Below are 57,671 nucleotides of genomic sequence, written 5' to 3'. Positions count from 1 at the left end.
GTGACTACGGCGATATCAACTTTCTTTCCGCCAAGGTTAAAGCCATAGGCAATATCCACATTGTTTGGACGATCTAATGGCACGACCTTATTGATGATCTTTCCATCCATGTCATAGGCGTAGAGACCACCTGTTTTTTCATGCTTATCTGTCCCGATAACGATGACCTGTGAACTATCCTGAGGGTTTACCCAGATAGCAGGATCATCCGTATCATTTGGTACGACTTCGGTGATCACGATTGGATTTAGTGCATTTTCGGCTACAGGGGCTAATTTATCTCCACAAGAGGCTAGCACTAGTGCCGCAAAACTAAGTATTGTAAGTTGCTTCTTCATTTGTTGATTTTTTATAAGTCATATTTTAGACCAAGGGTATAGCGCGGTTTGTAATATTCCAATTGGCGCAAGCGTTGTACTTCTCCTTGGTAATAACGCAATGGTTGGTTAGTTAGGTTATTAGCTTCGGCGAAAATGCGAAGTGATTTTGTGATTTTATATGCAGCATTGGCATCTAAGAAAAACTGCTTGTCGTAATAGGCATCTGTAAAGGCATCATTTCCGATTTCATCCAAATAAGCAGCGGTATAATTTGCAGACACACGTGCAGAGAATTTATTGTTCTCCCAAGACAAGGATCCGTTCAACATGTGCGGTGCCGTTCTAGGAAGACCTAAGCCTTCGCGAAGTACTCCACCCTCACCAGAGATACCTTTGGCTTTTGATTTCGTGAAGGTGTAGTTCGCATAAACAGCCATTCCTTGAAGGAATTTTCCAGGAAGGAAATCCAACTGTCTTTGGAAAGCTACTTCAAACCCATAAACATCAACCTTATCACCATTTCTAAATTGAGAGAAACTCCAATCATCGGTTCCTACAATAGGGTTTTTCAGATTAGGGAATAACTCTGTAAAGCGATTGGCCGTAAATCTCCTATCGTTATACATGTAGATAAAGTTCTTTAGGTTTTTATAGAATACACCTCCTGAGATAATACCTACGTTCTGGAAATATCGCTCCAACATCACATCATAGTTTGTCGAATATGTTGCCTTTAAATTTGGATTACCTGCAAAAAGCTCTCTGTCATCAACTTTTGAATTCACATAAGGTGCTAATGCATAGTAATTTGGTCTTGCCAAACTGGTAGTTACCGCAGCACGTAGGATAAAGTTGTTCGTGAAATTATGCTTTAAGGTAATACTTGGAAGGATTTGGGTGTAATTGTTTTTATTTTGGATCTGCCCCTCTAATTCCTTTTCGTCGAATACGTTATTTCCTGTATAATCGATCCTAGTATGTTCCAAACGGGCACCTAAGATCAAGGCAGTTTGCTCGGTGATATTTTGATCCCAACGAACATAACCAGCAAAGATTTGCTCTTTGGCTTTATAATTTTGAGAAAGGAATTCAGTTGGATCAGTTTCCTCTTTAAATTTTGACTTGTCGGTTAGGGTCAGTCCGCCCAGATAGTTCTTATCCACGAATGTACCCGGTGCATATTTCTCGCCTTGGTCCCAACCTTTAGCATCCCATGCAACCAATGGCATTCCAGAAGTTAAGGTTTCAAAACCTGAAGTCGGGCTGTATTCAAAGAAGTTATTGTCTCTTTCTTTGGTTTTCAACCTAACACGTCCACCGAAACGGATTCTACCCTTTTGATCTTCAATAATTGATAGTGGAATACGGAAGTTTAGTTTAGCGCCAAACTCATCTTCATGGGTATTATTTTCGTTTTCAGTGATTTTATCCAATTTAAATGCAGAAAGATCATTAGTTGGATTGGTAACCAAAGGCAAGTAAGAATCGTTTACATCTACATTAAGTGGGATTTTTTTAACTTCATAGTTAATATAACGCTCGTTAGGACGCCATTCAGAAGCTCTGGAGTAAGATGCTGACCAATCCATATCCAAGATAGGTGACAGAACATGCTCACCTTGCAAAGAGAAGTTCAATACGGATTGACGCTCTAAACGACGGGATTTATTGCGGTTATTGTCAATACCACCTTTAGTCTCGCGTTCAATATTACCTGTGTAAGTTTTAGTAGCGGCATCATATGCTAATTTGGAATACTTGGTTGCAAAACGATTCTCGCGGTCATCACGCCAGTTGTACATGGCATTAAAAGCGATTCTGTTCCTTGAGTTGAAATCATAATCCCAAGCTGCGGATACACTTCTACGAACACGTGTAACGTCATACTTACGGATCTGCATTTCTTTCAACAACACGTCACCTTTTTCTTCAACCCATTCTGCCTCGATGTTATTAGAACCGAAATCATTGGTCTGCATCGTTCCACTCAACACCAAGCCCATCTTGTTGTCCATAAAACGGTTACCATAAATTAATGCTCCATTATAGATCGCTTTTTCGCGAACTGGAGAATAACCACCACTCAGGGTAGCAGAAATACGTTGCTTATTTGGCACCGCACGAGTGATCAAGTTCACACTACCACCGATCGCATCTGCATCCATATCAGGGGTCAAGGTTTTATTGACCTCGATAGATGAAATCATGTCCGAAGGAATTAAATCCATCTGAACATTACGGTTATCACCTTCTGCCGATGGAATACGGTCACCATTCAAGGTAACGGAGTTTAATTCTGGGGAGAGACCACGCACGATAATATTTCTTGCCTCGCCTTGGTCATTTTGCATCGTAATACCGGGAACCCTTTTCAAGGCATCTCCGATATTCTGATCCGGGAAACGACCCACTTGGTCAGAAGAAATAATATTAGTGATGTTGCTGTTGTTCTTTTGCTGGTTCAGGGCCTTTGCCTGACCCCTTGCAATATCTCCAATGACTTGAACTTCATCGATAGATTTGCTAGCAGGTTCCAAGAAAATTTCAATTGATTCATCAGAAGTTTGGATTTTTTGCTCAAAATGTTGATATCCCAAATAGTCAACTGATACAGTATATGTTCCAGCAGGGAGGTTTAGGAATTCAAAATTTCCGTTTGCATCAGAAACGGTGAACTTATTGCCTTCTGCGATCCTCAGGGTTGCACCTGGCAAAGAAAAATGGTCATTGTTGTCCATCACCTTACCTTTTAAGATGGTGGTCTGGGCAAAAGAAATACAACAAATGAAATTGAATAAAATGAATAGGGATAATCTCATAAAGTTAATAATTTAATGGACCAAAAATATTTATAGGGATTAACTAGATTATTAACCGAATGTTATTAATTTGTTAACATACAGGATTATACACTTTCCTATTATGAGTAATTATTTCTTTTTATTGCGAAAATAGCCTTGTAGAATGATAGGTAACAAACATTTTGTTAACACTGAATTCTCATTAGATTGTTAAGCTTCGGAAATCATTGAAAGCTGATTGTTTATTTTTCATATTTTTAGGGAAACACTAAAAGGTTAAGTTCAATGGAAGAAAATATATTTTACGAAGGACAGGTTTTATGGTCACAGATTGATGCAAATGTACATTTACGCCATTCGGCTTATGCGGATTTTTGTGCACAGGCAAGAAGCAATATGTTGAACAAGATGGGATTATCCCTTGAGGAATTCAACAAGAGAAAAATTGGACCTATCCTATTTCGTGAAGAGTTGAATTATTTGAGAGAAATTGGTTTGGATGAACGCGTGAAAGTGAGCGTGGTCATCACCAAGTTTAACACGGTAAACTCCAGGTTTTCCTTCCGACATGAGATCTTTAAGGAAAACGGCGTGAAAGCAGCCGTGGTGCTGGTCGATGGTGCCTGGATGAACATAAGAGAAAGAAAACTGACCAACATCCCGGAAGAATGGATGGAAATAATAGGTAAAATACCTAAGTCCGAAGATTATACTGAAATAGATTCTTAGTTAATCGCTATCTTTGGATTATGTTATACATCGTTCCCACACCAATAGGTAATTTGGAGGATATGACCTTTCGGGCAATCAACGTACTGAAACAGGTCGATATTATTTTAGCTGAGGATACAAGGACCAGTGCACCTTTGTTAAAACACTTTGGAATCGACAAAAAAGTCTTTGCCCATCATCAGCATAATGAACATAAAGCTGTCCAAGAGATTATCCGATTGCTCAAGGAAGGGAACCAGATTGCTTTGATCTCAGATGCAGGGACTCCTGCCATCTCTGACCCTGGTTTTTTATTGGTGAGAGAGACGATCAAAGAGGGTTTGGATGTGCAATGTTTACCGGGAGCAACGGCTTTTGTACCTGCTCTGGTCAATTCAGGACTACCTAACGACCGTTTTTGTTTCGAGGGATTCCTTCCTGTAAAAAAAGGCAGACAGACTCGCTTGAAATCCTTGGCAGAAGAAAAAAGAACGATGATCTTTTATGAATCTCCACATCGTATCCTGAAAACAATAGATGAATTCATCCAAGTATTTGGACCTGAACGACAGGCTTCGATATCTCGTGAAATCAGTAAAATGTATGAAGAGACCGTAAGGGGCACCTTGGAGGAGATCAAGCAACATTTTGAAACAAACCCAATCAAAGGAGAATTTGTTTGCTGTGTTGCTGGACATGAATAATTAAAAAGAATTTAAGACGTAAATATCAAATCAATGGAAAATTATCAAATCGACAAATTTGTTCAAGATGGACAGGATCCAAAAGTGGTAGAAAAAATCCATGGAAAGATTTTAGATATGTTGACCCCTGGGGAATCCATTAATTATATAGCCTTGCAAAAGAAACCGGCAGTGAACTTACTGCCTGACAGCATTACCCTTTCTAACAGGAGGATTTTTCTGTGTGAATTCACCAAATTGGGCCTTGCTACCAATTTTGAAATTTTCCCTTGGAAAGACATCAAGGACATCGCTTTTAAGGAAGAGATTTTTGGCTCCAAGGTTACTGTAATCCCATTTACGGGAGAGAACTTAACCATTGATTATATTCCTAAAATACAGGCTAGGAAATTGTATCAGTTGATCAAGGATGCTTTGGCGAATTTGCAGAACCAAAAAAATGAAGCAAAGGAAAATCCATCTGCTTTTACCAGCAAACCCGCTTACAGTAATCCTGTTGCAAGTCCGGAAGAAAAGGTTGAGCCTATAAAACCAGCTGAACCGGTAAAGCCTTTTGAAGCAGAAAAGCCGGTAGAACTTCCAAAATTTGAGGAAAGACCTAGTTTGAATTCTATGTTTGCCCAGCAAAACCAACAAGCGCAGGCTCCGAAAACAGAACCTCAAAATTACCATCAGCCTTCTTCATTTAACGCTCCTACCCCTCCTGATCCAGCAGCAAGTCCAGAGGTAAACAAGGTAGAAGAAGATGATGAGATCACTTTGAAATTAAAGAAATTAAAGAGCTTATATGACAAGCAGCTTATCACCCAAGCCGAATATGAAACGAAAAAGGCTGAAGTTTTAAGTCAATTATAATAGCATGAAAAACAATTACCTTTTAGCTGGTCTAAGTGCAGTATTGCTATGGCTGGCTTGGCCTCCTATACCATATTCTAGCTTTTTACTTTTTATTGCATTTGTTCCTTTATTGGTAGCTGTAGAAAACGTAATCCGTGGGGATTATAAAAAGAAAGGCCGCAAGATATTCGGATTAGCTTTCTTGACCGGTGTCATTTGGAACACGGCATCCATCTATTGGGTTTTTAACGCAATGAATGCTGTCTTGGATGTATTCCCTTCGCTAATGGTTTCCCTGATCCCATTTACATTAGCCCCTCTTTTGATGGGCTTGGCATTTCGCCTATATTATCAAATGCGTAAATGGAATAATATCTTCTTGAGCTTTATGGGGCTTGTTTCCTTTTGGATGGCTTATGAATACCTACACCAGACCTGGGAACTTGCATTCCCTTGGATGACCTTAGGAAATGGATTCGCTAACTTCCACCAGATAGTACAATGGTACAGCATTACTGGGGTTTATGGCGGTACTTTATGGATCTGGACAGCTAATATCCTAGTTTTCCTTTGGTATTGGCAAAGAAAGGAAAAGGTAGAGATCTACAGTCAGAAAATACTCTTAGGATCTCTTGCGGGATGGATTCTGATCCCTGCAATTGGCTCTTTGATTGTGTACAGCACTTACGAAGAACATATCAATCCTTCTGAAATCGTTACTGTTCAACCTAACATTGACCCTTACGGAAAGTTTGGTTCCATTACTCCGGAAGAACAATTAAAAACCCTTACTGATCTCTCTCAAAAAGTAGCAAAACTAAACACTGAATTCTTCATCTGGCCTGAAACTGCAATCTCAGGATCTAATGGGATAAACGAAGAAGAATTCCGGGAATATGACCAATACCATAAAATCCTCGAATTCTTGGAGCCATACCATAATGGAAATGTGCTTTCGGGAATTGAAAGTTACCAGATCTATGAAGACCAAAAGACTTTGACAGCAAGGCCTTATGGCAATGTTTTTTATGATAGCTTCAATGCAGCGGTTTTGGTAGATGGCTCGAGCAAGCTTCAATTTTACCATAAATCCAAATTGGTACCGGGAGCTGAAAAAACTCCGTTTGGAAAAAGCTTGGCTTTTATGACCCCGTTATTCAAACATTTCGGTGGCACTACAGGTGGATATGGTAGCCAAGAAGAGCCTTCTGTCTTTTACTCGGCTAGCGGAATCGGTGCAGCCCCTGTAATTTGCTATGAATCCATTTGGGGAAATTATGTGGCTGATTATATTAAAAAAGGCGCTCAATTTATTGCAGTCATCACCAATGATGGCTGGTGGGGAGACACCTCAGGCAAGGACCAACATTTGCAATACGCCAAGCTTAGGGCAATTGAAAACCGACGTTGGGTAGTTCGTTCTGCCAATACAGGGATATCAGGATTTATCAACCAACGTGGAGATATAGTCCAAAAGAGTTCTTGGTGGGTGCCCACTGCGCTATCTCAAGAAATCAATTTGAATGAAGACCTCACTTTCTATACAAAATATAGTGATTTAATAGTCTATTTATCATTCGTAACAGGCTTAATATCAATAGGCTTATTGATTGTCAGAAAAAAATAAATATACCAGAATTATCCTATTGAATAATTATATTTGCCGCCATGCAAGTTTATTTTGATAATGCCGCCACCACTGCCTTAGATAAAGAAGTTATTGAGGTAATGGTTCAGATGTTGAACGAGAATTTTGGAAATCCTTCGTCCATCCATGCACATGGCCGTGAAATGAAGACCATTGTTGAAAAAGCAAGAAGAACAGTCGCTAAATTATTGAATGCATCACCTTCAGAGATTTTCTTTACCTCCGGAGGAACTGAAGCAGACAACATGGCCATTGTTCGTGCTATTGAAGCTTATAATATTACCCATGCAATCAGTTCGCCGATTGAACACCATGCTGTTCTACATACCTTGGAAGAACTGGAAAAAGCAGGAAAAATCCATTTAGATCTTTTGCGCGTTGATGAAAAAGGAAATGTTGACTTGGGTCAACTGGAAGAGCTTTTGTCTAAAAATCCAAAAACTTTCGTTTCCTTGATGCATGCCAACAATGAGCTTGGTAACTTAACTGACATTAAAAAGGTGAGTGAGTTATGTGAGCAATTTGATGCGATCTTTCATTCAGACACTGTTCAAACGATGGGGCATTATGCACATGACTTGACCGATCTGAAAATTGATTTTATTACCGGAGCAGCCCACAAGTTCCACGGTCCTAAGGGAGTTGGATTCTTGTACATCAATGCACGTAATAAGATCAAACCTCTAATTTACGGAGGAGCTCAAGAAAGAAACATGCGCGGTGGTACTGAAAACGTATATGGTATCGTAGGATTGGCTAAGGCTTTAGAGATTGCTTATGCTGAAATGGAAGAACATCAAACCTATATCCAATCCCTTAAGGACTATATGAAAGCGGAATTGATCAAAGCTGTTCCAGAGGTAAGATTTAATGGCGAGGTGGATTCAGATAAATCTTTGTATACGGTATTGAACGTATCCTTACCTTGTACAAATATGGGCGACATGCTATTGTTCAACCTAGATATCAAAGGAGTTTCCGCATCAGGTGGAAGTGCATGTAGTTCAGGTTCCGAAATAGGCTCACACGTACTTCAAGGAATTGGAGCTGATGGCAGCAGACCTTCTGTTAGGTTCTCATTTAGTAAATACAATACAAAAGAAGAAATAGACTTTGTTGTTGGTGTCGTAAAAGAGATCTGCAATCATAAATAAGTCTCGTACAATACTATTAAAAAGGCTGTTGCAATGCAACAGCCTTTTTTTGTGACTAATTGTCTCGTCCTGAAATAGCGATACACAAAAAATCGTTATAAAAACAGATATTGTTGCGCAAAAACAATGGTTAATACGGAGTTAATTATCTACCAATATAACTACTTTAAAAACCAAGCAGAAAAAGCCACTGTACAAGCCGAACAAGAGCGAATAGAAAAAGATGTATTAATCAGAGATTTAACTTTAAAAGTCATACAAAGTTATTTAGAGACATTACTATCTCAATCTCTAGTTAATGAACAAGATTCGGCAATCAATTTTTCTACTCAATTATTAGATAAAACAGAAAAAAGCGTTAAAATAGGTGTTATAACCCCTTCTGTTGTATCGGAAGTGAGAACAAACTTAGCTCGAGAAAAACAACAATATCATAAAGACTTACTGTTGAAAAAAGCAACTCTGGCTCAGTACATGAATTATTCTGAGTATAACATTTTGAAATTATATGATCCGCTATTAGAATCAAACCTTCTCGAAAGTAAAAAAGAAGTATATAAGGAAAATTCTATTAATTATTGAAACACCTTAAATTATTTGTATCATGAAATTATACTTATATATAGACAGAATAAATCTTATAAATAAACTCATCAGTAAAGCAAAAACAGGAAGTCAAGAAGAATTTGCAAAACGCCTAAATATTTCTGTTTCTAGATTAGCTCGAATTATTGAGTATATGAAAGACCAGGGTGCCCCTATAAAATTCGATAGAATAGCAAATACATACTATTATGAGGATAAATATTCTATTAACATTCAAATTAAAATAGAGAAAATGAAGGAATTTGAACTAAAAAACACGAATGCAGGGTTAAATATTTTTTTTCAAAAATCACTTAAATGCTTTTTTTATACATTAAAGTAATATATTTTAGATACATTATTACAAATAATAATTGCAAACAATATGAATAATATGAATAAAGAACTAATTATAAAATATGCTTTTAAACTGTTTATAATAGGCATACTAATCGGAGCTTATGTTGCATTTAATCAAAAATCTTAATTTTTTTTTATAAAAAAAACAAAATTAAACGTACAAGAATTATCTCTTCAAGACCAACAAAATATTGAAGGTGAAATTATTCCTGCTGTAGTTGCTTATTGGTCAGGTGCTACCTTATTAACTAAAGTTGGAGTAATCGGCGGTGCAATTGCTGTCGTTGCTGGAGCTGCATATATTGGAAATAACAACGGATATGAATCAGTTAAAAATTAAAATTCAATCAATTTATCATGAAAAAATCTTCTTCGATGCTTGAAGTAGTTGTTTTTTTATTTATAGCAATATCTATTGCTGCCTTTGTAGTATATAAATTATCATATGCTATTGGTATATACGTGGCTAACCATTAAAAAAAACATGGTAAATTTCCATTAAAACGCACAAGAACTATCATTTGAATACCAACAAAATGAGGTGTTTTTTAATCACTGAAAATCTGTATCGCTTTTTCAGTACTAGTCAATCCTTATGTAATTTAACAAGGATATAGTCTTCATCCTGTTTCAAGGATAGATGCAGTTCATTATTACCAAAATATAGAACCTTAAAAATAGTTAGATGTCTCTTTGTTGAATCATTTAAGACTAGTGCTGCTTCAGTTTGGTCTATCCTCCAATTCACCTGCATCCTTTGGTTATAGGATTCATCGTAAACTGTATTTTGACAACTTGAGTCAAAGGAATTAGCCTTATAATATTGTTTTTCCAAGATTTCCGCTTTGCCGTTTGGTTTAAAATTGATCTTAAAGAATTCCATTTTCTGTTCCACCTTACTGATTTTATCAGGACATGGCGTTTCTTTCGATTGGAACTTTATGAGTTTAGCAATTTGGTTAATCTTGGAATAATCCTGTTCAGATGATTGTCCTTTGGGTTGGATGTTATTGTCATAGTATTCATAGGCTGTCCATTGCCCTACAATTTCCAATGGATTGATGCTGTTCGCCCAATCTTTTTCACCCACTCTCTCAGGCAAAAGACTACCAATGGACCCTATTAGTAATAGCAATACCGGCATCATCATAAAAGACAACTTGGTTTTCATCAATTAATAATTAGTGTTAACCAAAGATAACCAACCTCTTAAGCAGAAAAAATACCTAGCATTAGGTATTCCTTAAAAATAAACTAACAAATAAGGTAAATAAAAATACCTGCGAACGCAGGTATTTATTTTATTTTTTGAAGGACATATTTTTCGGCGAGATCGCCTTTTATTTCCTTACCAGAGAGATCTAATTGATTGAGTTGATCCTTTGATATCTTAAAGCTGTAATCCACATTCTCTAAGCTCAAGATATCTTTATCAACCTTCCATTTACCGGTACTTTCAAATATTTCGGCACTTTTGCCAACGTATTCATAGCGCATGGAATAATTTTTATTCTTATCCAAGCTGAGTACTGTTGCAATTGTAGTACAATCAGCACAAGGAAGTTTGCCTTCATAAGTACCAACGATGGCTAATCCTTTCACCGCATTATCTTCGGACGCAACAAGCTGATTGACGTTGGATTTGTTATTTATACAACTAAATCCAAAGACCAGCATGATTAATCCTATTAATGACAGTGTTAATACTCGCATAATTTTCTTCCTTGCCCTAAAAAAGACAAAAAAGATACCACAAATCTATTTTTTAGAAAATTTAACATTAATCGTCGTCATCCAGCAAACCATTAGCCATGAGCATGGCATTTTTCAGTTCATTTAAAGCATGAAAATTTCTTTTCTGTTGAGCCACCTGTATCCCTTTTTCATAGATTTCAATTGCAAAATCCTTCTCTCCCTCCCCTTCCAAAAATTTCCCAAAGTGGTAATAAGTCCCTACATAATCCGCATGATTATGGACGAGTTCTTCAAACCCTTCCCTTGCTTTTGGCTTATCACCCAGCTTGACAAACTCCATGGTTAGCGCATACTTCAAAAAAGGATCTTGCGGGCTTTCTTTTAAAAAATTCTGTAACTGTTCTAATCTACTTTCCATAAACAAAAGTAAACATAATTTAGAAATGGAAAACCTATATGCAACTCAATAGGAAATACTATGCTAGCATACAAAATGACAAATGCATGACTATTGTGTTTTTAATGCATTTATTTACATTTATTATATTATTTAAATCATTTAAGGGTAAACATTATCATTTTAATAAAATAATTAGATATTTTATAGTATTTAGGTAATTAACAATTAGCTAACAGTTCCTGAAAATCGAGGAAACACATCTTTGAAATGCTCCTTAATTAATGTAGGTTTGTGTAAAACGTTTGAATTATGAGAATATTAGTATGTATAAGTAATGTCCCTGACACCACTTCAAAAATAACATTCAGCAACGATAATACGGTTTTTAACAGCAATGGTATCCAGTATATCATTAATCCCTATGATGAGATTGCATTATCAAGAGCAGTTGAGTTGGCGGAAGGCGGCAAAGGTACCGTCACTGTGATCAATGTTGGTGATGCTAGCACAGAACCTACCATTAGAAAAGCATTGGCAATTGGTGCGGACGATGCCGTTCGCGTAAATTCTCAACCTAGAGATGCTTGGTTTGTAGCCAATCAGATTGCTAACTACGCAAAAGAACAAAACTTTGACTTGATCTTAACGGGTCGTGAGTCTATTGACTATAACGGTGCTCAAGTGGCAGCCCTATTAGGTGAACTATTAAACCTTCCTTCGGTTTCCATCGCTAAAAAACTGGAAATCCAAGACAACAATGCTACCATCGACCGCGAAATTGAAGGTGGTAAAGAAGTATTGACGGTTTCATTGCCTGTGGTTGTTGGGACAGCAGAAGGTGTTGCCGAGCCTAAGATCCCGAATATGCGTGGCATTATGGGTGCAAGAACAAAACCTCTTCAAGTTCTGGAGCCGATTGCAGTAAATGAATTGTCAAACATCTCCAAATACGAATCTCCTGCTCCAAGAGGCGCAGTGAAACTTGTAGAAGATGTGGATCAATTGGTTCAATTACTTCGTAGCGAGGCAAAAGTTATTTAATTCATTTACCCCCATTAAGAAATTATCATGGCAATTTTAGTATATATAGAAAATACAGAAGGTACATTAAAGAAGTCGGCATTTGAGGTCGCTTCCTATGCCAAAGCTATCGCTGACCAATTAGGTGATTCTGTGACTGCTCTTTCCATTGGAAATGTAGACAAAGCAGAATTAGAGAAATTGGGCAAATACGGTGTATCCAAAGTTTTGGATGCTAACCAAGACAAGTTGAAGAACTTTGTGAACAAAGCCTATGCATCCATTATTGCTTCGGCTGCTAAGCAGGAGAATGCAAAAGTTGTTGTCCTTTCCAACTCTTTCAGTGGAAAAGGTCTGGGACCAAGGGTTGCAGCTAAATTAGATGCAGGTTTTGCGGATGGTGCTATCGGTCTTCCTACATTCAATGGCGATCAGATGGAAGTAAAAAAGACTGCATTTTCCAATAAAGCATTTGCAACTGAAGTCATCAGTTCAGCGGTAAAAGTCATTGCAGTTAATCCAAACGCATTCGATGTCAAAGAAACTGCTGGTGCAGCAGAGGTGGTAGATTTCACACCAGAACTGCAAGACCAAGATTTCAATGTGATGGTCAAAGAGATTGTACGTGCAACGGATAAAATCTCCCTACCAGAAGCCGAAATCGTGGTATCAGCAGGTCGTGGGATGAAAGGACCAGAGAACTGGGGAATGATCGAGGAATTGGCAAATGTACTTGGTGCTGCAACAGCATGTTCAAAACCAGTTTCAGATGCCGGTTGGAGACCCCATTCTGAACACGTAGGACAAACAGGGATCGTAGTGAGCCCTAACCTATATATTGCAATCGGTATCTCGGGCGCAATCCAACATTTAGCAGGAGTAAGTTCCTCAAAAAACATTGTTGTGATCAACAAAGACCCAGAAGCACCGTTCTTTAAAGTAGCGGATTATGGAATCGTAGGAGATGCCTTCGAAATCGTTCCAAAGCTGACAGAAGCGATCAAAAACTTAAAAAACAACTAGGAATAACTAAACAATGAACGAGTGGCCTTGCCTAAAAAAACGCAGGGTCACTTTTTTTTTGCTGTTAATATTCCCATCTTTGTATTCACGTTAACGTGTTATCGATGAAGAAAATCAAGTTAGATATTGTGGGCTTATCATATAGCCAAACCCAGTCTGGCGCGTATGCCCTAGTTCTCGGAGAGGTAGGAGGTAACCGAAGACTACCTGTCATCATTGGAGGCTTTGAAGCGCAATCCATTGCCGTTGAAATCGAAAAAATGACTCCAAGCAGGCCGCTAACGCATGATTTATTCAAATCTTTCGCCGAAACCTTTAAGATAAAATTAGAAGAAGTCTTGATCTACAACCTGGTAGACGGGATATTCTTTGCCAAATTGATCTGTACAGATGGTGAACAGACTTCAGAAATCGACGCCCGTACATCGGATGCTGTTGCCCTTGCTGTTCGCTTCGAATGCCCGATCTACACCTATGATTTTATCATGAACACAGCCGGAATCGTGATCGAAGGAAATGACTTTGCTTTCCTTGAAAACATCGAAAACGTAGGAAACTACAAACAATCGGATACTCCAACCGAGGAAAAAGAAAAAGAACAAGAAAGCGTTGAAAAAGAACCAGCAAAAAACAAACCATCACCTTACGCTTCCTTAACGCTGGAACAACTTGAGAAGACCCTGGAAAAAGCCATCGAAAACGAACAGTATGAGACGGCTGCCAAAATCAGGGACGAAATCGAAAAACGAAAATCTTAATTTCTACCTACAATAACTAATAGCAAAATACGATGTCTATTAAACTGAGGTTAACGATCATGAACTTCCTACAATTCTTCGTCTGGGGAGCATGGTTGATTACTATTGCAAACTATTGGTTTGGGACTAAAAACTGGGGTGGTACCGAATTCGGCGCCATTTTTTCCACCATGGGTATTGCCTCTTTATTTATGCCCACCTTGATGGGTATCATTGCCGACCGTTGGGTCAATGCAGAAAAACTTTATGTAGCCCTTCACCTTCTTTACGCAGCCTGCCTGATCTATCTTGCACAGGTGCAAGACCCAGGATCGTTCTTTACGGTCATGCTGCTCAGTATGTGTTGTTACATGCCTACTTTAGCCCTTTCCAACTCCATTGCCTATACCGCCCTCAACCAAGGGAATTACGACCTGATCAAGGCCTTCCCTCCCATCCGTGTATGGGGAACAGTAGGTTTTATCGCGGCAATGTGGATGACTAACTTAAGCGGAAGTAAAGCAACCGAAGGCCAGTTCTATATTGCTGCCGGCGGTTCCATCTTATTGGGGCTCTATTCCCTGATCTATCTTCCAAAATGTCCTCCCCAGAGACATATCCAAGAGAACGCTAGCTTTTCCCAGATCATGGGACTCGAAGCTTTCAAGCTCTTTGGAAACTTTAAAATGGCGATGTTCTTTATCTTCTCCATGTTCCTTGGCGCAGCCTTACAATTGACCAATGCTTATGGAGATGTCTTCTTGGATGAATTCAAATTCTATCCAAAATATGTCGATTCCTTCGTGGTGAAGTATTCCACAATCATCATGTCCATATCACAGATCTCGGAAACCTTGTTCATCCTTGCGATTCCTTTTTTCTTGAAAAGGTTTGGTATCAAACAGGTCATGCTGATCGCCATGGTAGCCTGGGTGCTTCGATTCGGACTGTTCGCTTATGGAAACCCTTCCACTGGCCTATGGATGATTATTATGTCCTGCGTAGTCTATGGAATGGCCTTTGACTTTTTCAACATTTCAGGTTCCCTATTCGTGGAGACCAATACCAATAACAAGATCCGTTCATCAGCACAAGGATTGTTCATGATGATGACTAACGGATTTGGAGCCGTATTTGGCTCTTGGGTATCTGGATGGATCATTGATAGGTTCTACACCCTTTCGTTCAACGACAGCGCTTCTTTAGCCTCTTTCCTGGACACTACAGCCGACAATGGTTCCCTGCAAAAATTCATCAGCTCCAGAGGGGTGAATGTCAGCAATGGAATCTTCGATCAAGTCATACACTTAAAGGACTGGCACCATATCTGGATCGCCTTTGCCCTGTATACCCTAGTCATTGCTATACTCTTTGCTATCCTGTTTAGACATAAGCATGAAGTTAAATAGTAGTATTTAGTATTTAGTATTTAGTATTTAGACAAAAGATATAAAGCCTGTCAGAATCTGACAGGCTTTTTTGTTTCTGGATATTTTTCGGGAATAATGGCATAAGAGTAAAGCAGGTAATTTGGGGAGAAATGTCATAAAAATATCTGAGCCGCTCCTTTATGTCATCGAAATCTAATCCATCTGTTAAAAGATGTTAAGAGGCAGTATCCAATATACAATCGGCATTTACTTTGCGTTATAGATAGTACAAACAGAGTAAAAAAGAGTAAAGAGTAAAAAATTTCATAATTTAGGTTAATAATTGGTTAGTTAAAAATCCTGAGGCTCCCCGCCCCAGGATTTTTTATGCTTTATCATATTTAATACCTAAGAATAGTCTCAGTAAATCAGCCTAAAGGCTAATTATATGAAGGTTTATTTGCGGCGGGCGTATTCAATACGCCCCTACCAACCTTGATAACTTTCTGTGATATATACATCATAATCTTGGCCCATCCGGTGGCTGAGCCTGCCGAAGTCCCAATCTCATTAATCCTGGTTCATGCCCAAATCTTGGTCCATCCTCGCATCCCATTAATCCTGGTTCATTCCCAAATCTTGGTCGATCCTCCAATCCAGTAGCCCGAGCGGAGTCGAGGGCAATCCTGGTTCATGCCCAAATCTTGGTCTATCCTCGCATCCCATTAATCCTGATTCATTCCCAAATCTTGGTCCATCCTCGCATCCCATAAATCCTGGTTCATTCCCAAATCTTGGCCCATCCGGTGGCTGAGCCTGCCGAAGTCCCAATCCCTTAATCCTGGTTCAAAAAAAAGACCGCCATGAAGGCGGTCCTTTGTATTTGATAAACTATTTAGTACTATGTTCTTAGAATTTGTATCCAGTCCAGCTGAAAACACCTGTATCAGCACCTTTCAAGCCATCTTTAGCTGTAGCTGAAGTTCCAGGGATTGTGTTAAGTTTTGCTTTGTCTAGGTTGTTTGCTTTATCAATTGTGTATTCAATTGAAGTACCTGCAGCAGCAGTACCGTTTCTGTCAGTGTAGTCAACTAAATCAACAACTACTGCACCTGTAGCATCCAAAACGTTAGTTTTAGGACCGAATTTCACAAAAGCATTAGTAATGGTCGCTTTAGCACCTCTTCTGATTTTGAATACATCGTGCATGGTTAAGTTTGCACCTAATCCTGGAGCGTTATTGATGATAGTGATACCATCAACTTTGAAGTTTGATTGGTTTACATGGCTTGGAGCTTTTCCGTCCATGTTACCATCAGCCTCGATACCACGTGGGTCAACAGTTACTGGCAAGTAACCTTCTTCACGGATACCATATACGTTTTTAACTGTACCTGAATAACCTTCAGTAAAGTCGAACATATCATCTGTACAGTTTACTACTAAAATGTTAGAAGCGTTTACTGATCCACCGAAGAACTCGATTGCATCATCATCACCGTATGCTAAATAAATATTAGACAAGGTAGTTTTGTTACCAACACCGTTCAAAGTAAGACCATTGTGTTCTTTCTCATCAGAGATACGAGCACCAGTGTACTCGATTCTTACGTAGTTAAGAATACCTGAATTGTCATCAACAACACTACCACCGTATTTGTATGCCTCACCAATCTCAGCGTTGTTCTCAGTTACTTTTCCAGCTTCACCTGAAAGAGGTGCTTTTCCGTTGATTAAGACACCACCCCAATCTCCTTCTTTAGGCTTTGCAGCTGCTGAAGTGAAAACAATTGGTTTTGCTGCTGTACCGTTCGCCATGATCTTACCACCACGCTCAACCATTAAATACACATCAGTACCTCCGTCTAATGCTTTGATCACAGTTCCCGCAGGAATGGTCAAAGTCACTCCGTCCTTCACATATACTGCACCTGTCATCGTGTATTCAGTATTAGCATCTAGAACCATGTCTTTAGTGATGTTACCAATTAATTTTGCTTCCCCTTTTTCGCCTGGACCCACAACAGGATCAGTCGAAGTACAAGCTGTAAATGCTAAAGCGCTAGCTGCTAAAATTGAAAATAATTTTGTCTTCATAATCTTTTAATTTCTACACAAAGAAACTGTTACCAATTAACCTTTGTGTTATGTGTAAATTAATTTATTGTTAAAACTTGTAAGAAACTCCTGCACTAAAATCTACCCCGCGCTTAAAGCTCTCCACGATGATGCTCGGAGCTCCATTCACAAATCCACGGTTGTATTGACGCTCTGGATTTAAGATGTTTTCAGCCTTGATATTGATACCAAATTTCCTGCTGATCGTACCGTTCATCACGAAATCCAAGGTCGGATAGCCTTTTTCCATTACGTTCTCATATCCGTTCGTACCTAAGGCATAAATACGGTCTGAGAAGTAGTTCAAGACCAAGGTAGGTTGTAGGTCAAAATTCTTGAAATATGCTTTATAAGAAAGGTCTGCATTCACTAAGATTGGCGATGCACCCTCCAATTTATCCTCTGCTTTTAGGAATCTCGCAAATGTATAATCCAACTTTTGTTTCGAATGCAGATACGAGAAGTTCAGACCTGCTGACAATACGTTTTCGCCAAACTCACCTGCAGTACGCAATAAGTCTTTCTTCACCTCTAACTCTGCCCCCAATACCGTAGCTTGGCTACCTGTGTTCGCAAAAGTAAATGGGTTTCCTGATGAGAAGGTCTGGATTCTTGAAATCGGGTTTTTGATGTTTTTATAGAATAAACCAACCGCAACCAAATCACCAGCTCCTGGGTATAATTCCCATTTCAAATCCGCATTGATCACTTCTGATGGAACTAGATTACTGTTACCTTGAGTAGTAATATTCTGTCCATTGTACAACATCGGTGCAATTTCAATAAACTGCGGCAAGATATAAGACTGGCTTCCTGATGCTCTCAAGATCATCTTTTCGGTTAAACTATATTTCAAGTTCAAACTTGGCAAAAAGTAGTTCTTGTCAATGATTGAAGGACCACTCACATCACTGTTACCAATGTTGGTGTTATATTCTACTGTTTGTTTGATTTTATCGAAACGAAGACCAACCAAAGCAGTGAATTTCTCATCAAATTGGTAAGTCAGGTTTCCTAATGCCGAATGTACATCCTTGTTTCCTAAGTAGTAAAAAGGATCTGCATTGTTCTTTCCACGACCGGTTTCGATTTGGAATTTGTTACCTACATTCTCTTGGGTAAAGAAATTGTCCAAACCATTCATGTCAGCGGTTTCTGGGTATGGAGGGATTAATTTGAAGTTATAGATAACTGCTCTAAAATCTCTTCTTACAATGTTTCCGTTATATCCAAAGTCAATTTTTCTTTCAAAATCCGTGTTATCACCAAGTTTGTAAGATAAGATTGCTTTTGCGGTCACCCCTTTTTCATTCATGTACGAGTAGAAACGCTCATTACTGTTTGCTGAACTTGTATGGAACGCTAGCTTGTTATCTCTGAATAAAAGTTTATTGTTTCTACGGTCAGGTTCATTACCAATGGTATAGTTGAATCCTAAACCTAAATCAGCAGTCAGTTTTTCTGAAAGTGATAACTTAGAAAGGATTTGGTTAACAAATAAGTGGTTATCATTTACTTGTTGTCTTCTGTTCATTTCTTTGTCACCTTCTAGCTCATTCTCACCAATACCAAACATATCCCAGATGGTTTGGGTCTGGTCATGGATATACAATGAATTGAAGCTTACTGAACTGTTGTTCCAAGTATAACGTGCATTCAACATACCCGATTGGGATACATTGTATTCGTTGGAGGTATAATCTTTGTCTAAGAACAGAGCACCCTCATTGTTTGCTCCTTGGAATTTTCCTTCATAGTAACGGTATTTGCTTTCCATTCCAGCAGTAAAGAATATACTTAATGGATTGTTGTTTACTAAGAAGCGTTTGTTAGCTGATAATTTGATACCTGAATTGATCAGGTTTTTGATTGGCGTAGGCGTCCAGGCATTCTGGAAAGCGTGCTGGCTAAAATCTGTGATCGGAGGTTTTGAACCTGCTGGAAGTGTTCCAAACCAGTTTGTTCCATTAATCCTGCGGAAATTATCCTGACCAATGGTCTGTGAGTTACCACCACCGCTCAATCCAATCTCTAAACTGTTTCCTGTTGCTTCTTTCGTGAAGATATCGATGTTTGCTCCCGCGACATCTCCCGAAATACCAGGGTTCAAGGTCTTATTTACATTGATGTTTTGGATAACATCAGTTCCAAAGAAATCCAAGGATACGTTTTTGTACAATGGGTTTTCCGATGGCAATGGCAAGCCATTTAATGAAGTTGAATTATAACGGTCGCCTAATCCACGTACCAATACATTCCTTACACCTTCTTGTCTCGATACACCCGCCATTTTAGTCAATGCTGCTCTTGCATCGCTAACTCCTTTTCTAGAAAGCTCCTGTGCACCAATGGACTCCACCATCAGGTTCGATTTCTTTCTTTCTTCTAATAAGGCTAATTCTGTAAATTTCTCACGGCGTCTGGTCACAACGACTTCCTCGATCACCGCATCTGCATTTTTCAGCGCAAAGGACACAAACTCCGTGTCGCTTGACTGCAACGTAAAGTTCATCTCCTGGGCATCGTACCCCATTAGAGTCGCACGAATCAGATATTCCGCGGATTTATCGCTAGGTAGGGGGATGAAAAACTCACCCTTGTCATTTGTTGTTGTGCCCAACTGGGAGTTCGCAATTGTTACTGTAACACCTGCCAAAGGTTGGTAGGACTCCACGTCCACAACTGTCCCCTTTACTCCAAATGGTGCTTGCTGGGCATAGCTCATCATCACGCCGAAGCAAACAACCAACAATAAAAATACTCGTTTAATACAATTCATACAATGTTAATATTATGTTGCAAAAGTATAATCGCATTGTTACGTGAATATTAATCCTTCATTATGTTAATATTAGTCTCTAGTTAAATAATTGTTAAGACACCTATCGGTCAAATTGTTACCCTTTAGATTGGTTTTAGCCAACAATTAGTGCTATTTTGCAACAAAGTTTTATTATGAGCGATTTTGTATTAAAAACATCCAGTTTATCGTATCAATATCCTAAAGGCCCCAAACTTTCCTTCCAAGATCTGCTGCTTGCCGATCAGCAACACACCTTGGTGTTAGGGGACTCCGGATCCGGAAAATCAACCCTGTTGAACCTGATCGCAGGTTTTTCATCTCCGACGACAGGACAGGTCATCATCAACGGACAGGATCTTTATCAGCTCTCCGGAAGTGATCTGGATAAATTCAGGGCGCAAAACCTGGGATTTATTTTTCAGGAAGCCCATCTGCTCAAAAATCTCTCTGTAACAGAAAATATCAAACTTGCCCAAAGTCTAGCGGGACTCGCTGTCGATGAACAGGCCATAAAATCGCTGTTGGAAAAACTGCAATTGGGAGGTTTTGGAAACAGAAGACCCAATGAACTGAGCCGCGGACAAGTACAACGTGTCGCTATCGCCAGGGCACTCATAAACAAGCCCTTGCTTTTGATTGCAGACGAACCCACCGCTGCCCTAGACGACAAGAATACCTTTCTGGTTGTGGAGCTGATCAAGGGCCTTGCCAAAGAACAAGGAAGCACCCTTTTGATCTCTACCCATGACAAAAGATTAAAGGATGAATTTACGAACAACTACATACTAGCTGCGCAATAAGATGAACACACTACAATTAGTCTGGAAAAACATATCACAACAATGGGGCTCCACGCTGTTAAGTATCATCCTAACCGCATTCGGAGTAGCCATATTGGTTAGTATCTATATTACCAGCGATACTTTTGAAAAACAGCTCGACAGCAATAGCAAACAGGTTGACCTCGTGGTAGGTGCCAAAGGCAGCCCTCTACAATTGATCCTGAGTGCATTGTACCATGTGGACAACCCCACCGGTAACATCAAGTTATCCGAAGCCGAAAAGCTGATGGATAACCCTTTTATTGAAAAAGCAGTTCCGATTTCACTAGGCGATAACTTCAAAGGTCACCGAATCGTTGGAACGGACACTAGCTTTATGGGCTTATATGAGCTCAAATTAGCCGATGGTCAATTATGGAACAAAAGCTATGAAGTGGTTATTGGGAGTGAAACTGCCCGTAAAAACAAACTGAAATTAGGGGATCAAGTACATGGAGCCCATGGCTTAGCTGAAAAGGCCCATGTCCACGAAGAACATCCTTTTACCGTTGTCGGAATCCTGAAACCATCGGGTTCTATCGTAGACAACCTACTATTGACCAACCTAGAAAGTGTTTGGGATATCCATGGAATCGGTCACGAGGAACACGACCATGAGCACGATCATGCTGATGAAGCCCATGATCACGACCATGCAGACCATAACCACGATGACCATGCGCATGAACATACAGCTACAGAAGCCCATCAACACGATGAACATGATCATGATCATGCTGATCACGAACATGAAGAGATCGTAGCAGAAAAACCTAGTCCCCTTACTCAAGCTACTGAAGATAGCCTAGTGACAGAACGTCCTAGATCAGATGTATTCGTTAAGAGCATCGCTGATGATATCGTTCAGGACAAAGGGTTGGAGATTACGGCCTTATTGGTCAAATTCAGCTCCCCTGCTGCCATTGGTGTTGTTCCTAAATTGGTCAACCAATCCACCAGCATGCAGGCAGCATCCCCAGCATTGGAAACAGCAAGATTGTTTTCTTTAATGGGTGTAGGGATCGATTCTCTTGAAATCTTGGCTTATGTCATTATGATCATCGCCGGATTGAGCGTATTTATCAGTTTATACAATGCCTTGAAGGACAGGAAATATGACCTTGCCATCATGAGGACATTAGGCGCAAGTAAGATTAAACTATTCACCATGCTGATTGTCGAAGGATTGGTAATCACCTGCATCGGAGGTATTGTCGGATTGTTCATTGGTCATATTGGCCTGTACCTGATCAGTACACAGACCAGTCAGAGTGCAGACTTTATCCAAGCATTCCAGATATATAGTAAAGAATGGTTAATTTTGCTTACTGCTTGTTTGATCGGTGTGATAGCATCCCTTATACCAGCAGTTAAAGCATATAACACAACAATTTCTACCATTTTAGGTAATAAGTAATGATGAGAAAGTTAATATTTACAGTATTCGTATTGATGATGACTGTGAGCTTTTCAAAAGCTCAAATCGGAAACTATAGCAATGAAACCCAGGTTCCAGACCATACTCCTATGATGAACGGCACTTGGGAAGCCATTGACAAAATGATGTACAAGGTGTCTACCGTGGGTAACAAAAAAGTGTATACCCCAACCTATCCACCTGCATTGAAAAAATTAGAGAATACCATAGTAGATCTTCCAGGTTATATGGTGCCATTAGTGAGTGGCAGAAACCACAGCACTTATATGTTATCGGTATTGCCGATTACCCAGTGTCAATTCTGTGGTACTAATGGTATTCCTCCAATGGTTGAGATCTTTATGAAAAAAGGAACAGTAAAGTTTACGGATGAACCGATCAAGATCAAAGGAAAGATGAAGTTCAATCCTGAACCCTTAAAAGGTAATGCGGAAATCCAAATTGTGGATGCTGAACTCGTGAACTAACGGTTCAGTAAAGCAATCTCTGTACAAGCATACAAAGCAGCCGTTTCTGTGCGAAGTCTGGCCTCCCCTAGGGAAACCGGAATAAATCCTACAGAAATGGCTTTTTCTATTTCAGAAGGCGAGAAATCCCCCTCAGGACCGATCAAGATCAGATAGCGTTGTCCGCCTTCAAATTCTTGGTTTAAGTATTTCTTCTCTGCATCTTCTTCACAATGGGCAATAGCCTTTTTCAAGTCCTTGTCCTCCCCAGCCTTGTTCAAGAAGGCATCCAAACTGATAGCTTCATTTAGAAGGGGCATATAAGCCTTCAGAGACTGTTTCATCGCCGAAACGATGACTTTATTCAAACGCTCGGTTTTGACCTCTTTGCGCTCGGAATGCTCACTGATGATTGGAGTGATTTCCTGGATCCCGATTTCGGTCGCCTTTTCCAAGAACCATTCGATCCGATCGATGTTCTTGGTGGGTGCAACAGCAATATGTAAATGGTAATTTGGCTTTTGAAATTCTGGGGTATAATTTAGAATGCGCAGCTGGGTCCTTTTGGGATGTGCATCGGCTATCTCAGCTTCATAAAACCCACCGACCCCATCAATCAATTGAACCTGGCCGCCCACATTCAATCGCAAGACACGCACAGCATGCTTGCTTTCTTCCTCAGAAAGTTGAAATAAGCTTTGATCAGGCTTTAAATCTGCTGTATAGAATAAATGCACAATATTATGGATTATTCTTCGTCCTCATCGTTTGGAGTTTCGACAAGGTCCAATTTTACAAATTCTATGTTCTGTTGGGTCTTCTTGATGATGGTAAAACGGTAACCCAATTGTTCCGTGCTATCGCCAACATCTGGAATCTTCTCAAAGAGATGCGAAACCAAACCAGCTATCGTATCATAATCTGAACTCTCAGGTAATTCCAATGGCAAATGTCCGTTGGCATCATGTACGCTGGCACCAGCGTCCACCATAAATTCGGTTTCAGATATCTGCTCAACTACAGGAGTTTCCTCATCGTACTCATCCTGGATCTCTCCGACCAATTCTTCCACGATATCTTCAAGCGTTACCATACCAGCTGTTCCTCCAAATTCATCAAGGACAAAAGCAATCTGGATCCGTTTCAATTGGAACTCCGTCATCAAGTCGTTGATCTTTTTGGTCTCAGGAATAAAATATGGCTTACGCATGATGTTCTTCAATACCACATCTTTACCCTTTACAATAAGCGGTAAGATGTCTTTGGTATGGACAACACCAATGATCTGGTCAATATTATCATCATAGATCGGAATACGGGAATATCCCTCTTCCGTTACCGTATTGATAAACTCCTCTGCGGTATCATCCTTGTCTACTGCTACGATCTTAGTACGAGGCACCATAATATTCTTAACGATACGCTCATTGAAATCAAAGACGTTCTTGATCAACTCATGTTCAGCATTGTTCAAGGCACCACTCTCCTTTCCTTTCTCCAATAAGTATTGGAGTTCTTCGGATGAATGGCTAGCTTCATGGGCACTCACTTGGATCCCGATCAATTTCAACAGGAAATTGGCGAAACCGTTCAACAACCAAATGATCGGTCGGAAGATGTAATAAAAGAATTGAAGCGGCACAGCCACTTTCATCGTGGTTGCCACAGGTTTTTGGATCGCGATGGACTTAGGTGCCAACTCCCCAAAAACAATATGTAAAAAGGTAATGATACTGAACGCTAGGACATGGCCTAGGTTAGTCGCTAATTTACCGGTAAGTTCAACGTTAAAAAATCCGAAGATCTGGTGTACGATCTGCGTCATGACGGCTTCACCGACCCAACCTAAGGCTAGGGAAGCCAAGGTAATACCCAATTGGGTAGCAGCTAGGTAACCGTCCAAATGATCGGTAATGCTCTTGGCCATCTTGGCAACTTTACTGCCCGATTTAGCCTGTAGCTCAATCTGAGAGGCTCGAACCTTGACAATAGCGAATTCAGCTGCAACGAAAAAACCATTTGCCAGCACTAAAAAGATAGTCCAAAAAATATCAATTGCCATGATTTAGGTTTTTATTAGCGAATTCTTTCTTGTACAATTCTAAACTCTCTAATATAACATTTTGAGCGATAGCTCTTCCACTAATTTTATTAATAATAACTTTTTTACCTTCCAGGTTTTTATACTCCTGGAAAAACTGCACGATTTCTTTCATGGTATGAGGCGGAAGCTCCGAAATATCATTGATGTAGTTATAGGCCATATCGTTTTTCGCTACGGCAATAATCTTATCATCCTGTTCACCGGAATCCGTCATGCCCATCACACCGATCACTTTTGCATCCACTAGGGACGCAGGAACAAGATCCACTGAACATAACACAAGTATATCCAGTGGATCTTTGTCGCCACAGTAACTTTGTGGAATAAAACCATAGTTGCTAGGATACACCATTGAAGAATGCAATACCCTATCCAACTTGATCATTCCAGAAGCCTTATCAATTTCATATTTGCCCCGGCTACCTTTGGGGATTTCAATTACTGCTGTAACAGTATTTGGCGCATCCTTTCCTGGGGAAACCTGGTGCCATGGGTGCTGCTCCTGACCTAGCCCGAGTAGGCTGGAAAACATCAAGAACAGCGACAATAAAATTGAGAGGTCCATGAAAATGGTTACTTAGTCCTAATTTCTTTATTGTAAAGTTCGATACTTTCCATGATAATGTTCTGAGCATAAGCACGGCCATAAAGATTCTCAATGGTCACATTCTTACCCTCTAGGGTTTTATAATCTTGGAAGAAACGAACGATTTCCTTCATCGTGTGCGGAGGAAGTTCTGATAAGTCGTTGATGTAGTTTACAGACATATCGTGTTTGGCAACGGCAATGATTTTGTCGTCTTGTTCACCATTGTCGATCATGTGCATCACACCTACAACTTTAGCTTCGATCATACACATTGGGTAAACATCAACTGAGCATAAAACTAAAATGTCCAACGGATCTTTATCATCGCAATATGTCTGTGGAATGAAACCATAGTTAGCTGGATACATTACAGAAGAAAACAATACACGGTCCAATTTGATCAAACCACTGTCTTTGTCGATCTCATATTTCGCTTTAGAACCTTTAGGAATTTCGATAATGGCATTTACGGAGTTAGGCAAGTCCTCACCAGGAGACACTTGATGCCAAGGATGTTGTGTACTCATTAAATAATTACTGTTTGTTTATTTCGTTTTTCGTTTTTCTATTCTTAAGCCACTTTTTCAACAGAGCAATTGCGATAGGTAGGAATGCGATGACGATCAAGGCGACGATGATATACTCTACATAATCGATGATCCACGGGAATTCTATACCTAAATAATAGCCTGATAGGGTCAATAATGACACCCACAACAGGGCTCCCAGCACATTGAACAGCACGAACTTCCTGAAGTTCAGCTGTACTACACCTGCAAAGATGGGTGCAAATGTACGAATAATAGGTACAAATCGTCCAATTATTAATGCCGTACCACCATATTTCTGGAAAAACTCCTCGGCCATGATCACATATTTCCGCTTGAAAAGTATGGAATCCTTCCGTTTAAAGAGCATTGGACCCGTTCGATGACCAAACCAATAACCGGCAAAATTACCGAGTATTCCGGCGGCTAAAATACCGAAATACAATGTAACAATGTCCACATCGATTTTATCCAGCGCACAAAACAGCCCCGCTAAAAACAACAAATAATCCCCTGGGAGAAAAAATCCAAAGAAAAGACCGGTTTCGGCAAAAACTATAAGACAGACGATGTAGAATCCACCGTGACTTAAGAGATATTCAGCATCTAGCAATTGTTGAAAAGACAACAAGTATTCTTGCATAGTAAATTATATTTCCCGCTTTGGAATTAAGCCGGGTTTGTTATCGTTGAAATTGCATCACGAATTGTGTCAGCTATTGTGTTCAAGCTATCTTCCGAAAGCTTCAACTTAGGTCTTTCAAAGTTCATGTCATGCACATGGTTCAATGGAATCAAATGAATATGCGCATGGGCAACTTCTAGACCAACTACAGCTACTCCTACCTTCTGACATGGAAATGCCTGCTTGATCCCTTGGGCAACAATCTTGGCAAAAACCCACATCCCCATATATTCCTCGTCGTTGATGTCAAAGATATAGTCTGTTTCTTTCTTCGGAATAACTAAGACATGTCCTTCAGTTAGTGGATTTATATCTAAAAAAGCTAAGTAATCATTGCTCTCAGCAACTTTATAGGCAGGAATCTCTCCTGCAACGATTTTAGCGAATATGGTTGACATAAACTATAGTTCAATTTCGTGAGTAACAAAGATAATAATTTTGTGCACATATGAACAGACATTCAGCCCTCTAGAAGCATAAGATTTAACTTCAATGTGACATTTATTGATTTCTTAACAATAAAATAACTACAAATAGGACAAAAAACCCATTTATACCCCCTATTTTCTCCACTCAAACAGGAAGATACTATTTTCTCAAAACCGACCATTCCGAGTCAAGCCCAAGCAAGTTTTATGGCTACGCCAGCTTATCCTTATTCGAGGCATATATTGAAATTCCCGAATATGCCTCGAATGAGAGCAAAGCCATTCCCGAAGCAACAGCAAAAAAACAAAAGGATATAATTATTATGGAAAGGTTAGAAAAAACGCCTTGCGGAATATAATGACATAAAAAAGCCCCGAGAGATCGGGGCTGTAAATTTTAAGAAAAGTGCGGTTATGGCATCACCGCACATAACCTCTATTTCATTATCTTGAAATCTCCAGAACTTCTAATTCAAGTTGTCCTGCTGGAACTTCAACCGTTGCTATATCACCAACCTGGAGTCCTAGTAGACCTTGAGCGATCGGTGATTTAACAGAAATCTTTCCTGCCTTTAAATCAGCTTCTGTTTCCGAAACCAATTGGTAAGACATGACTGCTCCATTTTTCTTATTCTTTATCTTTACGTAAGACAACGCCAATACCTTGGAGGTATCCAAGCTCGACTCGTCGATGATCCTTGCTGACGCCAAAACTTCTTCTAGTTTAGCAATCTTGGCTTCATGTAGACCCTGAGCTTCTTTTGCGGCATCGTATTCAGCATTCTCCGAAAGGTCTCCCTTATCTCTTGCTTCAGCAATTGCTTTAGCGATGTTCGAACGACCTTCTGTTTTTAGGTATTGAAGCTCTTCTCTAAGCTTTGTTAATCCTTCTTCTGTGTAATAAGTTACTTCTGCCATAATATGTACCTTTTACCCTCTTTTTATAGTTTTCTAATATTTTAATAAACAAAAAAAAGACAAGACCACACTATCCACTAATAGGACAACATGGTCTTGCTCTTCTGACGAAGTTATATAATTAAATTTAATAAAACAAATATCTAACTTACATCATCAGTCTCTTCATTGATGAATCTATAGCCCAATCCTCTAACGGTTTGTAAGTAGTGAGGTTTGTCGGGATTGGTTTCAATTTTCTTTCTCAAGCGCACAACGTGCATGTCCAATGTACGGGTATTCACGTTGGAACTATAGCCCCATACCACCTCCATCAATTCTTCGCGGGTGATATCTCTGCCCTTGTTTTGCAAGAAGTGCAACAGGATACGGTTTTCAAGTATAGTAAGCTCGATTTTCTTACCATCTCTGATCAGCGAATGTACATTGGGGTGATGTTCGGTGTCACCGAAATGGTAGACCTCGTTTTGGGTTTTAGGCACAAAGAAGCGTACTTTATTCTCAATCATCGCCACTAATACATCCATATTGAATGGTTTAGTGATATAATCGGTCACTCCGTAGCTATATGCATCAATTTTATCGATATCTTGGGATTTGGCGGTCATCATGATAATGATGTTCTCAAACCCAGACTTTCTTACGGACTCACATACATCTATCCCTTCCTTTCCTGGCAACATCCAATCCAATAGAACGATATCCGGCTTTTGGTCTAAGATGATTTTCTCAGCCTCCAAGCCGTCACTGCATTGAATTACTTGAAAATTTTCGGTCTGTAGACGGTGACTAACCAAGAACCTTAAGTTATCATCATCCTCTACAACGGCAATAGTTATATCTTTATTCATAGTATTCTAAACATTATTTAGGAAAACTCAAAGTAAATGTCGTCCCTTCTCCCTCCACACTACTGACTTTGATCTCTCCACCCATAAATTCGGTAATCTCTTTGCAAAATGCCAATCCTAGCCCAACACTCCCACCTTGATTGAACTGATTCTTTACTCTATAAAATTTCTTAAATATGTTTTTAAGTTCATTTTTGTTTATCCCAATTCCTTTATCACTAAACTTCATGATAAAGTGCTTTTTAGATTGTTGCACACTAATATCAATAAATTTTCTTGAAACTTCTGAATATTTGTATGCATTATCAATTAAATTCTGGAACACGGAATTCAATAAAACCGGATCTGTATGCATTTTGCTATCCACATCAATGTGATGCGTCAGGTTCAGATCGGGATATTTAATACGCGTTCCTGCAAATACTTCCTCGCAAAAACTGTTCAAATCAATGTATTCTCCTTTAAATTTTAATGATTTATTCTCTATCTGCGTAAAAGACAGCAACTTATTCATTAAATTATTTAATTTGTCAGCCTCCTGATCTAGAATCTTTCCATACATCGCTCGCTCTTGATCACTTATTTTCTCCGCACTCCGAATATTGTTCCCCGCAATCTTGATCACGCTCACAGGTGTCTTAAACTCATGCGTTAGGTTGTTGATAAAGTCATATTGCAATTGAAACAACCTACTATTAATGGAGATATTCCTATAAATCAAATAAATAATCAATAACAAAATTAAATATAATAAGGAAACGCCCAATACAACAGGAAAAAATCTTCTATTAATCTCTCCTCTCAAAAAATGTTCCGATGAATCGAATTGCAGCTTATAGTCGGCTAAAGCACCTGGCAACGGCATATCAGTGGAAAGATAGGCTTCTTCTTCCATTACATTCGGATCGGCGATCGCCTTGATTCGAATGGATTCATACAGTCTCTTTTGGTTATTGACTATTTTTATCTTTTGTGGATTAACCTTATAGACAAATAAATCTTGATCAAAGGCCACCGGTGCAGTCATTGCTGTGGTGTCATCCATCATAGATTTATAGGCGCGCAGGGTATTGACACGTGGAATGTTCAGATAGGTAATTTTTCCAGGGACCGTGTTGTAAAAGATCCTATAGATATCATTTTCACTCAATGAGGTAGAATCATCCAAGACGTCCAAGAAATTCACCATTTTAATGGCCATATTATTGAAATCATTGGAATTGGGTCTATTTTCTACGGATGAAACAGAGGCTTTGACCAATTTATTTTCTTTATCCAGTTTATAGGAAAAGATCGACCTGGGATAGGTCAATAGGTTCTGAAAGCGTACACCGCGAACCGTAGGGTTTTGATTGGTGAACAGCACATCATAAAAGACCACCTCATCTATAAAAGGGTTTTTGCGCAATACCTTTTCAGAATAATTACTGGCATGTATGGAGTCAAGGTACCCCTGATAATTGGAAACCTCGGAGATATCGTTGTTGTAAAAACTGTTGAAGGGTTTTAGGGTCGCATCAAAGACATCGACTTTTCGGTTGTAAAATTCAGATTCCACAAAGTTGGACATCATCGTCCTCGCCAAGAAAACTGAAATGATATATAGGACCGTCAAAAAGGCCAAAAAGGCAATCAACAAACCAATGTTTTTCCTGTATTTACTTGCTCTTTTCACCATGTGTGATTACTTCAGGTACACTGCAAGGAATTTCTCTATCTCCTGATAATATTCGACAATATTCTCTTCGTTCCTGAATCTTTTGCTTTCTTCTTTCTTAAAGATATAACGAACTGGAACTTCATTGCCCTTCAATTTACCAACAAATTGATTAGCATCGGTAACTGAACTGTATTTATCTTTTCCTCCTTGGAAAAATAGGATGGGAATCCGCACCTTGTCAGCGTGGAAAATTGGTGAAATTGCCTGAAACAATTCTGGTTCTGTTTCGGGATTCCCGATAATTCTATAGAATAATTGTACGTAATGTTTTAGATGTGGAGGGATCTCCCTGAAATAAGTAAATAAATTACTGTATCCCGAAGAGGAGATGGCACATTTATACAAAGAAGGGTTAAATGCAGCAGCATAAAGAGCTGAATATCCTCCAAAGCCTGTCCCCATGATGGCAATCTTTTCCTTATCGGCAATCCCCTGATGGATTAACCAAGCGACACCATCCGTAATATCAGATTGGATTTTTCCGCCCCATTCCTTAAAACCAGAGGTCCAAAAGTCCTTTCCATATCCAACCGATCCTCGGTAATTTACTTGGAAGACCGTGTAACCACGATTGGCAAGGAACTGAACTTCGGGATCAAATCCCCATTCCGATCTTCTGTTAGGCCCATCATGGACCAATACAACCACTGGACTGTTCTTTCTTTTATTTTTAGGATAGGTAATATAGGCATGGATATTCTTGTTATCTCTGGACAGGAACTCCACTTCTTCCATTTGATTGAACTCCAAATCCTTCAGTTTAGGATTCTCTTCATTCAAGAGCTGTATATCGTCTTTCTCTTTATTGTAATAGTAGGTCTCGCCGGGATGTATATCGCTATAGACACGCACCACAAAGCCGGTCAGGCTGCTGTCGCTATCCAAGAATCCGATCTCAGAATCCTTAAATTTCTTTTTCAGCTTTTTATAGACCTGCTCGTAGGTAGGGTTAAAGATGTTTTTCTTAAACTTATCGATGAAGGATGTGGTATAGAGCATTTCCTGCAAATTGGCAGAGTAGCCCTCTACCCCAAGGTCACCAAGTTTGTTTTCATAAATATTGCGAACTTCTTTGCCATTTTCAGCATCAAACTCCACCAATGCCATCTTATCTCTGTTCTGATTTGATAGGGCATAAACATTTTTATCAGAATTCTTCACGAAACCTAGCGGCACAAAAATCGTTTCGAAATCATTTTTCATGACCTCTTTGAAAGGCAGTCCGTCATTTTTTCGGTACAATAATGACTCTTGCACGCTATCACTGGTCAGCGCCATTCTAACCACACCATCCGGTGCGCCAATCCAGCTCACGACATTCCCCGGGTTATGCTGCACCAATTGCGGCTTTCTTCCGTCCAGATAAATCCGGTAGAGATCAAACAGGGACGAATCACGCAGGTTCAATCCAGCCATTATGCTATTATCCTTCTCAACAATGGGGTAAACCCAACGCAACCTGGACTTTTCAGGCGAAAAAAGGGCCTGTCTTTTTTCGGTTTTCACATCGATCTGGAACATCCTCAAACTATCCGTCGGTGACTGGGTATTAGAAAAAATAATGCGTTTATTGTCCAGCCAGAAAAAGCTTTGGACGTTCAAATTGACTTGATAGGTCAATTGCTTGGAAGAATCGGGTTCCTCAAGGTCGAGAATGAAGATATTCTTGCAATGGTCATGCACCCCCAGATAAGCTACTTTGCTTCCATCGGGAGACAGTTTAAAAGAGGTTCTTTCTGGCTTAACGAAAAAGTCCTCGATTGGCACATGTAACTGACCACCCTGTTCTTGCTTACATGAAACGAAAACTAACATGATAAGTAGAACAGAGAACAAGTAATTTAAATTCATTCTATTTTTTTAGCCTCTAATCAAATATTATAAAAAAATACCGTAAAGTTCCTTTTGCAACCTTAATTTTACAGCTTCAATCAAGCTTAGATTTATATGTTTCTATACAACGTTTCAATTATCATCGAAGATTCCATCCATCAGGAAGTAATTTCTTGGACCAAAGGTCTATTAAATGAGAATCCTGAATTTGCCATTAAACTCCTCAAAATGCTCCATTCGCCACATGAAGGGCAAACCTATTGCCTTCAGGTAGTATTGAACAATGAAGAAGAAATTGAGAGGATTAAAGAGCAGGTTATTCAGCGGCTTCAGGAATATATTAGCAGGCATCATGTAGAAAAGGCATTTCTGTTTGATAGCATCATGCAATACATCCCCCATAATTAGCCCTTTAGGTTTGCACTATTTTTTCTGTCCCCATACAATTTAGGGTCGAAGGATACCTTCGGAGAAAGATAGTGCAATAAAACCAAACGTGAATAACGATAATTGAACGGTGCGAAGATCACGATCGCACTAAAGAGGACAATGATATAGGTCCATGGAGATTCGCTGCCTGTGAAATAAGCTGTCAACAAGGCCAACATTAATACCTCGCCTACCGAAAAAGCATAGCTCACATACATGGCTGCATAGAAATAGCCTGGTTCTATCTCGAATTTAAATCCACAATGTGGACAAAACTCATGCATTTTTTGTTTAGATAGACCATAGGCAGATCCACTATACATATTCCCAGTTCTACACTTGGGACATTTACTTTGGCAAACAGCTTGAAATTTAGAAATCATTCCTTATTCTTCCACCTGTTTAACCATATTCAATGAATTTGCTGAGCCTGTATTCCTGAATTTCTTATACCATAAGAAACCCACACCAGCAGCAATCATAAATGGCATTGCTAATAAAAACAAAATCCCATCATTTAAGCCCTTACCTTGGGTATTACCTTCCTGTGTACTGTTTTCAGCATTCAAGGTACACATGGCACATTGAGCTGAACTCGCAGTTGGCACAGCCAACAGGGTAATACTTAGCAAACTAGCAATTAGACCTATTCTGAACTTTTGCATGAAACTCATATTGCAAAGTTAACGTTATTATCCCAAATTTCTTATATGTTTCCCTTAATCAGGACATTAAATTTCTCCCAGAAGCCATCCTCAGGCAATGGAGCCTTAATGATCATCGGTTCATCCTTGATGGGGTGCACGAAACTCAATGATCTTGAATGCAGGCAAATAGTCCTTCTGTGGCTTCCACGTTGATAACCATATTTATTGTCTCCAACGATAGGACAACCCATGTATGCGAGTTGGCTGCGGATCTGATGGGTACGACCCGTCAAAGGATTAACCTTTAGCAAATAATAACCATCCAGGGTTCCAACCACTTCATAATTAAGTTCAGCATAACTTCCATTCTTTACTTCGCGATCATAAGCTTTGGTAATCATCTTTTTTCGGTCGCGCAACAACCAGTTTTTCAAAGTTCCTTTGGGATGCGCTGGTTTTTCACGAACCAGGGCTAGGTAGGTTTTTTCCACCTTGCGATCATGGAACAATCGGTTCATTCGGTCCAACCCCTTACTGGTTTTGGCAAAGAGGATCATGCCACTTACTGGTCTATCCAAACGATGGATAACCCCTAAAAAAGCCTCATTTGGTTTATTGTATTTCTTTGCCAAAAACTGTTTGACCATGTCCTCCATAGAAGGATCTCCAGATACATCCACCTGGACGATATCACCCCCACGTTTATTGATGGCGATGAAATGGTTGTCTTCGAAAAGAACATCTTTTTCTGTAATTCCCATATCAATTATTAAATATAAAAAGCGTCTTTGGCAGACGCTTTTCTATACTTTTTGACGATCAAATTCTTTAATTATTTAATTGAATCTTGAGCTGCGGCTGCTTCTTCTTTTGCTTTTTTCTTAAAGAAACCTCTCAACAGGAAGTTGCTTTGTAATGCTTCCATGTTTTCATCCAACTTTTCCGTGCTCAGGTTTAGATTCCTTAGAATCTGTTTAATTTCATTTGCAGCCTCAGGATCATTGGTCAATACACCGATTGCATTGTCCTTGTCGTTTAGGCGTTCTGAAGTCTGATTTAAGTTTGCCATCAATGCCGTTGCCGTTTGAGTGACACCTTGCAATTGTGCAGCAGACTCTCTTAGACTAGCAAACACAGCAGTATCTGTAGATAATTCGTGGATCAAACCTTGGTTACTGTTCAACTTTTTGGTTAATACAACCAAGTTGTTAACCGCTTGGTTTGCCTGGGTCATGGTACCATTCAACGAAGAAACAGATTGTTTCAAGTTGTTTGCAATGGTTTCATCAGTCATCATAGCCCCAACAGCACCCTTACCTTCAAGCAGGTTTTTAGATAGTGCAGCAAAGTTTTTGGTTATTTCCACTAAGTTTTCGTTGTTCACCTGTAGGGTAGCCAACATAGCGTCCATTCCACCTGAAACACCTGATTTAATTTCATCACCATTTTCGATCTGTGGGAAGGTTTCTGTACCACCCACCAAACTGATAATAGCATTACCGATCAAACCATCGGAACTCAATGTTGCGATAACGTCTTTTCGGATAAATTTGCTGGATTTCTCTTCAACGTTCATGACTACACGAACATTCTCCACACTTTCAAAGCTGATTTCTTTGATAATCCCCACCTTAACACCTGAAAACCAAACATTATTTCCGACTTTCAAACCTTTTACATCTTTGAAGTAAGTGGTTACCGTCAGGTTTTTAGAGAATTTGTTCTGTTGTGTTCCAATGACCAAAATCCCTGCAACCAAAATGATTAATCCGATGAAGGTAAACAATCCTACAATTATTGATCGTTTTCTCTCTGATGTTGCCATATATCTTGCTATACTATAAAATTATAATCATAAAAAGGTTTCACTCTCTCATCATCTGTATCAAAAATCTCAGAGAATTTACCCACCCGTTCAAATTTGCCATCCAAAAGCATGGCGACTCTATCGCCTACCATTTTTGCGCAGGCCAAATCGTGTGTAATAATAATAGAAGAAGTCTTATATCGTTCTTGAACCTCATTGATCAGGGTATTGATATCCAAACAAGTCAAAGGATCCAATCCTGCTGTTGGTTCATCATACATCATGATATCAGGTCTTAAAATCAAAGTTCGTGCAATACCGATACGTTTTCTTTGACCACCGGATAGTTCGGAAGGCATTTGATTGATGGTCCTCAATAGGCCCACTCCATCCAATACGTCCTCGACTTCACGGTCGATCTCTGCCCTAGTCAAGTTCCTTTTGTTTCTGACCAATGGGAACTCCAGGTTTTCACGTACCGTCATACTATCATAAAGTGCACTATTTTGGAAAGAGAATCCAATTTTCAAACGCAAATCGCGTAATTCTTTTTCGTTCAATTGATTCACTACTTCACCAAGTACCGTAATATCTCCCTTATCAGGTTTCAATAAACCGGAAATAAGTTTAATCAATACTGATTTACCTGTACCCGATCTACCTAAAACCACCAAGTTTTCGCCATTATAGAGTTGTAGGTCAACATTGCGAAGGACATGCAAATCACCAAAGGACTTACTGACCCCTTCCACATTGATCACTACATCATCGTAATTTATATTTACTGGCTTTTTCTGTTCCATAATCAATTATCCCATTAAAGCTAGAACCTGAACGATCAATAGTTCCTCGATGAACACTATAAACATGGACGCCACAACGGCACTGTTTGCTGCTTTACCTACTCCCTCTGTACCTTTTGAAGAATAATACCCCACATAGGTACTGACAAATCCAATGGTAAAACCGAATACAATAGCGCGGAAAACCATGGCGAAAATATCTTTAGGAGCGATTGCTTCAAATACCTGGGTAATAAAGCTTAGTATACTCAACTGATCTTTGGAAATAATACTCAAATAACCCCCTGCCAATCCAATACCAGCTACATAAAAACAGAGAACCGGTATCATAAAAGTTGTGGCCAATATCCTACTCACAATTAAGAACTTAAACGGATTGGTCCCTGAAACTTCCATCGCATCGATCTGTTCGGTAACATTCATGGAGCTTAATTCGGCCCCGATTTGGGAACCTACTTTACCGGATGCAATAAGGGCCGTTACCAATGGGGCCAATGCCCTTACGATGGCAATCGAGATTAAGGCTGGCAACCAGGATGCCGCACCAAATTCTTCTAAGGAAGGTCGAGATTGTTTTGTAAAAACAAATCCTACAATAAAACCCGTTAAACTAATCAATGGGAATGATTTCCACCCGATCTCATAACATTGTCTAATGATCTCTTTAAACTCGTATGGCGGACTCACCACTTCGCGAAAAAAACGCATCAGGAAGCGGTGGATCTTCGCAAATTCTAGTAATAAGGACTCAATTTTTTTAGCCATTAACTATGTGTATTAACGTGTTTTTCCAATTGCTAATTCGGAAATATTTTGTGGCAAATGTACAAAATTTCTTAATATCCATTCGGAAAGTCTATCCAATATTAGCAGAAACATCAATAAGAGCAAAAAAGTTTGACAAAATAATTATACAATTAAACCTTTTCTCAAAAGCGCTGGTCATACCTACAAATTATGGTAAAAAATTAAATTGTTTACATATGAAAAATTTGAAAACATCCACAATATATACCGCATTTATCATGATGCTCTTAGGGCTATTCAGCATAAATGCCGCTTCGGCGCAGGGATATGATGATGTCGATTTCGATGTTTTTCATGAAGAACTGGATCCTTACGGGGATTGGGATCATGATGACGAATATGGCGATGTCTGGTACCCTGATGAAGACGATGATTTTCGTCCTTATGGTACCAATGGTTATTGGACCATGACTGAATATGGTAACACATGGGTATCGAATTACGATTGGGGCTGGGCTCCTTTCCACTATGGTCGTTGGATCCACAGACCGCATAGAGGTTGGGCATGGGTTCCAGGCTATGAATGGGGACCAGCATGGGTAGATTGGCGTAGTGGTGGTGGCTACTATGGTTGGGCACCGATGCGTCCGGGAATAAGTGTAAACGTAAGCCTTGGTATTCCCCTAGACTTATGGGTATTTATCCCAACTACACGCATCTATGATCGCTATATGAACAGACACTGGTCTTATGGTCGTCGCAACATTTATAATAACACAACGATTATCAACAATACATACATTGTCAACAACAACCGTTACTATGGAGGTCCTGCACGCAGAGACATCGAAAGACACATCGGTAGACGTGTTGATGTTAGAAATGTAAACTTTGACAACAGACGTGGTGCTTCACGGGTTAGCCGCAGCTCTGTATCGATGTACCGTCCAGACAGGAACAATCGTTCGGATCGTGCTGCCAACAGCAGAAGTGGCCGTCTTGAAAACAACCGTAACGCACGTTCTTCTGACAGATCTCCTGCAAACCGCGTAGAGAACAGGTCAGGACGTAGCCAAAGCGGAAGAAGTAATTCAGATTACAGAATCACTAGAAATGCCAACGGACAACGTGAAATGCATATTGGTAACGGAAATTCAAACCGTAGCAATAGAGAAGCAACCAATAATTCACGTTCTGGAAGAGTAGAAAGAGGAAATACGAACAGCAGAGACCGTCAGCCTTCTTCTCGCGGAAAAGTATCTATGGATCGTTCTTCATCTAGAAACGAAACAATGAACCGCAGCTCTAGATCGACTAGAAACGAATCGATGAACCGTAGTTCTAGACCGACTAGAAATGAATCGATGAACCGTAGCTCTAGACCGACTAGAAACGAATCGATGAACCGTAGTTCTAGACCGACTAGAAACGAATCGATGAACCGTAGCTCTAGACCGACTAGAAACGAATCGATGAACCGTAGCTCTAGACCGACTAGAAACGAATCGATGAACCGTAGCTCTAGACCGACTAGAAATGAATCGATGAACCGTAGCCAACAAAGGCAATCGGCTCCACAGCGAGAACAACGCCAACCTAGAATGCAACAAGAATCTAGGTCGCAAAATAGAGTATTTCAAACACGCAATTCAGAAAGACCACAAAGTCGTCCTTCTGTACAACGTAGTTCAAACCATGAATCTAGGTCCTCTTCAAGACCACAATCAAACCAACGTTCAGAACGTGGTTCAGGTAGAGGAAACAGAGGATAAATTTTTATATTTAGTTGAAACAATTTGTTAAAGCGGGCTGATCTAGATCAGCCCGCTTTGTTTTTAATATGGCTGCACCCTTTCAATTTGGAAGCTAATGGAATAGAAATCCATGGTTAGATTTTAATCCAAAAGGGTATGATTTTTTGTTTTGTTGTGGATAAAAAGGCATTTTTGTTCCTGCTTTTTGTTAACTTCAATAAAGCACAAGCATTAATTTTTTAGGGAATGGCAAAACTTACCTCCATTTTAGACAATGATTTTTACAAATTCACCATGCAATATGCGGTGGTGAAACTCTTTCCAAAAGCGAAAGCTCGCTATCAATTTATTAACCGTGGGAAACATCAGTTTCCAGAGGGTTTTGCCGATAAACTGAGGGAAGCTGTAAATCAATTGGCAAATTTGAAGCTTACTGCTGCGGAAAAAAGCTTTTTCGCAAAGACCTGTCCATATATTGACCCTACCTATTTTGATTTCCTACAAGGGTATCATTTTGATCCTGATGAAGTCAAGATCACGCAAAATGGCCCCGACCTTTCGGTGAAGATCGAAGGCTATTGGTACAGGACCATTTTATGGGAAGTACCATTGATGGCATTAATCTGTGAAACCTACTATGAGGTAACTGGACAAAAAAGGGTTGACGATGCGGAGGTCATGAATATCGTACATGAAAAGATGTACAAATATGATAAACTCAATATTACGATTGCCGACTTCGGAACCCGAAGGCGCCACTCCTATGCTGTACATGATTTAGTGATCAAAGCCTTGAAGGAACATCCTTCCAAGACTTTTATCGGAACAAGCAATGTGCATTTAGCCATGAAATACCATATCAAGCCAATTGGCACTCATGCACATGAATGGTTTATGTTCCATGCTGCGAAATACGGTTATAAGATGGCCAATTTGCTGGGCTTGGAGAATTGGTCTGACGTGTACCGTGGTGACTTAGGGATTGCCCTTTCTGATACCTATACTACGGAAGTCTTCTTTAAACAATTTGACAAAAAGCTAAGCAAGCTATTTGATGGAGTTAGGCATGATAGTGGCGATGCGATAGAATTTGCCCAAAAGACTATAGACCATTATAATAGCAAAGGCATTAATCCGCTCAATAAGACCATCATCTTTTCAGATGGTTTGGATTATGAGAAGGTGGTTAAGATTTCGAATTTCTGTCAGGGTAAGATTGGATACTCTTTTGGTATCGGAACCGATTTTACCAATGATGTTGGCTTATCGAGAATGAACATCGTGATCAAGATGACAGAGGCCTTCCCTGATGAGGGTGAATGGACTCCAGTGATCAAGCTGTCTGATGAGCCAAACAAGCATACTGGCGATCCTGAAGAGATAAAAATGGCGAAGCGCTTCCTAAATATTTCAAACCATGAATAGAGATGTTTATGGCGAAGCCCTGTATGATTATCATGGGCTAGGAAAACTGAATGAACCTCTCCTATTGCACAGTAGCTATGGCGATATTGAGGAAATGCCTATCGAGGTTTTTTTCAGGGAAGAAGAAGATATTCCAGAATTGGAATTCATTGCCCTATCCCTTTGTGATGGCAAGGTCTTGGATGTAGGGGCTGGAGCGGGTGTGCATGCTCTTTATTTGCAGGAGAAAGGATTTGAGGTCGATGCTATGGAAATATCGGCGACCGCCTGCAAAATCATGGAAAAACGTGGCGTAAAAAATGTAATCCATGCGGATTTCTTTCAGTTCGCCGAGAAAAAATATGATACTTTATTGTTCTTAATGAATGGCATAGGTATCGCCGAAACTGTAGATGGTTTCAGGAACCTGCTTAAACATTCTAAAAGCCTGCTTACAGATAAAGGACAGTTGATCTTTGATAGCTCTGATATATCTTATCTCTACGAAGAGTATAGAATCGCCAGACCGGATCATTACTTTGGCGAAATCAACTTCCAATACGAATACAAAGGAAACCTTGGCCAACCTTTTAAATGGCTCTATATTGACCAACAAACCCTTATCAAAATCGCCCATGAAGAAAACTGGGTCGTACAGATCTTATTTGAAGATGATAATGACCAGTATTTGGTAAGGATGGAGCCGAGAAGAGATATGAGTATTGAGATTTGAGATATGAGATAGAATGGCTCTAAGAGAGTATTGAGATATGAGTATTGAGATATGAGATAGAAAGGCTCTAAGAGAGTATTGAGATATGAGTATTGAGATATGAGATAGAATGGCTCTAAAAGAGATGTGAGTATTGAGATGTGAGATATGAGATAGAAAGGCGCTATTTTTTTGAAGAGAAATGTGAGTATTGAGATTTGAGATATACAGGTTTCAAATTTAATATCTCATATCTCACATCTCATATCTCAATACTGACTAAAAACAAAACATCCCCGATTTCTCGGGGATGTTTTGTTTTTAGTCAATATAGTCAAACCCTACATAAGGGACCAGAACTTCTGGGATCTTGATGCCTTTTTCGGTTTGATTGTTTTCTAAGAGTGTCGCTACGATCCTAGGCAATGCTAGTGCGGAGCCGTTTAAGGTATGTGCTAGTTGGGTTTTACCATCTTCGCCTTTGAAACGTACTTTCAGGCGATTCGCTTGGTAAGTTTCAAAATTGGACACAGAAGATACCTCTAACCAACGCTCTTGCGCTGCTGAATAGGTTTCCATATCGTAGGTCATGGCAGATGTAAAGCTCATATCGCCACCACATAGGCGTAAAACACGGTATGGCAATCCTAATTTCTGCAACAAGGACTGTACATAGCTGCTCATTTCCTCCAGTGTTTCGTAAGATTTTTCTGGATTCACGATCTGAACCAATTCTACTTTATCAAATTGGTGTAATCTGTTCAATCCACGAACATGGGCACCATAGGATCCCGCTTCTCTACGGAAACATGGTGTATAGCCACAGTGTTTAATTGGGAAATCATCGCTTTTTACAATAGTATCGCGATAGATATTGGTGATTGGAACTTCTGCTGTTGGGATCAAATAAAAGTCGTCATTCGTGACGTGATACATCTGACCTTCTTTATCAGGCAATTGCCCTGTTGCATAAGCAGAATCTTCATTCACTACAATAGGAACCTGAACTTCGCGGTAGCCCATTTTTGCAGCTTCATCCAAGAAGAAGTTGATCAGTCCACGTTGTAAACGAGCTCCTTTACCTTTATACACAGGGAAACCAGCACCAGTGATCTTGGTACCTAATTCGAAATCGATGATATCGTATTTAGCTGCCAATTCCCAGTGCGGCATGGCGCCTTGAGGTAATTGGGGAACTGTTCCGTTTTCAAGGACCACTTCATTATCCTCTGGTGTTAAGCCAGCAGGAACCATCTTATAGGGAAGATTGGGCAATTGGATCAACTTATCGTGCAGTTCTTTTTCGATCTTATCCAATGCTTCAGTAAGTTCTTTGATTTGCTCTTTATATGATGCAGAACGCGATTTGATTGCTTCAGCTTCCTCTTTCTTGCCTTGACGCATCAAGTCTCCAATTTGCTTCGCGGACGAGTTTGCCTCCGCTGCAATAGAGTCAGAATGATTTTGGGTTTTGCGACGTTGTTCGTCTAAAGCAATGATCTGATCGACCAATTCTACTTCGTTGAAATTCTTAACTCCAAGCCTTTCAACTACATGGTCCCGATTTTCGCGGATGTAATTTAATTGCAACATATAATTATGCTTTTTTATTTGTATCGGGAGCAAAGATAAGAAGACCTCCGCAATTAATAAACTTGAATTTGTAGCCTATCCATTTTTAGAATCCTTGCAATTTTGTATCATTGCATCATGAAAAACAGTTGGTTTCTTTTCTTATGCCTTGGTATCTTGTACCTTATGCCCCAAGATTTGCTGGCGCAAAACACAATTATTAAGGACTTTACGGTAAAGGAAAACCTTTCGCAGAATGGAAAATTGGCGATAATTGCCATCGATACTGCCGAAAAAACGGACAATACGGTCAACGGTAATTATAATTTTACCATCAATGGTTTTTCACAGGAACTTAAATTTACGGACGGCGTCGCTGTTACAAGCAATCCTATTGAATCTTCCACATTTGTATTTTTCAAGCATAAATTTGCTGGATCTGACTTGGGTAAGCTATTCTTTTTGCGGGTAACAGATAAAGGCATTACACCTTATAAAATCAGTGGGTTCCTGTTGATCATTATCCCATTGTTGATCTTATATATTGCCTATAAATTCAAGCGCTTCTTGATCACTCTTTTGATTCTTGCTGCTATTTACTTCTATCTGAACTACAGCAAAGGATTGGATGTTCGCCAATTGATCGAAAGCAGTATCATGGGATTGAAAGGTCTGCTCTAGAAAGGCATCCCTACTCCGAAATTATATTGGATAAAGCTATAACGGTCAGGCCAGTTGGTCTGATAGTAATCCTGTTTGAATTTCTTGGCATTGAAGAAGTCCTTGATCACCCATTGATCTGATCCCGAGAACTGGGGATCTTTCAGTTTAAGGCCTGCATCAAGACGGATAATAAAATAATCAAGGTCTACACGCAATCCAAAGCCTGTACCCAATGCAATTTGTGAAAGGAATTTATCGCCTCGGAATTCTCCATTTGGATTGATGATATCCTCACGGATCCTCCAGACGTTTCCTGCATCCAAAAAGGTAGCTCCATTTAACTTGGCGCCAAAGAAATTGTTCAACATCCGAAAGCGGAATTCAGCATTGGACTCCAACTTTATTTCCCCCAGCTGATCTAGGTTTCTCAGGTTCACACGGAATTCAGGATTGATGGAAGAACGATTATAGCCACCGGGACCCAGCGTACGGGCCTGCCAAGCACGGATCCCATTCATACCACCTGCAAAAAAGCTCTTCTCAAAAATCATGTTCAAGGAAGAGTTGTTTCCATAAGGAACCGCAACGCCTGAGTTAATCCGGAAAACAAACTGCCTGTTTCCACCCAGATGTCTATACCAACGATAGTCTATCTCACCTTTCATATATTGCAGAAACGGCACGCCGAAGATCAGTTTCTCGCCGTCTTCATTTTGCTTGAATTTCATGACATTTCCTAATAGCCCTAGCAGATTTCCACTGATATCCACTGCCCCTCTGAAATAACTGAAGTTCTCTTTTGTCGTTAATTTCGGCCCATTGTAGGTATAGGCATATTGAGCCCCTAAGCCAAAGTATTTACGGTCATTGCTTCGGACATACAGACCATAGCCTTGATCGATCAGGCTCTCTTTGAATTCATCGTTCAACTGTCCATGTCTATACTCGATAACCACTGGGGTCAAGCTGTGCATCTTATTGGTCGCCTCATACCAGATATAGTTCAGGCTATTGATCCAATATCGATTGGCATAGGTTTGATCTTGAAAGAACAATTGCAAACTTGAAGAAAAAGTGGTTCTAGGCAAACCGTATCGACCCACACTACGAACCCTAAACGGGGTCAATAATCGTGGGAAAGAAAGATTTACCCCTACCTGAAAATCATTGTTAAAGATTTTATCCGCCAAGCTTCCTGGCAACCTGGAATCAAAAAGGACCCCATACCGCATTTTGACCTCAATGGTTTCAGAACCTCCGAACACATTCCGATGTGAGAAGGTGTTACCCACGTTGAAACCGCTCATCCCTGAACTGAATGTAAATTCGCCTTCTATCTGATTGCTCATGGCAGAACGCGGTACCACGGTATATTGGACATCCAATTTGTTGGAATCTTTTTGCTGGTAATTGATCTTAACCGAGCGGAAACCATTCATTTCATATAAACGGTCGTAGGCTAGCTCTTCGTTAGCACTATTGAATTTTTGTCCAGACCTGAGGAAAGCATATCTGGATAGGGGTCTTAATTTAAAATTGCCGGTTTGATCGGTATAGAAAATCTTGGTCAGGGTATCGAATTTACCTTCAGAATTCTTTTTTAATTCCGGATCGGCAGCTTCAACTGTAAAATACACACTGTCAATATAATAAATCTTATGTTTAGTTGAATCCTCCCGGTTGGACACCTGGATCAATAAATCGGCTTGATTGTCCAAATCTATGGTGTCAATTCCAGCACGCATATACTGCCTTAAATAATCATAATAACCCGACTCTCGCATATTGGTATAGAGGCGTTCTCGTTCAAGGTATAGATCGGATGCATCATAGCGTTTTCCGGATTTTAAGGGGCTGATCGGAACGACCTTTTCCTGATAGATGGAATCTACTGCTGGATCCTCTACCGTCCTATCGATTTCTCGGATGGTATAAGGATTTCCCAGGTTTGCATTAAAATTGATTTTGGCTTTCTTTTTATTGAATTCGATCTGGGGCTCAACCTTGGCATTAAAATACCCCTTGGTTTGAAGAAATCGTTGGATCTGGGTTGCGGAGAGATCAACGACCGCAGAATCAAGGATCCTAGGGGCCTCCCCTACATTTTTGATGTTCTCGGTTTTATATTGTCCATCTCGGGTATTGAACATGTTATAAATGGTCAAATAGAGTGGAGAATTTGGACGGATTTCATTAGCCACGTACATTCCTGCGGGCTCTTTCAATTCAGGTGTTACCCCATTTAAATCGACATCGGTGACCAGATATTGATTGTCGTCGAGGTATTTCGCCGATCGACAGGACGCAATAATTAGCGACAAAAACGTTATACTTGCAAAAAATAATAAACTTCTTTTATTAGTCATTCATCCCATGTTGTCAAAAGCTCAAATCAGTCTAATTACTTCATTGCAGCATAAAAAATTCCGAACTCAGCATAACTTATTTGTGGTAGAGGGCATAAAATCCGTTTTGGAGTTTGCACATTCAACCTACAAGATAAGTAAAATATTTGCGACAGCAGATGCCGCTGTAAAATTGGGCAAAATACCGCAAAATATAAAACTTGAAGAGCTTACTGTAGTCGAGTTTGGGAAAATAAGTAGCTTGAAGAATCCACAAGGCGCATTGGCTTTGGTTGAAATACCGCATTTTAATCAATTAAATGTAAAGGATCTTCAGGGGAAGCATAGTTTGATTTTGGATGATGTGCAAGATCCAGGCAATTTAGGAACCATCATCCGTACTGCGGAATGGTTCGGGATTGAAAACATTATCTGCTCAATAGGCACTGTAGATGCCTATAATCCGAAGGTTGTGCAAGCCACCATGGGTTCACTTTCCCGGATTAAACTACACTATCTAGATTTGGAAGAATTCATTCAACAAAACAGCATGCCTATCTTTGGTGCTCTTCTGAATGGAGATTCCATTTATGAAACCAATTTTGGGAAGGAAGGGTTTATCATGATGGGCAATGAAGGCAATGGAATTAGGGAAAACCTGATCCCTAAAGTTGATCAGGCGGTGACCATTCCACGGGTTGGCAAGGCGGAGTCATTGAATGTGGCAGTGGCGACGACAATATTTTGTTCAGAATTGACGCGACAAAATATGGAAAGGAAAAATGGATAATATAGAAAACGAGAATCAACCTTTATATACAATACAATTCGGACTACTCTGTTTGAGCTCGCTCCTATTCTCTTCGAGTTTTAATATGATTATTCCGGAGTTACCCAACTACCTCTCTTCCTTGGGAGGTGCAGCACACAAGGGCTTAATCATTGCTCTTTTCACACTGACGGCTGGAATTTCAAGACCCTTTAGTGGCAGATTGACTGATAAATGGGGCCGAGTACCTGTGATGGCCATAGGTTCGATCGTATGTGTCATCTGTGGGTTTTTGTACCCTATCCTGAGCAGTGTTTCTGGATTCTTCCTCCTTCGGTTGGTGCATGGTTTCTCAACAGGATTTAAACCCACAGCAACCTCTGCTTATATTGCCGATATCATTCCATCGACGCGTTGGGGTGAGGCATTAGGGATGCACGGGCTTTGTTTCAGTATTGGCGGTGCAGTGGGGCCAGCTATCGGTAGTTATATTGCGCTGAAGTATGACCTGAATACCATGTTCTATAGTTCTTCGGCATTTGCGTTTCTATCCATCATCATCGTGATGAACATGAAAGAAACGCTGAAGGAAAAGAACAGGTTCTCTCCTAAGATGCTCAAGATTTCACGTCGCGACATTATCGAAGTACGCGTAATACCTGCCGCCATTGTTACTTTGCTCTCTTACACTGCTTATGGGGTGATATTGACCTTAATCCCTGATTGGAGTGAGCATTTGGGCATAGTAAATAAGGGTTTGTTTTTCACGGCCTATACTGTGGCCTCCATTGGGATTCGATTTATATCTGGAAAAGTGGCGGATCGGTACGGTAGGATCAGTGTGATGAAGGTGGGCTTGGTTGTCGTTGCTATATCCCTTTTGTATCTTGGTTTTGGAAATAGCATTGCACAATTGGTGATCGGCGCCTGTCTGTACGGTATAGGTACGGGGATCTTTTCGCCAGCGGTCAATGCTTGGACAATCGACCTATCTCTGCCACAATATCGTGGGAAAGCCATGGCGACCATGTATATTGCCCTTGAAGCCGGTATCGGAGGTGGCGCATTATTTGCAGGGTACATTTATCACGATGAAATACTGAGAATTCCGTATATTTTCTATGGGAATGCACTGATCATCTTACTTGCATTTTTTTATGTGATTTACTGGAATTCAAAAAACAAAAAAACTCATAACCTGTTATAGCATTCATATGGAAAATAAACAAACCAAAAGACCCTATTCCTTCGAGCTTGCATCAAGCTTAATGGCGTTGGTACTTATCATTGTCCTCATGTACTTTACCCAGGGTGTTTTGCTGCCACTCATTTTTTCAATTCTGATTTCAATTTCCCTTTATCCATTGGCAAGATTATTTGAGCGGATCCGTCTTGGAAAGGCTTTTTCAGCAATCTTAGCCGTCATTGTGGCGATAGCGATTATTTCAGGTTTATCATGGTTTATTGTCTATGAAAGTATCTTGATTGGAAAAGATGCATCAGCCATTACTGACAAGGTGATGTCTGTATTGGAAGGTGGCCAGAAGTGGTTGGAAAGTCAATTCGGCATTGAAAGGACTGAAGTGATGGAAAAATTGCGCGAACAGGGTGAAAAGGCCATGGAGAACGCTGGAGGAATGCTATCCAGTACATTCGGCTCAATTGGAAATATCCTCGCGAGTGCAATCTTGGTTCCTTTATTGAGTTTTTTCCTTTTGTATTACCGTGATTTCTTCCGTGAATTTTTCTTTAAAGCTTTTAAATCATCCCCTCAAAGTAAAGTGAATGAGGTGTTGAACAAAATATATGATGTGGTTCAGAGTTATTTGGTCGGCTTGATTACCGTGATGGGAATCGTGGCTGTGCTGAATACGGTGGGGCTTATGGCGATGGGAATTGACTATGCTTGGTTTTTTGGTTCATTGGCTTCCCTGCTGATGCTGCTTCCTTATATCGGGATCGCAATTGGTTCGATCTTGCCTGCATTATTCGCCTTGGCAACGAAAGATAGTGCTCTATATGCATTGGGTGTGGTGGCATGGTTTCAAGTCGTGCAATTTCTGGAAGGGAACATCATTACACCTAATATCGTGGGATCCAAGGTGAGCATCAATCCTTTGATGGCAATCATCGGAATCCTATTGGGTGGGATGTTATTCGGACTGGCCGGTTTGATTATCGCCTTGCCTTTTATCGCGACATTGAAGGTTATTTTTGATTCAAACCCTAATATGGAAGCCTTCGGTTTCTTGATTGGGGAACCAGAGAAGCTGCATCTCAAGCGAAATTCGACGCAGGAGCTGCTGATGAAATGGGGAATCGTCCGAATGCCGAAAAACAAGAAGAAGATTGAAGTTGATGTCAATGTCTCAGTAGATGGTCCTGAAGAGACACCCCATACGGAAATGACTTACAAGGAAATCAATGAATCGGAAGAACTTCCGTATGAAGACCTTCCGCAAGATGAGTTTAAAAAGAAGGACGAAGAGTAGATTTTTCGGAATTCTGAAACATAGACAAAAGACATAAGGTAAGCTTTATGTCTTTTGTTATTTTATACCTATTGCTGAATGTTAAAACCAAGCTTACGCATTGCCGAAATCTCAACACTGTACACCCCAAACTCCTCCATTACCTTGCCGTGAAGTTCATAAAAACCGCTCCCTTGGAAAGGGTACTGACGGAGTACGGGTGGGAAATGCACGGTATCCAGCCAATCTCCTTCCACATCTAGGAAGGTTCCGAAGCACATCCGCTCTTTTTTGATGGTTCGGGTTTCTTTCAAGGTCACCAATCTGCCGATGATCTTGATCTGTTGGCCAAGCAGGTCTGGCAACTGATTGACCAGGACTGATCCTTTCAGATATTCTTTATTCAAGAGTTCAAAGAAGTCACCTACGACAAAGCCCAATAGATCGAGCTCATCCCGCAGGTCATCCATCCTGTTCTTTTCAAATTCAGGCAATGAAAACTTGATTTCTTCTGTTTCGAAAAGGGTTTTGGGATCATCTTTTTCTGTCCGCTTGTTTCTGAAATTCGCTTCCCATAGCAGAGTTTTCTTATCCAATCCAGTGAACCGTAATGCCCCGATCCGGATCAAGATATTGAGTTGTTCGGGAGCAGGATGCAAGCGCTGAAGGACATCATTCAAGCTCTTGTAAGCACCATTTCGCTGCCTTTCTTCAACAATCTGATGGGCAAAATCCTGTTCAAGGCCTTGCAAATGGATAAAACCGACATAGACCTGCTGATCTGATATATTGGTAAGATGGTCGCTGTTGTTTAAGCATGGAAGCTGGATGATCCCGCCATTCCTCCGTAATTCATGGAAATAGAATTCCGTGCGATAAAAGCCTCCGAAATTATTAATAACGGCGACATAAAATTCGCATGGAAAATAAGTCTTCAGATAGAGACTTTGATAGCTTTCGACCGCAAAGGACGCCGAATGGCCCTTGGCAAAGGAATAACCGCCAAAGCTCTCCATCTGCCGCCAAACTTCTGAAGTAACCGATTCTTCATAGCCCTGCTCTCTGCAATTAGAGAAGAATTTCGCACGCATCAGCTCAAACTTATTTTCAGAGCGATATTTACCGCTCATTGCCCTTCTCAGGATATCGGCCTCTTCCAAGGATATCCCCCCGAAATGATGGGCAACCTTGATCACGTCTTCCTGATAGACCATCACGCCGAAGGTCTCTTCAAGGAGTTCCCTCATTTTAGGGTGCAGATATTCGATTTTATCGCGATCATGATAGCGCTCGATATACTGCTTCATCATCCCTGATTGAGCTACACCAGGCCGAATGATCGAACTGGCAGCCACTAAGGTGAGGTAATCTGAACATTTCAGTTTACCCAAAAGCTGCCGCATGGCGGGGCTTTCGATATAAAAACAACCGATGGTATCGGCCTTACGAATCATTTCTGCGAGCTTGGGATCTTCAAAAAAGCGATCTACTTGATGGATGTCCACATGTTTGCCTCTATTTTTCTGCACCAATTCAAGGGCATCCTTGATATGACCCAGTCCGCGCTGGCTGAGGATGTCAAATTTAAAGAGCCCTATCCTATCGGCTTCGAACATATCCATATGGAGGGTCCGAAATCCCTTTGGTGGTAATTCCAATACCCCATAATCATTCAATGGCTTTTCACTGATCAATACCCCACCGGCATGTACACTGATATTACTTGGAAAATCAACCATCAGAGCTCCATATTTTTGGATCCAACGTTGGATTTTATCTTCCGCACTCCATTCTCGCTTATGCACCAATTCATCAATTTCTTCCTTAGGCAAACCAAATACCTTTCCCAATTCCCTCACGATAGCCCGGCGTTGAAAAGTATTGTACATGCCCAACAGAGAAACATTCTGGCGACCATACCGCATGAACAGGTACTCAAAGATGGCGTCGCGATCTTTCCAACTAAAGTCAATATCAAAGTCGGGCGGAGAGGTCCGATTGGGGTTCAAGAACCGTTCAAAATAGAGGTCAAGCTTGATGGGATCCACATCGGTAATGCGTAGGCAATAGGCCACGACCGAATTGGCACCACTACCCCGCCCAACATGATAGAAGCCTTGCTCATTGGCATAGCGCAACATGTCCCAGACAATCAAAAAATAGGAATTGAATTCAGATTGCTTGATAATGGAAAGTTCCTTTTCCACCCGTTCCATGGCTTTTTTGTTCTTGTTCCCATAACGGATCTTGCAACCTTCAATGGCCAACTTCCGCAACAGCTCATGATCATCGTCCATGCTGGCAGTGAAGTGTTTCTTATTCTTATCGACATGGAAAGTCATTTCAATCGAACAGCTCTTGACCACTTCCATGGTTTTGCTGATAACAGAGGGAAACTTTGCATAGGCCGAGACTAAGCTCTCTTCATCCATTAAAGTCTCGTTGGGCTTGGCATAATCCTCTTTGACCAACTTGGACAACAGGGTGTTCTTAGCGATCGCCCTTAAAATGCGATGAAGGTCATAATGGGTCTTATCTTGATAGGTCACAGGTTGCAGCACGACCCAACAGTCAGCTTGAAGTCCCTCTTGCCAACTCAATTTATTAAGGTCCTCTTTCCTTAAGCCTATTAATTCATTTGACTTTAACTGTTCAATCTCAGGATGATTCTCAAAAGTATAAATCACCCATAGGTCATCGGATTCAAAAGGTGGTTTTTTTGGGAAGTCCAACTTCCGTTGTTTGTAAAAGGAAAGAAAACTCTGGATGACGAATAAACCGGCATTGTTTTTCGCCAAAAGGATATAACACAATTCGTTTTCATTGCGAATTTCGACCCCCACAATTGGTTTGATGTTTGCTTCCTGACATTTCAATACAAAATCCCAACAATCGGCCGTACTGTTGATATTCGTCAGGGCCATTGCCTTGACTCCTAACGACTGCGCACGCTCCACCAAATCCCTCGTAGGAAAGGTTCCATAATGAAAACTAAACCAGGTCTTGCAATTCAAAAACATTTTACAAGATTAAGGTTTTTTTAAATCATTTTACTAAAAATATTAGCAATAATACAAACAAAAAAGCTGAGCTATTGTAGCTCAGCTAAATCTAATATTACTTATTATATACTCGATGGTTAATCAAACATGATGGTTATCAATCCTCCCAGGTCCAGTTGAGTTGCATGGAAACTGCTAAGTGGTCCGACAGGGCTTCTCCATCTACACTGGTAAAGTGCTGGATTTCGACCTGATAATCGATTGGTTGAAATTTCAGGTGTTCGCTATTTCTGAAGAATATCTTATCGAGACTCTCTGTATCGTTATTGAGGCTCAGCATATGCTGAGCGATAAATTTGGGGATAACTTCTGGAAAAACACCTTTGCGAAGGAATTGCACCCAACCATCAGACAGTCCTGTGGTCAATAAGAACTCATGTAAATTATCCCTCTTATAGGCATAATGTGCATTAAAATCCCCCATTACGATTAAAGGTCTACCCGAAGAATTTTCATTGATATAAGTCGCCAACTGCCGAAAGTTTTCCCTTCTGGCACGAGCCGCTCGGGCAACATCGCTTGAATTTGCATGCACATTATAGACATCTACAGTCACTTGGTTGGCAAGTTGGATCTGGGCAAAGCTAAAGCCCTTCACCGTCCAACAATCAGGACCACTGCAATGACGCCATGGAATCCTTCGGTATTCAATAATAGGATATTTTGATAGGGTATTCAATCCATCGCCAACAGGGATCTTCCCTTTGGTCTGCGTGCGATAAGGATGTAAGTTCTTGGAATAAAAAGATGTGTTATAATTAAAATCTTCTTGGACATTCACGATGTCATAAGGCTCAACTTTTTCACCGATTTCAGCAATACTGAATTTTCTAGGGAGCTTCGCCGCCGAGATACCCTGTGGTAGTCCGGCGATATTATAGGTCAGCAAGGATATCTTTCCTTGCAAAAAACGTTCTGTAGAGGATTCTTCTTGGGGAATGGCTACGGAAATCAGCTTTCCCTTTAAGCTCTTGAAAATAAATAGTAAAACTATAATTACCGCCGCTAGTATAAAAAGTATGGTCATCTATTAACTTATATGAAATAAAAGTATCTTCTTCAAATTATCTAAATGGGAACGCAACATTAAGTTTTTGTTACTCCCCTTCATGAAAACCTTCAAATTGATCAATGAACTTAGGTTTCTTATCAGAAGTCATCAATGAATCATTCAATTCCCATTCCAAGTTTAATGAGATCGCACAATGATCAGAAAGTGGCTCCCCCGCATCTGTGCTGAAAAGTTCATGTTGTACTTGGTAATTTTTTGGTTTGAAAATCAATTGCTTGCTATTGCGAAAATATATCTTGTCAATGCTCTCGCAATCGTCCGTTACGGTCAATGCATGTTGAGCGATGAAGTTTTCTTCATGGTCCGGAAGGCGACCTTGATTCCGCAGAAAAACCCAGGAATCGACCAAGTCCATCTCAGATCGGAATGCCCGCACATTGTCTTCCGCAAAAGCATAGTGTGCATTAAAATCACCCATGACCAACAAAGGCTGATCGGCAGATTTTTCCTTTATGTAGTTCGCGAGCTGCTCCAAGTTTTTCTTTCTAGCGAGAACCGCTGATCTATTATCTTGGGCTGTGGCATGGATATTATAAACATCCAGGAATACATCCTTTGCAATCTCTAAGCGGACATAGCTGAAGCCCTTGGGAGTCAAACAATCACTGCCACTGCAGTCTCGCCAGGAAATTCGTTCGGATTCTTTGATAGGATATTTGGAAAGTGTACTCAAACCATCACCAAACGGGACTGTGCCCATGCTCACGGTCCGAAATACATGAAGGTTGGAAGAATACAATTCGAAATTGTAGTTGAAATCTTCTTGGAGATTGACGATGTCAAAACGATTGATCCGTTCACCTATGGTCCGGATACTGGCTGCCCGAGGGGTTTCCGCACTAGAAATCAATTCCGGTAGCCCAGCAATATTATAGGTCAGCAACGAGAGCTCTCCCGATGAACGATGTTCCAATTCAGGATATTTCAGCAGTGGCATGGCCTTGGAGCCATTGCTACGTTTGTAACTGAAAATAAAAACAAGGGAGAGAATAATCGACATCAGTACTATAAACCTGAAATGCCACGCTTTACTTTTCTGAGGATAAGGAAGGTTGATCAGCATATCTATCAATCGTAATTCCTACATCAAAATTACCGTACACGGTTAAATCTAATCTTAAGGCAATATTAAAGGTTTGTTGATTTGATATTTAGTATTCATTAAGACTTCATCTTTTATAAACATTTCATTCACAATAGCATAATACCAAATTAGCAATAAAGAAATACAGAGGATATACTTTTACCCGATAGACAATTTGAATTCTAAATGAAGAAAGTTGCTTTTTTTTCTGAGATTCTCATAGAAGATTTTGACGGTGCCTCTAGGACCATGTTTCAAATCATTAAACGAATCGATCACACTGCTTTTTCCTACCTTTTCATATACGGAAAAGGTCCAGAAAACTTCAAGACCCATCAATCTTATCAAGTCCCAACTTTCCGCATCCCCATCAATGATGACTATTCATTGGCAGTTCCCCAATTATCAAAATGGAAGCTGGAAGAAGCCCTGGATAATTTTGCCCCGGACGTGATCCATATCGCCACCCCATCCCTATTAGGGTTCTTTGCAATGAAATATGCCCGGAAAAGGAATATCCCGATCCTGAGCATCTATCACACCCATTTCATTTCTTATATCGCTTATTACCTTCGCAATCTTTCTTCGCTGATCAGACCTGCCGAATACTGGATGCGAAAGGCTATGCTTCGTTTCTATAATAGCTGTCATAAGATATATGTGCCGGCCAATAATATCATGGATGAGTTGAAAGAAATTGGGATACAATCAGAACGCTTGACATTATGGCAAAGAGGTATCGACTTGAGGTTATTTAATCCTGAGAAGGCTGATCAAGCCTATATCCGCAATATCACACAAAACGACAAGCCCAATATCCTGTTTGCAAGCCGATTGGTCTGGGAGAAAAACGTGCAGACCCTAATCGATATCTATCAACAGCTCAAGCAATCAAAATTTGAATATAACCTCATTATCGCGGGAGATGGAGCGGCAAGGGAAGAAGCAGAGATGTTGATGCCTACAGCTCATTTCTTGGGAAAATTGGACCATACCGAACTTTCAAAACTATACGCTTCTTCGGATGTGTTCCTATTTACCTCTACTTCTGAAACTTATGGCAACGTGGTAATAGAAGCCATGGCTTCTGGTCTTCCCTGTGTCATTGCCAACGGAGGTGGAAGTTCCAGCCTGATTGATCACGGAAGAAATGGCTATAAATGTGTGCCCAACAATGCTCTGGAATACGTGTATTTCATCCATAAAATCCTGAGTGACTCTGTGGTGAAAAATGAATTCCAACAAGCCGGATTGAATTATGTAAGAAAATTGGATTGGGGCAAGCTAGCACAAACTTATTTTGATGATATCCATGAGTTAGCTTCTGAACCTGTAAACAGTATTGCATGGGCAGGAAATTAAGGATCAGCAAAAAAAAGATCAAAATATTCCTTATCCTCATCATCCTTGGGTTTATTGCTGTATATGTCTTCAACACTGATTTCTCAGCAATAAAAAAGGAATTGGCTACAATTGGCTATAAATTCATCTATCTCCTGGGAATAACGTTCCTGGCTTATTTCTTTGGTACCTGGTCCTGGCATGTCTGCTTAGGCGATGATCGCCAGAAAATCAGTCTGATGAAGATGTTTGCAGTACGGCAGATCGGTGAAACCGTTGGACAATATAACCCAACCAGCATAGTTGGAGGAGATTTGCTGAAAGCTGAAATGCTCAAACCTTATGGCATCTCAACCGAAACAGCATTGAGCTCTGTAGCGACTTCAAGGATCACGGTTGTGCTTTCACAGATTCTCTTGTTCCTGATTGCCTGCCTTTGGCTGAGTGGAATGGAAGCTGGACAAGCTGCGTTAAAGAGTATAGGTATTGCCTTTTATGTCTTTATTGCATTTCTGATCCTTTTGAACTTATTTTTTTTCTATTGGCTCATCTTCAGCAGATCGACGTCAAAACCTGTGAGCAGTAATACGGCCAAGGGTTTTTGGAAAAAACTCAGGTTAAAGATCGTACAATTGATATTCAATATCCGAAAATCATATCGATTCAATCCAAGGCTATTTTGGTACTCTTACCTCTTAGCCAGCATACATTGGGTTATCGGGAGTTTAGAATTCTATCTCATCCTTGTTTTTTTAGGTTTTGATGTCCAGCCCATGCATGGCCTGTTGTTGGACATGGGGGTTATTGTATTTAAGAGTGCTGGAGCATTTGTTCCCGGACAATTGGGGGTCGAGGAACTAGGAAACAAAATGATGCTGCAGATCATAGGTATCAGCACCGCTAGCATCTGGATATCAGCCTCTATCCTTCGTCGTGCAAGACAGCTCTTCTGGATAGCTGTAGGGTTTATTCTTTACCTATTTATCAAAAAGGACAGTTCACAATCTTCTACGCTGAAAAATGGAAATATTATTTGTTAGTCATAAATATCCACCCGCAACAGGCGGTATGGAAAAACAAAGCTTTGAACTGATCAACAACCTTAGCAAGCATTCCCAGGCTCAAGTCCATATGCTGGTTTATCGGAAAGGTGAAGAAAGTCTGTTGAAGTTTTTCTGGAACCTCAATAGCAATATCCTAAGAATATTGGAACTCCATCCTAATATTCAACTGATCCATTTTAATGACGGACTTATTGCCTCGCTTGCCCTCTTTCATTCTGGCTATAAGCATTTGAAAAGAGTGGTTACCCTGCATGGGTTGGATGTGGTGTTTCCAATGCGATATTTCCAAAAAAAGATCCTTCCCCGTTTCAATGAATATGACCACATCATAGCCGTTAGCTCTGCCACTGCAAAAGCTGCTATTCGGCGTGGCATTTCCGAGGATAAAATAACCGTCATCAAAAATGGTGTAGATCATGATATTGCCAAGTGCAGGCCGGTTCCGTTGGAGCAGATTAAGCATTATTATCCACAGATCGACTTCAACAAGAAATACTTGGTTACATTGGGCCGTCCTGTTAAACGAAAAGGTTTCGCCTGGCTATTAAGAGAAGTTATTCCACATATGCCATCCGATTTTCAACTGTTAATGATTGGGCCTTTTAATCAGAAAGCCAGTCTTACAGAAAAATTCCTTCGTTTGCTCCCTAAAAAAGCCTATCACTTGATTACTCTTTTTTTGGGATATCCCTCCGATGAAAGGGAGATCCGCAAGCTTCTGCAAGACCCTAACATCAATTCTCGGGTAAAACATCTCGGTAAGATTCCTTTCCAGCATCTTCAATCGATTTTGGGGCATGCATCGGCTTTTTTGATGCCCAACATTCAGGTTTTGGGGGATATGGAAGGTTTTGGATTGGTCTGTCTAGAAGCCTCCTTAGCAGGCACATTGGTTCTTGCATCCTCTCTGGAAGGGATCACCGATGCCGTCCAGCATCAAAAAAACGGAATCCTTCTTCCTTCCAATGATTCCGATCATTGGATCGACCAATTAAATGCAGTCCTGAATTCTACTGAAGAATATCAGGTTCTGGCAAAATCTTATCAAGCCTTTAGTTTAGAAAATTACGGTTGGGAAATCATGGCCTCATCCTATCTCCATACTTTCCGAGAGTTGACCTATAAGAATTCTTCATTAAAATTGGTGCACTCCAAGGAATATTAAAAGTGGGGACTTCGGTCCTTTTTATTGATTTCTTTTAGGGATATCGCTCGTTTGATGGCCTCGTCGCCATACCGCGCTCGCATTGCATCCATT

General features: G+C 40.2%; 54 protein-coding genes (2 of these 54 running past the window's edge). 25 read left to right on the top strand and 29 right to left on the bottom strand.

Annotation, left to right across the window (positions count from 1 at the left end):
- Positions 1 to 338: the 5' portion of a phytase gene (locus CKW03_RS04930; protein ID WP_093098915.1), read on the bottom strand. 718 nt of this gene lie to the left of the window's left edge; 338 of the gene's 1,056 nt are visible here — the first part of the coding sequence; the start codon lies at positions 336 to 338; its stop codon lies beyond the left edge, outside the window.
- A gap of 11 nt (positions 339 to 349) precedes the next feature.
- Entirely contained in the window at positions 350 to 3,139 is a 2,790-nt protein-coding gene (locus CKW03_RS04925) for a TonB-dependent receptor (RefSeq protein WP_093098914.1), read from the bottom strand.
- Positions 3,140 to 3,406: 267 nt separating this feature from the next.
- Between CKW03_RS04925 and CKW03_RS04920 the strand changes: the two genes are divergently transcribed.
- The 7 genes from CKW03_RS04920 (at position 3,407) to CKW03_RS04890 (ending at position 9,103) form a co-directional block, all read left to right on the top strand.
- On the top strand, positions 3,407 to 3,850 hold the full coding sequence (locus CKW03_RS04920; protein ID WP_093098912.1) for an acyl-CoA thioesterase: 444 nt from the start codon (positions 3,407 to 3,409) through the stop codon (positions 3,848 to 3,850).
- A gap of 20 nt (positions 3,851 to 3,870) precedes the next feature.
- Positions 3,871 to 4,536, top strand: coding sequence for a 16S rRNA (cytidine(1402)-2'-O)-methyltransferase (rsmI, locus tag CKW03_RS04915; protein WP_093098911.1), 666 nt, complete (start codon positions 3,871 to 3,873; stop codon positions 4,534 to 4,536).
- A 33-nt stretch (positions 4,537 to 4,569) separates the two neighbouring features.
- Entirely contained in the window at positions 4,570 to 5,391 is an 822-nt protein-coding gene (locus tag CKW03_RS04910) for a PH domain-containing protein (protein ID WP_093098909.1), read from the top strand.
- 4 nt (positions 5,392 to 5,395) lie between these two features.
- Positions 5,396 to 7,000 (top strand): apolipoprotein N-acyltransferase, encoded by a 1,605-nt coding sequence (lnt, locus tag CKW03_RS04905; RefSeq protein ID WP_093098908.1) that lies wholly within the window; start codon positions 5,396 to 5,398, stop codon positions 6,998 to 7,000.
- 41 nt (positions 7,001 to 7,041) lie between these two features.
- On the top strand, positions 7,042 to 8,175 hold the full coding sequence (locus CKW03_RS04900; protein ID WP_093098906.1) for a cysteine desulfurase family protein: 1,134 nt from the start codon (positions 7,042 to 7,044) through the stop codon (positions 8,173 to 8,175).
- 126 nt (positions 8,176 to 8,301) lie between these two features.
- Positions 8,302 to 8,757 carry a TolC family protein gene (locus tag CKW03_RS04895; RefSeq protein WP_093098905.1) on the top strand — a complete coding sequence of 152 codons (456 nt, stop codon included), beginning with the start codon at positions 8,302 to 8,304 and terminating at the stop codon, positions 8,755 to 8,757.
- 22 nt (positions 8,758 to 8,779) lie between these two features.
- Positions 8,780 to 9,103, top strand: coding sequence for a transcription initiation factor IIE subunit beta family protein (locus tag CKW03_RS04890; RefSeq protein WP_093098903.1), 324 nt, complete (start codon positions 8,780 to 8,782; stop codon positions 9,101 to 9,103).
- 603 nt (positions 9,104 to 9,706) lie between these two features.
- Here the strand turns inward: CKW03_RS04890 and CKW03_RS04885 are convergent.
- The 3 genes from CKW03_RS04885 to CKW03_RS04875 form a co-directional block, all read right to left on the bottom strand.
- Positions 9,707 to 10,291, bottom strand: coding sequence for a hypothetical protein (locus CKW03_RS04885; RefSeq protein ID WP_093098902.1), 585 nt, complete (start codon positions 10,289 to 10,291; stop codon positions 9,707 to 9,709).
- Between the two features lie 125 nt (positions 10,292 to 10,416).
- Positions 10,417 to 10,833, bottom strand: a complete 417-nt coding sequence (locus tag CKW03_RS04880; protein WP_093098900.1) for a copper resistance protein NlpE — start codon at positions 10,831 to 10,833, stop codon at positions 10,417 to 10,419.
- A gap of 67 nt (positions 10,834 to 10,900) precedes the next feature.
- Positions 10,901 to 11,233 (bottom strand): tetratricopeptide repeat protein, encoded by a 333-nt coding sequence (locus tag CKW03_RS04875; RefSeq protein WP_093098899.1) that lies wholly within the window; start codon positions 11,231 to 11,233, stop codon positions 10,901 to 10,903.
- Between the two features lie 291 nt (positions 11,234 to 11,524).
- Between CKW03_RS04875 and CKW03_RS04870 the strand changes: the two genes are divergently transcribed.
- The 4 genes from CKW03_RS04870 to CKW03_RS04855 all read left to right on the top strand — a co-directional run bounded on the left by CKW03_RS04870 (position 11,525) and on the right by CKW03_RS04855 (position 15,404).
- Complete coding sequence (locus CKW03_RS04870; protein ID WP_093098897.1) at positions 11,525 to 12,256, top strand: electron transfer flavoprotein subunit beta/FixA family protein; 732 nt, start codon at positions 11,525 to 11,527, stop codon at positions 12,254 to 12,256.
- 27 nt (positions 12,257 to 12,283) lie between these two features.
- The gene (locus CKW03_RS04865; RefSeq protein WP_093098896.1) at positions 12,284 to 13,258 is read left to right on the top strand and encodes an electron transfer flavoprotein subunit alpha/FixB family protein; all 975 of its coding nucleotides are present in this window, start codon (positions 12,284 to 12,286) and stop codon (positions 13,256 to 13,258) included.
- A gap of 104 nt (positions 13,259 to 13,362) precedes the next feature.
- Complete coding sequence (locus tag CKW03_RS04860; protein WP_093098894.1) at positions 13,363 to 14,016, top strand: bifunctional nuclease family protein; 654 nt, start codon at positions 13,363 to 13,365, stop codon at positions 14,014 to 14,016.
- 32 nt (positions 14,017 to 14,048) lie between these two features.
- Positions 14,049 to 15,404, top strand: coding sequence for a nucleoside permease (locus tag CKW03_RS04855; protein ID WP_093098893.1), 1,356 nt, complete (start codon positions 14,049 to 14,051; stop codon positions 15,402 to 15,404).
- An 870-nt stretch (positions 15,405 to 16,274) separates the two neighbouring features.
- Here the strand turns inward: CKW03_RS04855 and CKW03_RS04845 are convergent.
- Entirely contained in the window at positions 16,275 to 17,462 is a 1,188-nt protein-coding gene (locus tag CKW03_RS04845) for a beta-helix domain-containing protein (RefSeq protein ID WP_093098891.1), read from the bottom strand.
- 70 nt (positions 17,463 to 17,532) lie between these two features.
- Positions 17,533 to 20,262 carry a TonB-dependent receptor gene (locus CKW03_RS04840; RefSeq protein ID WP_093098889.1) on the bottom strand — a complete coding sequence of 910 codons (2,730 nt, stop codon included), beginning with the start codon at positions 20,260 to 20,262 and terminating at the stop codon, positions 17,533 to 17,535.
- Positions 20,263 to 20,438: 176 nt separating this feature from the next.
- Here CKW03_RS04840 and CKW03_RS04835 point away from each other — a divergent pair, with 176 nt between their 5' ends.
- Genes CKW03_RS04835 through CKW03_RS04825 form a run of 3 tightly spaced genes read left to right on the top strand, consistent with a single transcriptional unit; the run spans position 20,439 to position 23,012 of the window.
- Positions 20,439 to 21,086, top strand: a complete 648-nt coding sequence (locus tag CKW03_RS04835) for an ABC transporter ATP-binding protein (protein ID WP_093098888.1) — start codon at positions 20,439 to 20,441, stop codon at positions 21,084 to 21,086.
- Position 21,087: 1 nt separating this feature from the next.
- Entirely contained in the window at positions 21,088 to 22,524 is a 1,437-nt protein-coding gene (locus CKW03_RS04830; RefSeq protein ID WP_093098886.1) for an ABC transporter permease, read from the top strand.
- Positions 22,524 to 23,012 (top strand): hypothetical protein, encoded by a 489-nt coding sequence (locus CKW03_RS04825; RefSeq protein WP_236736521.1) that lies wholly within the window; start codon positions 22,524 to 22,526, stop codon positions 23,010 to 23,012. Before CKW03_RS04830 ends, CKW03_RS04825 begins: the two co-directional genes overlap by 1 nt.
- Here CKW03_RS04825 and CKW03_RS04820 read toward each other — a convergent pair.
- The 10 genes from CKW03_RS04820 to CKW03_RS04775 form a co-directional block, all read right to left on the bottom strand.
- Positions 23,009 to 23,728 carry a 16S rRNA (uracil(1498)-N(3))-methyltransferase gene (locus CKW03_RS04820; RefSeq protein WP_093098884.1) on the bottom strand — a complete coding sequence of 240 codons (720 nt, stop codon included), beginning with the start codon at positions 23,726 to 23,728 and terminating at the stop codon, positions 23,009 to 23,011. The genes CKW03_RS04825 and CKW03_RS04820 overlap by 4 nt on opposite strands.
- An 11-nt stretch (positions 23,729 to 23,739) precedes the next feature.
- Positions 23,740 to 25,053: a hemolysin family protein gene (locus tag CKW03_RS04815; RefSeq protein WP_093098883.1), complete on the bottom strand. Its 1,314-nt coding sequence runs from the start codon at positions 25,051 to 25,053 to the stop codon at positions 23,740 to 23,742.
- Entirely contained in the window at positions 25,043 to 25,627 is a 585-nt protein-coding gene (locus CKW03_RS04810) for an inorganic diphosphatase (protein ID WP_093099077.1), read from the bottom strand. Before CKW03_RS04810 ends, CKW03_RS04815 begins: the two co-directional genes overlap by 11 nt.
- Positions 25,628 to 25,668: 41 nt before the next feature.
- On the bottom strand, positions 25,669 to 26,211 hold the full coding sequence (locus tag CKW03_RS04805; protein ID WP_093098881.1) for an inorganic diphosphatase: 543 nt from the start codon (positions 26,209 to 26,211) through the stop codon (positions 25,669 to 25,671).
- A 7-nt stretch (positions 26,212 to 26,218) separates the two neighbouring features.
- Positions 26,219 to 26,875: a DedA family protein gene (locus CKW03_RS04800; RefSeq protein ID WP_093098880.1), complete on the bottom strand. Its 657-nt coding sequence runs from the start codon at positions 26,873 to 26,875 to the stop codon at positions 26,219 to 26,221.
- A gap of 26 nt (positions 26,876 to 26,901) precedes the next feature.
- Positions 26,902 to 27,315: an HIT family protein gene (locus tag CKW03_RS04795; protein WP_093098878.1), complete on the bottom strand. Its 414-nt coding sequence runs from the start codon at positions 27,313 to 27,315 to the stop codon at positions 26,902 to 26,904.
- Positions 27,316 to 27,789: 474 nt separating this feature from the next.
- Positions 27,790 to 28,263, bottom strand: a complete 474-nt coding sequence (gene greA / locus CKW03_RS04790) for a transcription elongation factor GreA (RefSeq protein WP_093098877.1) — start codon at positions 28,261 to 28,263, stop codon at positions 27,790 to 27,792.
- A 143-nt stretch (positions 28,264 to 28,406) separates the two neighbouring features.
- On the bottom strand, positions 28,407 to 29,114 hold the full coding sequence (locus CKW03_RS04785) for a response regulator transcription factor (protein WP_093098875.1): 708 nt from the start codon (positions 29,112 to 29,114) through the stop codon (positions 28,407 to 28,409).
- A gap of 13 nt (positions 29,115 to 29,127) precedes the next feature.
- On the bottom strand, positions 29,128 to 30,792 hold the full coding sequence (locus CKW03_RS04780; protein ID WP_093098874.1) for a sensor histidine kinase: 1,665 nt from the start codon (positions 30,790 to 30,792) through the stop codon (positions 29,128 to 29,130).
- A 6-nt stretch (positions 30,793 to 30,798) separates the two neighbouring features.
- Positions 30,799 to 32,685, bottom strand: coding sequence for an alpha/beta hydrolase family protein (locus tag CKW03_RS04775; protein WP_093098872.1), 1,887 nt, complete (start codon positions 32,683 to 32,685; stop codon positions 30,799 to 30,801).
- A 96-nt stretch (positions 32,686 to 32,781) separates the two neighbouring features.
- Between CKW03_RS04775 and CKW03_RS04770 the strand changes: the two genes are divergently transcribed.
- Entirely contained in the window at positions 32,782 to 33,075 is a 294-nt protein-coding gene (locus tag CKW03_RS04770; protein ID WP_093098871.1) for a DUF4286 family protein, read from the top strand.
- Here CKW03_RS04770 and CKW03_RS04765 read toward each other — a convergent pair.
- The 6 genes from CKW03_RS04765 to CKW03_RS04740 all read right to left on the bottom strand — a co-directional run bounded on the left by CKW03_RS04765 (position 33,072) and on the right by CKW03_RS04740 (position 37,118).
- Positions 33,072 to 33,419, bottom strand: a complete 348-nt coding sequence (locus CKW03_RS04765; protein ID WP_236736520.1) for a DUF983 domain-containing protein — start codon at positions 33,417 to 33,419, stop codon at positions 33,072 to 33,074. The genes CKW03_RS04770 and CKW03_RS04765 overlap by 4 nt on opposite strands.
- Before the next feature lie 63 nt (positions 33,420 to 33,482).
- Positions 33,483 to 33,761 (bottom strand): CAMCR motif-containing small membrane protein, encoded by a 279-nt coding sequence (locus tag CKW03_RS04760; RefSeq protein WP_093099076.1) that lies wholly within the window; start codon positions 33,759 to 33,761, stop codon positions 33,483 to 33,485.
- Positions 33,762 to 33,802: 41 nt separating this feature from the next.
- Entirely contained in the window at positions 33,803 to 34,504 is a 702-nt protein-coding gene (locus CKW03_RS04755; protein ID WP_093098868.1) for an RluA family pseudouridine synthase, read from the bottom strand.
- A gap of 71 nt (positions 34,505 to 34,575) precedes the next feature.
- A complete protein-coding gene (locus tag CKW03_RS04750) occupies positions 34,576 to 35,568 on the bottom strand; it encodes an MlaD family protein (protein ID WP_093098866.1) in 993 nt (330 codons plus the stop codon).
- Between the two features lie 8 nt (positions 35,569 to 35,576).
- On the bottom strand, positions 35,577 to 36,353 hold the full coding sequence (locus CKW03_RS04745; protein WP_093098865.1) for an ABC transporter ATP-binding protein: 777 nt from the start codon (positions 36,351 to 36,353) through the stop codon (positions 35,577 to 35,579).
- A 6-nt stretch (positions 36,354 to 36,359) separates the two neighbouring features.
- Positions 36,360 to 37,118 carry an MlaE family ABC transporter permease gene (locus CKW03_RS04740; RefSeq protein ID WP_093098864.1) on the bottom strand — a complete coding sequence of 253 codons (759 nt, stop codon included), beginning with the start codon at positions 37,116 to 37,118 and terminating at the stop codon, positions 36,360 to 36,362.
- A gap of 218 nt (positions 37,119 to 37,336) precedes the next feature.
- Between CKW03_RS04740 and CKW03_RS04735 the strand changes: the two genes are divergently transcribed.
- The 3 genes from CKW03_RS04735 (at position 37,337) to CKW03_RS04725 (ending at position 40,991) form a co-directional block, all read left to right on the top strand.
- Entirely contained in the window at positions 37,337 to 38,872 is a 1,536-nt protein-coding gene (locus CKW03_RS04735) for a DUF6600 domain-containing protein (RefSeq protein ID WP_093098862.1), read from the top strand.
- Positions 38,873 to 39,100: 228 nt separating this feature from the next.
- Entirely contained in the window at positions 39,101 to 40,279 is a 1,179-nt protein-coding gene (gene pncB / locus CKW03_RS04730; RefSeq protein ID WP_093098861.1) for a nicotinate phosphoribosyltransferase, read from the top strand.
- The gene (locus tag CKW03_RS04725; RefSeq protein ID WP_093098859.1) at positions 40,272 to 40,991 is read left to right on the top strand and encodes a class I SAM-dependent methyltransferase; all 720 of its coding nucleotides are present in this window, start codon (positions 40,272 to 40,274) and stop codon (positions 40,989 to 40,991) included. The genes pncB and CKW03_RS04725 overlap by 8 nt, the downstream gene beginning before the upstream one ends.
- Positions 40,992 to 41,291: 300 nt before the next feature.
- Here the strand turns inward: CKW03_RS04725 and serS are convergent, their stop codons facing one another.
- A complete protein-coding gene (serS, locus tag CKW03_RS04720) occupies positions 41,292 to 42,563 on the bottom strand; it encodes a serine--tRNA ligase (RefSeq protein ID WP_093098858.1) in 1,272 nt (423 codons plus the stop codon).
- Between the two features lie 117 nt (positions 42,564 to 42,680).
- On the opposite strand from serS, the gene CKW03_RS04715 reads away from it, so the two are divergent.
- Entirely contained in the window at positions 42,681 to 43,223 is a 543-nt protein-coding gene (locus CKW03_RS04715; protein ID WP_093098856.1) for a hypothetical protein, read from the top strand.
- On the opposite strand, the gene tamL is transcribed toward CKW03_RS04715, so the two are convergent.
- Positions 43,220 to 45,526, bottom strand: coding sequence for a translocation and assembly module lipoprotein TamL (gene tamL / locus CKW03_RS04710; protein WP_236736519.1), 2,307 nt, complete (start codon positions 45,524 to 45,526; stop codon positions 43,220 to 43,222). The genes CKW03_RS04715 and tamL overlap by 4 nt on opposite strands.
- A gap of 52 nt (positions 45,527 to 45,578) precedes the next feature.
- Between tamL and CKW03_RS04705 the strand changes: the two genes are divergently transcribed.
- The 3 genes from CKW03_RS04705 to CKW03_RS04695 are packed head-to-tail and all read left to right on the top strand — an operon-like array spanning position 45,579 to position 48,811.
- On the top strand, positions 45,579 to 46,340 hold the full coding sequence (locus tag CKW03_RS04705; protein WP_093098853.1) for a TrmH family RNA methyltransferase: 762 nt from the start codon (positions 45,579 to 45,581) through the stop codon (positions 46,338 to 46,340).
- The gene (locus tag CKW03_RS04700; protein ID WP_093098852.1) at positions 46,333 to 47,526 is read left to right on the top strand and encodes an MFS transporter; all 1,194 of its coding nucleotides are present in this window, start codon (positions 46,333 to 46,335) and stop codon (positions 47,524 to 47,526) included. The genes CKW03_RS04705 and CKW03_RS04700 overlap by 8 nt, the downstream gene beginning before the upstream one ends.
- Positions 47,527 to 47,533: 7 nt before the next feature.
- Positions 47,534 to 48,811: an AI-2E family transporter gene (locus CKW03_RS04695; protein WP_093098850.1), complete on the top strand. Its 1,278-nt coding sequence runs from the start codon at positions 47,534 to 47,536 to the stop codon at positions 48,809 to 48,811.
- A 68-nt stretch (positions 48,812 to 48,879) separates the two neighbouring features.
- Here the strand turns inward: CKW03_RS04695 and CKW03_RS04690 are convergent, their stop codons facing one another.
- The 3 genes from CKW03_RS04690 to CKW03_RS04680 all read right to left on the bottom strand — a co-directional run bounded on the left by CKW03_RS04690 (position 48,880) and on the right by CKW03_RS04680 (position 53,987).
- Positions 48,880 to 51,810 (bottom strand): DNA polymerase III subunit alpha, encoded by a 2,931-nt coding sequence (locus CKW03_RS04690; protein WP_093098849.1) that lies wholly within the window; start codon positions 51,808 to 51,810, stop codon positions 48,880 to 48,882.
- 139 nt (positions 51,811 to 51,949) lie between these two features.
- On the bottom strand, positions 51,950 to 52,879 hold the full coding sequence (locus CKW03_RS04685; RefSeq protein ID WP_093098847.1) for an endonuclease/exonuclease/phosphatase family protein: 930 nt from the start codon (positions 52,877 to 52,879) through the stop codon (positions 51,950 to 51,952).
- Between the two features lie 70 nt (positions 52,880 to 52,949).
- A complete protein-coding gene (locus tag CKW03_RS04680; RefSeq protein ID WP_093098846.1) occupies positions 52,950 to 53,987 on the bottom strand; it encodes an endonuclease/exonuclease/phosphatase family protein in 1,038 nt (345 codons plus the stop codon).
- Positions 53,988 to 54,194: 207 nt separating this feature from the next.
- Here CKW03_RS04680 and CKW03_RS04675 point away from each other — a divergent pair, with 207 nt between their 5' ends.
- Genes CKW03_RS04675 through CKW03_RS04665 form a run of 3 tightly spaced genes read left to right on the top strand, consistent with a single transcriptional unit; the run spans position 54,195 to position 57,578 of the window.
- Complete coding sequence (locus CKW03_RS04675; RefSeq protein WP_093098844.1) at positions 54,195 to 55,370, top strand: glycosyltransferase family 4 protein; 1,176 nt, start codon at positions 54,195 to 54,197, stop codon at positions 55,368 to 55,370.
- Positions 55,355 to 56,389, top strand: coding sequence for a lysylphosphatidylglycerol synthase transmembrane domain-containing protein (locus CKW03_RS04670; protein ID WP_093098843.1), 1,035 nt, complete (start codon positions 55,355 to 55,357; stop codon positions 56,387 to 56,389). The genes CKW03_RS04675 and CKW03_RS04670 overlap by 16 nt, the downstream gene beginning before the upstream one ends.
- Positions 56,370 to 57,578, top strand: coding sequence for a glycosyltransferase family 4 protein (locus tag CKW03_RS04665; protein ID WP_093098841.1), 1,209 nt, complete (start codon positions 56,370 to 56,372; stop codon positions 57,576 to 57,578). The genes CKW03_RS04670 and CKW03_RS04665 overlap by 20 nt, the downstream gene beginning before the upstream one ends.
- On the opposite strand, the gene dinB is transcribed toward CKW03_RS04665, so the two are convergent.
- Positions 57,575 to 57,671: the 3' portion of a DNA polymerase IV gene (dinB, locus tag CKW03_RS04660; protein ID WP_093098840.1), read on the bottom strand. It continues 1,094 nt past the right edge of the window; 97 of the gene's 1,191 nt are visible here — the last part of the coding sequence; its start codon lies off the right edge, out of view; the stop codon is at positions 57,575 to 57,577. The genes CKW03_RS04665 and dinB overlap by 4 nt on opposite strands.

The organism is Sphingobacterium mizutaii (genome assembly GCF_900187125.1).
GTDB classification, from domain to species: Bacteria; Bacteroidota; Bacteroidia; order Sphingobacteriales; family Sphingobacteriaceae; genus Sphingobacterium; species Sphingobacterium mizutaii.
The sequence above is the reverse complement of the archived record's forward strand: the minus strand, read 5'-3'. Positions and strand labels throughout refer to the sequence as shown.

Excerpts from the sequence above, each read along its gene's own strand:
- CKW03_RS04925 (WP_093098914.1), bottom strand. The coding sequence starts at position 3,139 with ATGAGATTATCCCTATTCATTTTATTCAATTTCATTTGTTGTATTTCT.
- CKW03_RS04920 (WP_093098912.1), top strand. The coding sequence starts at position 3,407 with ATGGAAGAAAATATATTTTACGAAGGACAGGTTTTATGGTCACAGATT.
- rsmI (WP_093098911.1), top strand. The coding sequence starts at position 3,871 with ATGTTATACATCGTTCCCACACCAATAGGTAATTTGGAGGATATGACC.
- CKW03_RS04910 (WP_093098909.1), top strand. The coding sequence starts at position 4,570 with ATGGAAAATTATCAAATCGACAAATTTGTTCAAGATGGACAGGATCCA.
- lnt (WP_093098908.1), top strand. The coding sequence starts at position 5,396 with ATGAAAAACAATTACCTTTTAGCTGGTCTAAGTGCAGTATTGCTATGG.
- CKW03_RS04900 (WP_093098906.1), top strand. The coding sequence starts at position 7,042 with ATGCAAGTTTATTTTGATAATGCCGCCACCACTGCCTTAGATAAAGAA.
- CKW03_RS04895 (WP_093098905.1), top strand. The coding sequence starts at position 8,302 with ATGGTTAATACGGAGTTAATTATCTACCAATATAACTACTTTAAAAAC.
- CKW03_RS04890 (WP_093098903.1), top strand. The coding sequence starts at position 8,780 with ATGAAATTATACTTATATATAGACAGAATAAATCTTATAAATAAACTC.
- CKW03_RS04885 (WP_093098902.1), bottom strand. The coding sequence starts at position 10,291 with ATGAAAACCAAGTTGTCTTTTATGATGATGCCGGTATTGCTATTACTA.
- CKW03_RS04880 (WP_093098900.1), bottom strand. The coding sequence starts at position 10,833 with ATGCGAGTATTAACACTGTCATTAATAGGATTAATCATGCTGGTCTTT.
- CKW03_RS04875 (WP_093098899.1), bottom strand. The coding sequence starts at position 11,233 with ATGGAAAGTAGATTAGAACAGTTACAGAATTTTTTAAAAGAAAGCCCG.
- CKW03_RS04870 (WP_093098897.1), top strand. The coding sequence starts at position 11,525 with ATGAGAATATTAGTATGTATAAGTAATGTCCCTGACACCACTTCAAAA.
- CKW03_RS04865 (WP_093098896.1), top strand. The coding sequence starts at position 12,284 with ATGGCAATTTTAGTATATATAGAAAATACAGAAGGTACATTAAAGAAG.
- CKW03_RS04860 (WP_093098894.1), top strand. The coding sequence starts at position 13,363 with ATGAAGAAAATCAAGTTAGATATTGTGGGCTTATCATATAGCCAAACC.
- CKW03_RS04855 (WP_093098893.1), top strand. The coding sequence starts at position 14,049 with ATGTCTATTAAACTGAGGTTAACGATCATGAACTTCCTACAATTCTTC.
- CKW03_RS04845 (WP_093098891.1), bottom strand. The coding sequence starts at position 17,462 with ATGAAGACAAAATTATTTTCAATTTTAGCAGCTAGCGCTTTAGCATTT.
- CKW03_RS04840 (WP_093098889.1), bottom strand. The coding sequence starts at position 20,262 with ATGAATTGTATTAAACGAGTATTTTTATTGTTGGTTGTTTGCTTCGGC.
- CKW03_RS04835 (WP_093098888.1), top strand. The coding sequence starts at position 20,439 with ATGAGCGATTTTGTATTAAAAACATCCAGTTTATCGTATCAATATCCT.
- CKW03_RS04830 (WP_093098886.1), top strand. The coding sequence starts at position 21,088 with ATGAACACACTACAATTAGTCTGGAAAAACATATCACAACAATGGGGC.
- CKW03_RS04825 (WP_236736521.1), top strand. The coding sequence starts at position 22,524 with ATGATGAGAAAGTTAATATTTACAGTATTCGTATTGATGATGACTGTG.
- CKW03_RS04815 (WP_093098883.1), bottom strand. The coding sequence starts at position 25,053 with ATGGCAATTGATATTTTTTGGACTATCTTTTTAGTGCTGGCAAATGGT.
- CKW03_RS04810 (WP_093099077.1), bottom strand. The coding sequence starts at position 25,627 with ATGTTTTCCAGCCTACTCGGGCTAGGTCAGGAGCAGCACCCATGGCAC.
- CKW03_RS04805 (WP_093098881.1), bottom strand. The coding sequence starts at position 26,211 with ATGAGTACACAACATCCTTGGCATCAAGTGTCTCCTGGTGAGGACTTG.
- CKW03_RS04800 (WP_093098880.1), bottom strand. The coding sequence starts at position 26,875 with ATGCAAGAATACTTGTTGTCTTTTCAACAATTGCTAGATGCTGAATAT.
- CKW03_RS04795 (WP_093098878.1), bottom strand. The coding sequence starts at position 27,315 with ATGTCAACCATATTCGCTAAAATCGTTGCAGGAGAGATTCCTGCCTAT.
- greA (WP_093098877.1), bottom strand. The coding sequence starts at position 28,263 with ATGGCAGAAGTAACTTATTACACAGAAGAAGGATTAACAAAGCTTAGA.
- CKW03_RS04785 (WP_093098875.1), bottom strand. The coding sequence starts at position 29,114 with ATGAATAAAGATATAACTATTGCCGTTGTAGAGGATGATGATAACTTA.
- CKW03_RS04780 (WP_093098874.1), bottom strand. The coding sequence starts at position 30,792 with ATGGTGAAAAGAGCAAGTAAATACAGGAAAAACATTGGTTTGTTGATT.
- CKW03_RS04775 (WP_093098872.1), bottom strand. The coding sequence starts at position 32,685 with ATGAATTTAAATTACTTGTTCTCTGTTCTACTTATCATGTTAGTTTTC.
- CKW03_RS04770 (WP_093098871.1), top strand. The coding sequence starts at position 32,782 with ATGTTTCTATACAACGTTTCAATTATCATCGAAGATTCCATCCATCAG.
- CKW03_RS04765 (WP_236736520.1), bottom strand. The coding sequence starts at position 33,419 with ATGTATAGTGGATCTGCCTATGGTCTATCTAAACAAAAAATGCATGAG.
- CKW03_RS04760 (WP_093099076.1), bottom strand. The coding sequence starts at position 33,761 with ATGCAAAAGTTCAGAATAGGTCTAATTGCTAGTTTGCTAAGTATTACC.
- CKW03_RS04755 (WP_093098868.1), bottom strand. The coding sequence starts at position 34,504 with ATGGGAATTACAGAAAAAGATGTTCTTTTCGAAGACAACCATTTCATC.
- CKW03_RS04750 (WP_093098866.1), bottom strand. The coding sequence starts at position 35,568 with ATGGCAACATCAGAGAGAAAACGATCAATAATTGTAGGATTGTTTACC.
- CKW03_RS04745 (WP_093098865.1), bottom strand. The coding sequence starts at position 36,353 with ATGGAACAGAAAAAGCCAGTAAATATAAATTACGATGATGTAGTGATC.
- CKW03_RS04740 (WP_093098864.1), bottom strand. The coding sequence starts at position 37,118 with ATGGCTAAAAAAATTGAGTCCTTATTACTAGAATTTGCGAAGATCCAC.
- CKW03_RS04735 (WP_093098862.1), top strand. The coding sequence starts at position 37,337 with ATGAAAAATTTGAAAACATCCACAATATATACCGCATTTATCATGATG.
- pncB (WP_093098861.1), top strand. The coding sequence starts at position 39,101 with ATGGCAAAACTTACCTCCATTTTAGACAATGATTTTTACAAATTCACC.
- CKW03_RS04725 (WP_093098859.1), top strand. The coding sequence starts at position 40,272 with ATGAATAGAGATGTTTATGGCGAAGCCCTGTATGATTATCATGGGCTA.
- serS (WP_093098858.1), bottom strand. The coding sequence starts at position 42,563 with ATGTTGCAATTAAATTACATCCGCGAAAATCGGGACCATGTAGTTGAA.
- CKW03_RS04715 (WP_093098856.1), top strand. The coding sequence starts at position 42,681 with ATGAAAAACAGTTGGTTTCTTTTCTTATGCCTTGGTATCTTGTACCTT.
- CKW03_RS04705 (WP_093098853.1), top strand. The coding sequence starts at position 45,579 with ATGTTGTCAAAAGCTCAAATCAGTCTAATTACTTCATTGCAGCATAAA.
- CKW03_RS04700 (WP_093098852.1), top strand. The coding sequence starts at position 46,333 with ATGGATAATATAGAAAACGAGAATCAACCTTTATATACAATACAATTC.
- CKW03_RS04695 (WP_093098850.1), top strand. The coding sequence starts at position 47,534 with ATGGAAAATAAACAAACCAAAAGACCCTATTCCTTCGAGCTTGCATCA.
- CKW03_RS04690 (WP_093098849.1), bottom strand. The coding sequence starts at position 51,810 with ATGTTTTTGAATTGCAAGACCTGGTTTAGTTTTCATTATGGAACCTTT.
- CKW03_RS04685 (WP_093098847.1), bottom strand. The coding sequence starts at position 52,879 with ATGACCATACTTTTTATACTAGCGGCGGTAATTATAGTTTTACTATTT.
- CKW03_RS04680 (WP_093098846.1), bottom strand. The coding sequence starts at position 53,987 with ATGCTGATCAACCTTCCTTATCCTCAGAAAAGTAAAGCGTGGCATTTC.
- CKW03_RS04675 (WP_093098844.1), top strand. The coding sequence starts at position 54,195 with ATGAAGAAAGTTGCTTTTTTTTCTGAGATTCTCATAGAAGATTTTGAC.
- CKW03_RS04670 (WP_093098843.1), top strand. The coding sequence starts at position 55,355 with ATGGGCAGGAAATTAAGGATCAGCAAAAAAAAGATCAAAATATTCCTT.
- CKW03_RS04665 (WP_093098841.1), top strand. The coding sequence starts at position 56,370 with ATGGAAATATTATTTGTTAGTCATAAATATCCACCCGCAACAGGCGGT.